Raw genomic sequence first — 49,812 nt, forward strand, 5'->3', positions numbered from 1 at the left:
GAGGGTGGGAAGCAGCCCTGACAACGGGGAGACGGGCCAGAACTGCCAGATGGTTTGGGCTCCTCTAGCGAGATGAGAAGGTGCACGCGAGAAACCAGTGCTAAAGCTCCGTAAGTGGAGTGCCGGCTTCAACCTGGTGGATATGGGCCGGTCTGCAGCGCGTGACCGCCTCGGGTCATCACCCGAGGTGGTCAACTCCGAAGCCGGTCGACAGTGCCGGTGGGGAGGCCACGTTGAAGGTCTGCGGCGTAGGCGTGGCGATGCTGTTGGGGCATGAGCTGGGCGCCTCCCTCGTCGATCGGTCACATGGTGAACGTGGGAACCGCCCGCGGTCGCTCCCGGTTTCGGTCTGCCAGACCGGAGCGGGGGCAGGTCCGTCGCCGACTGACGGCCGTGGAGTGGGACGGAGGTCTCGTAGTAGTCCGGGGGCGGGAAAGCCGCCCACATGGCGAAGGAGACCAGCAGATCCGCAGGGAAGGATGCTGGAATGCCGGGAGCGCGTCGGTGAACATCGATGATCTGGAGTCGGCCCTACTGCGGGCTGAGCGCCGGGTACTGGAGATCCAGACCAAACTGCACCGTTGGGCGGCCGATGATGTCGGCCGCCGGTTCGACGACCTGTTCAACCTGGTGTGTGACCCGGCCTTCCTGCTGGTGGGCTGGAACCGGGTGCGGGGCAACAAGGGAGCACGCACGGCCGGGACCGACGGCAAGACCGTCCCCTCCATCCAGGCCCGTATCGGCGTGGAGGAGTTCCTGGCCGGGCTGCGGACCAGCCTGAAGGGCGGAGTGTTTCGCCCGTTGCCGGTGCGCGAGCGGATGATCCCCAAGCCGGGAACGGCCAAGCGCCGCCGGTTAGGGATCCCGACCGTGGCCGACCGGGTGGTCCAGGCATCCTTGAAACTGGTGTTGGAGCCGATCTTCGAGGCGGATTTCCAGCCGTGTTCCTACGGCTTTCGCCCGAACCGGCGCGCGCATGACGCGGTGTCGGAGGTTCAGTATCTGACCAGCCGCTCTTATGAGTGGGTGGTGGAGCCCGACATCGCGGCCTGCTTCGATGAGATCTCCCATCCGGCCCTGATGGACCGGATACGCGGGCGGATCTCCGATAAGCGGGTGCTCACGCTGATCAAGGCGTTCCTCAAGGCCGGGATCCTCGGGGAGGATCAAGTGCGCAGGAACACCGACACCGGCACCCCGCAGGGCGGGATCTTGTCACCGTTGCTGGCGAACGTGGCCCTATCGGTCCTGGATGAGCATTTCGCCGCCCAGGTCGGCGACTACTTCAGCAGGCGACGGCGTCGTCACCACGGGCAGGCCAACTACCGGCTGATCCGGTATGCGGACGACTTCGTGGTGGTGGTCTCCGGACGCAAAGAGCACGCCGAAGCCGTGCTGGAGGAGGTAGCGGAGGTTCTCTCCCCGCTGGGACTACGGCTGGCAGCCGACAAGACCCGCGTCGTGCACATCAACCAGGGCCTCGACTTCCTGGGCTGGCGCATCCAGCGTCACCGCAAGCGAGGAACCAAAGACCGGCACTACGTCTACACCTACCCGTCGAAGAAGGCGCTGCACGCCATCACGGCGAAGGTGAAGAACTGGTGCTGGAAGGACGTGAACATGTCGTTCCCAGTCCTGGCGCGTCGGCTCAATCAGATGCTCCGGGGCTGGACGGCCTACTTTCGGCCTGGCGTCTCCAGCGCCACGTTCGGCTATCTCAGCCACGTACTCTGGAGACAGGTCTTCGGCTGGCTGCGACGCAAACACCGGCGCACCACCTGGAGACAGCTCCGACGCCAGTACTGCCGAGGAGGCTGGTGGCCCACCACCAGCGAGGCGACACTGTTCAACCCGGCGACGGTCAGCACCACCCGATACCGCTACCGGGGAACAGCCATTCCCTCGCCCTGGCCACTCACGGCATGACGAACCATCCCCCGCAACGGGATCTGTGGAGAGCCGGATGCGGTGAAAGTCGCACGTCCGGTTCGGGAGGCGGGCCGAGGAGACGGGTCGAAATCGATACCGCGCCTCGGCTCGACCTCACCGCAACGCTCTGCCCGGCGCCCTGACCCGTCTTGACCCGCCCCGCCCTCTCCGTCGATCACTCGGTAGCCTGCCGGAGTGAACCTCACGCAGCGTGCCGTTGGCGCGATCGTGGGCTCGGCTGTGGGCGACGCGCTGGGCGCGCCATTCGAGTTCGGCCCACCGGGAGCGTTTTCCGCCCGCTTTCCGCTACCGAGTGCCGGCGGCGAGATGAGCGGAGGCGGCGGCTGGGACGCCGGTGAGGCCACCGACGATACGCAGATGGCCGTTCACATCGCCGAGTCACTGCTGGAGCATGGCGGCCTGAACCTGCCGGACATCTTCACCCGCTTCCAACGGTGGGCAGCCGATGATCCCAAAGACATCGGACTACAGACCGAGGACGTACTGACCCGCGGCCTGCCCTGGGACCAGGCCGCCACCGCCCACTACCGAAGCAGCCACCGAGCCGCGGGAAACGGCGCACTCATGCGGGCCACCCCGTCGGCGGTGTACTTCGCCCGCGACGGCCGACAGGCCACCATGGACGCCGCCCGACACATCGCCGCCCTCACCCACGGCGACCCGGCGGCATGGGAAGGCACCGCGATCTTCCACGACCTGATGCGTACCGCCCTGAACGGCGCGGACCCCGTGGACCAGCTCTCCCAGACCCTCGCAGCCGTCCACCCCGACCATCGTCAGCGCTACGCCACCGTCCTCGCGACCGACTGGCATCCCGACCACGCCACCGAGTTCAACGGCTCCGTCTGGCCCTGTCTCGGCTCAGCCGTCTGGGCCCTGCGTACCACCCGCAGCTACGAGGACGCCGTCCGCGTCGCCCTCGACCTGGGTGGCGACACCGACACCGTCGCCGCTGTCACCGGCGGCCTGGCGGGAGCCGTATACGGACCGACAGCAATTCCCACCCGCTGGACCGACCCCCTGCACATTCCGCTACCCGGAAGCGGCGGCCGAATCCTACGCCTGCCTCACCTGCTCGACCTAGCTCGTGACCTCACAGAGCGTCCGAGCACAAACTGACGGCTGAGCCGGGCCCACCAGAGTGCGACGACTGCCCGCTTGGCAGGCAAGCCAATTGCCCTGGCCCCACAGCCGCCACCTGGGCGGGAGGCATTCCGCGAGTGACCTTGAGTATCCCCTGTTGACCGCCCTTGATGGCCCGCTAATGGCCCGCACGGTCGCGTCTCGACGTGCCTCTTCGCACGGAGCCACACGCATGGTGTCCAGCACGAGACACTCGCCTGCTGCGAGTCCTATGTCGCTCGCTCTTCGACCCGCTCCGCCAGCTTTGGCCACGCATCGTCACCCAGGAAGATGACTGCCCCGGGTTTCTCGGAGACGCGTCCCGGTGTCAGGCCAGCAAGCTACTATGCGCGGCATGTCGCTGTTATCCCGCCTTGGGGTCTCGGTTGTTGGTCCTGCTGCCTGGCGTGTGCAGCAGACTTGGACCAGCCTGCTGCCGAAGGGCGTGATGTCATGCCCGCCGTTGGGCACCACCGACGGCCACACCGATTGGGTGGCGTCGGTGACGACCACGGTCTTGGACGGCCACGCGGTAGCGGTCACCGGAGGCGGCGATTACACCGTACGGGTGTGGGATCTGTTAACCGGCGAGCCGGTCGGCGTCCCATGGGCCGGTCACACGAACGCGGTGCGGGCGCTGGCGATGTCCGTTCTGGACGGTCGCCCTGTCGTGGTCAGCGGTAGTGACGACCACACCATACGGGTGTGGGACCTCGCGTCCGGCAGGCCGGTCGGTGGGCCATACCGCCTTCGGGCTGACAGTGTGGAGGCCCTCGCGATCGGGGAACGCCAGGGCCGCCCGGTGGTGGTCACCGGTTGCTACGACACGACGGTACGGGTGTGGGATCTGGAAACGCGGCAGGAGGTGATGGCACCGATCCGCGGCCACACCTACCCGGTGTACGCGGTGGCGACCGCGGTGCTGGACGGCCGCTGGGTGGCTGTCACAGGCGGCGACCGAACGGTCCGGGTTTGGGACCTGGATACCGGTGATCCGGTGGGCAGCCCGTTCACCCACACGGGAAACGTGGACGAGCTTGCGGTCGCCGAGTTGGCAACCGGCCAGTTGGTGGTCGTCTCCGGTGGATACCAGTCGACCACCAGCGTGTCGGACCTGGCCACCGGACTGCCGGTCGGCGACCTCTCCCGATCTGCGAACCTGGAGGCCGTGACGACCACGGCAGTGGACGGCCGGGTGGTGGCGATCACCTGCCACGACGAGACCATCCAGGTGTGGGACCTGGAAACGGCCGAACTGGTCGGTGAGTTGTTCCCTCAGCATCCCCAATCGGTGGCAGCGGTGGCGACGGCTGTGGTGGACGGCCGACAGGTGGTGGTGTCGAGTTGCCAAAGAGGGTCGGTCCGGGTGTCCGATCTGGTCGTCGGCGGACCGGCCGGCAAGCCGGTTCGCCACGACGCCGCGATCAGGGCGGTGGCCACCGCTTCGGTGGCCGGCCGGCCGGTGGTGGTCACCGGCGGCGATGACGAAACCGTACGAGTGTGGGATCTGGACACCGGCGACGAGGTGTGCGGGCCGCTCACGGGCCACACCGGCGCCGTCACCGCCGTGACCGCGACCCACGTGGACGGTTACGCCGTGGCGATCACCGGAGGCAAGGACAGCGACGTCCACCTCTGGGACCTCACCCTGGGGAAAGCGGCCCGGGCACCGTTGACCGCCCACCGCCGCCCGATAACCGCGGTCGCGGCCGACAACACGGGCGATCCGCCCCGGGCCATCACCGCCGGCGACGACAAGACCATCCGGGTATGGGATCTCCGTACCGGCGAAGAGACCGGCAACCCGCGCAAAAGCGACCATCGCTGGGTACACGACCTCGCCACCACCACGCTCGACGACCAGCCCGTCGCCGTACTCGGGCGGTGGGGCGGCGGCTTCCGGGTCCGTGACCTCACCACCAACCGCGACACCGGAGTCCGGACCACCGGACGCAACGGCAGACCGGTACGCCTCGTGGCCGCCACCATCGCGGACGGACAACCCATCGCCATCACCGCGAACGTCGACTGGCGCGATCCGACGGAGGTATGGGACGTCGCCACCGCTCAGCAGATCGGCGAACTTCCCATGCGAACCGTGGGCGCACTCGCCGCCACCACGGTCGACGGCCACCCCATCGCGGTTGCCGCCAGCTACAGCACGGTAGCGGTATGGAGCCTCACCACCTTCGACAAGATCATCCCTGACATCGAATTCCCCTACGGGATCAACGCCGTCGCCGCCACCCCGCAAGGCCACATCATCGTCTGCTTCGACCGTGACATCGCTGTACTCACAGCAACCCGATCAAGCTGACCATCTGAGGGATCAGGGGGACTAGGCGGGAGATGGGCCAGGATGGCTAATGGCCCGAACACCCCGTCACAAGATCAGTGGCGGGGTGCTTTCCCTGGTGGAGCCTAGGAGATTCGAACTTCTGACTTCCTGCTTGCAGACGGTAACCGGTCATGACGTGGAAAACTCAAAGCCTGGTCAGGTGGCAGATGAAGATCGGTAGAGTGTGATCGCGTGAGGCGGCGTTGCTGTACAGCCGTTACCCCGGCTCAGCCGGTGAGAAAAGGGAGCCCTGTCGTGTCCGGCGGTACCGGGCGGTCGAGCTTCTCGGTGAGCTTCCGATCAATTCCACCGTGCCTTCATCACGCATGATCGAAAGCCAGCGCCGTACAGTCTGATCGGTCAGGCCGGTACTCCGGGCCAGCTCGGCTCGCGAGAGGGTTTCGTCACCAAGCGCGTCCAGTAGTTGAGGGCGTCGATCGCTCCGTGTCGACGCAGGTGCTTCCCCTGAGGGAGGGCGATGCCCCCGTTGGGACAACTCGTACTGCGCCCATCGCCTGCTCCCGGTCTGAGTCACCAGTTCACGTGCCACCAGATCCCCCAGTTCGGCCGTAGCCACACGCGAGTCCACACCGGTCGCGCTCCGGTAGGAGCGGTTGTCCAGGATTTCTCGATTTCGGAGCATCGCCAGCGCGATGCACTGACTGCCAGAGAAACCTTCTTCGCCCAAACTTTCGATCCACCGCACGACTTCCTCGTTCAGCAAAGCGTGGTTGGGGATGGTGACGGTGAAGGAGGACACACGGTCATCGAACTGCGGTGGACTCATCCCGGCCGCCCGGAGGGCGGAGACCATGGCGCGGATTCCAGAGCCCCGGTTCTCACATACCGTCCGGGTCTCACCCGGAAGAGGAACGTCCTCAAGCATCCTCATCAGGGTCGCGTTGCGTGCGGACGAGATCCCTTCGTCGGTGAGGTTGTCGATGGTCACCGGGCCGAACAATCCGCCAGGGCTTCGAATTGTCAGCCTGTCCGGGTACATCTCAATCTGGATCTGAGTACCCCGGGCGGCGCTGGACAGATCCCGGTGTACGAGCGCATTCACCACGGCTTCCCGAAGTGCGGTCTCCGGGTACTCCCAGACGTCCTCTCGGCCGGCTCCTCCGATGACCGCTCTCCTGGACATATTGCGCCGGATTACAGCCAGCGCGTCGCGGACCATGATGGGGATGGGTCCTTCGACAGTGAGATTGTCCAGAAAGCGAGTGCCAGTCGCTGATGGTTGGCCGGTGACCGAGGGGTAATGCACGAAGCTGATCATCAGTTGGGGGAAATACTCCTGCGGGTAGGACCCGAGCGCGAGCAGGGCTGCCAGGGAGAGGTTTTCCGTGCCGTCGTGTCCAGCTACCAGAATCCTGGCTCGTCTCAGCAGGTGGTCACGGTCTAGATCTGCAAAGGCATGGGGCCTGTTGGTACGAAGTCTCGCGATGAACGACTCCAGGGCGATCGGATCAAGAAGCTGGAGGCCGGTCCCTGAAATGGCCTGCTCATCCTCACGAGGCTGCCCGCGTGAGGACAGCATGATCTGCACCTCGTAGCTCGACAGCCGCCGATCCCCATCGCCTACGCGTACGAAGCTGCCCTTGGTCATCCCGGCACCTTTGTAGAAACACGGTCGCTGGGCCGGATCCAGTTCGGGGACTTCAGCCACGATGATCTTCACACCTTCGAAGTCGTGGACGCGGATCAACGGCCGCAGAGCGGGTTCCATGTCAGTGGAGCAGAGCGAGGCCAGGTCGTTGGAGAGCTTAGAAGCATCACGTACACCCGTTGCTGAGAATGTCGTGCTCTCGCTCAGACCGAGGATGAGCACACCACCGTGAGTGTTGGCGAAGGCAGAGAGCGTCTCCCGGATCGTCTTCGGCAGCTCGCGCTGGGACTGCTTCACTTCCACGTCGGAGATGTCCCCGCCGAGGACGCGGAGGTTGGCGACGATCTCGGAGAGCTCTTCGTCGAGCACCTTGTACTCCCTGAGCAGCGCGGACGGCATGCTAGTTAGCATGCTAGTTAGCATGTCTCGGCTAAGTAACAGGAATCACCAAGCTGGACACCTGAAGAGAGGCCTTTCTCGGCTCTTGTCCACCGGAGGCACCGGGATATAGCTGCATAGGCTGTACCCGAGCGAAGCGCGGATCATTGGGGCGCGCTCCCGTCCAACAGGCGGGCACGGGTGGGTGGCCTGAGGCCCGCTGCCGGCTAGTGCCGGGACGTACCCATGACCTCTACTTCGCCTATGGCGAGGAGCAGAGCCGCCACGCCATCAGACAGCGGTTCGGCTTCCTGATCCCGCAGGCGAGCGTGTGAAGTTCAGTCGACGCTGTAGCTGTACACCATGGAAAAGGCCACCTCCCGATCATGGGAAGTGGGCCTTCTACCTGGAGTGGAGCCTAGGAGATTCGAACTCCTGACTTCCTGCTTGCAAAGCAGGCGCTCTGCCAACTGAGCTAAGGCCCCTTCGACGAAGATAGCTTACCGGGCCGACGACGCTATCTGCGTCGTACCGAGGTCATCGCTCAAGACCAAGCTCGGAAAGTCTGCGATCGAGTCGAGGAGGTGGGTGGCGCCGCCCTTCAGGAGGCGTTCCCGGCTGTGGACGCCTGTGAGGAGGCCCGCCACGATCGAGGCCCCGGCTCGTGTGCCGCACAGCATGTCGTTCTCCGAGTCGCCGATCACCGCCACATGCCGTACGTCCGCCACCCCCGTGCGGAGGACCGCGTGCAGCACCATGTCGGGCCAGGGGCGGCCGCGACCGCCGGCGTCTTCTGGGGAGATGGCCAGGTCGATCTTGTCGTCCCAGTCGAGCATGCTGAGGACGCGGCTCAGCGTGACGCGGCTGAAGCCGGTGATCAGGGCCAGTTTGATGCCGTTGCCGCGGAGTTTGTCGAGGACTTCCATGACTGCGGGCACGGCCGTCAGACCTGCCCGCTCCAACGTGCCCTCATAGGAGCGTTCGAACGTCAGGTTGGCCGCCTGGGCCTGGGCTTCGTTGCCGGGGAAGATCCCGCGGAAGACATCGATCGTGGGACATCCCCGGGACCGGTGCACGTGAACCATGGCACGTGCGTAAGCCCCGGTCCCGGGCACTATGCCCTGGGTCGCGATCGCCTCGGCAAAGGCGCGCTCGACCATGGCGATGTCACCGACTGTGGTGCCTGCCAGGTCCAGGCACACCAGCTTGATGGGGACGATGTCACTCATCGCCTCGCCGGTCGGTTAGTTCTCGCTGCCGGTCGCCTCGGTCCAGAGATCAAGCTCTGCGCGGTCGGCCTGCACCTTACGCCAGATCAGCAACCCCCCAAGGGCGATCAGCGCCAGAACGAGCAGCTTCTTCACGGTGTGACCCCACTTCTTCGACGGTCTCACCTGCCGGGGTGAGACCCAACGGTTGGCAAGCAGCCTAGCAAGGGATGGCTGCGCTCCCTGTGTTGCGGATGTGCGGAATGTGCGATGGACGAGTGTTCAACCCCAGCCGGGGCCCGGATATTGCCCCCATCTCGGACGAACTTCTGACAACCATCTATCAGCAGCCCTCATGGGCAACAGCTCGATCATGCCAAATATCCGGCGTGGATGCGCGAAGCGTCCGTGCCGGGCGGCGGCTCGTGCTCACGGAGGAGGCCGGTGAGCCTCATCCTGGTGAACGCGGTGCCCTGAAGGAGCGTAACCCGAGGTGAGCGAGGTTGCCAGCCGTCTGGGAGGTGAGGAGGCCCGCTCCGGGTGCGCTTTCGGAGCCAGGCCCGCGCCGTACGACTGATCGGTTGATGACTGTTCGGCTTGCGTCGTTCGGCTGTTCGGCTGTTCGGCTGTTCGGCTGTTCGGCTGTTTGCGTTCGTTCGGGTGTTCGCGCCGTACGGCTGTTCGCCTGTTTGGCTCAGGACGAACATGGCCTTCCCAGGTCCTATAGATATACGGGTAGGGGGTATCGTGACCGAAGTGTCCGTACACAGACTGAGGAGATCGACATGACCACTGCCACCTACACCGTCACCGGCATGACCTGCGGCCACTGCGTCAGTTCCGTCAAGGAGGAGGTCGGCGAGGTTTCGGGGGTGACGTCCGTTGAGGTCGACTTGGCCGGTGGCTTGCTGACGGTCAGCAGCGACGCACCCGTCGACGCGGCCCTGATCGCCGCGGCCGTGAAGGAGGCCGGTTACGAGGTGACCGGGCAGGCATGACGGCGCCCCCGCGCAGCCCTCAATCGCCCCCGCCCGTACGCCCGATCAACCCCCGTACGGCCGCGCCGTCCCCCAGAACGCCCCCGTACGCCCGTTCGGCCCCCACACGCTCGCTCACGCGGACTGGAGCCGACGCAGGCGTCGCTGGCCCGCTTCATCGACGAGGGCCTGCTGGCCAGGCACATCAGGAAGGCCACATGCGAGTACGCCGCGCGCCACGCTCTGGTCGCCGAGGCGCTGGCGGCCGACGAGCGCCTGCTGCCGGTGCCGTCCACGGCGGGGCTGCACCTGTGCGCCCGCCTGGCGCCCGGCGTGTCCGTACGACCCGCGCCTCAGGTGGCGGTGGAGCGGCTGGAGTCGTACTGCGCGGAGGAGCCGGCGCAGCGGGGACTGGTGCTGGGCTACGGCGCGATCGCGAAGGACGCCATCCCCGAGGGGCTGCGTCTGCTGCGGTCACGGATGTCGGCGGCTCCAGAATCCACGGGCCCGATCCCCTGACATCTCGGGGTCGTCGGGCGAGGTCGGCTGTCGCACGATCACGACGGTGGTGCGGGCGTGTCGGGCGCAGTACATGCTGGTGGAGGGCATGAAGATGCGGCTGAACAGGCCGCGTCTCCCCCGCCCCAGCACCAGCAGGTCGCCTTCGCGGGCCAGATCCACGAGGTGGTAGCCCGGGTCGCCGACCCGGCTGATCACCGCCGTCGTGAGATCTTCGGGCACTCCGCCCGCGACGTCGTCGAACACGCCGGTGATCACCTCTGAGCAGCGCGCTTCCTCGCCCGCCCTGATGGCGTGCTGCACGGGCAGCGCCTCAGGGAACGGATGCACGGGCGCTCGGCTGACGTGCACGGCGACCAGGGCCATCCGGTGCAGCCTGGCCGCGCCGATGGCCCAGGCGAGCGCCCAGCGCGATGACGGCGACTCGTCGACTCCGACGATCAGCCTCGCACCGGCGGGCAGTTCCTGTTCCACGGTGCCTCCTGTCAAGAGTACGACCATAATGCGCCTACCCGTCAGTTACCGGGAGGTGGCATTTTGCAGGCTTGGCGTCGTCACGTGGAAATGCAGACGTCTATCAGACCAGCTTGAGCAGGCCGCCGTACAGGATGTCCCGTTCGTCCTTCGACAGGATCCGGTACGGCTGCGCCGCCCGTACGTTGGTGCCCGCCTCGATCCTGGCGCGCAGCGGCCCGTCAGTCAGGTCGACGATCTCGGCGGCGGTCAGGTGCTCGGCCTGCCAGGCCGCGGCGTGCGCGTCGGCGCGGTGGTGGCGCAGCGCGGCGATGCGGTTGAACAGCAGCACTCCCGGCGCGGTCCCCTCCGGCTCGTACGGCGGCGCGACCGCCTCCAGTGCGCCGCCCGGCTCGCGTTCGGCCGCGTCGAGCACCCGTCCCGCCAGGTGTGCCAGGGCGGCCAGGTCGTGCCCGGCCCAGACGCGACCGGCCGCGGCGGCGTGCAGGTCGTACACCCTGTGGATGAACGAGAGTCCGGCGTCCGTCGGCCGGAGCAGGCCGCCGGGGTCATCGGCCATGGTGCCTTCGCGCAGGTGCTCGTCGAGTTCGCGGAGGGCGGCGTCGCCGTAGCGGTAGATCGTGGCCAGCCGGGGCCGGGTGAGCGGGCGCAGGGGGAGGGCGAAGCGCAGGTCGACGAGCAGGCCGGCGGTCACGTTCGACGACTCGGCCAGGTCGGTGACCGATCGGTGTGCCGCCGCGTGCAGATTGACGTGGGCCGCGTCGATGACCGGGGCGATCGTCGCCGCATATTCCGACAGGTCATGAAATTTCGGCATCAGGTGGATTATGCCGGTGTGTAGGAGGATCGAGGAGTGCCGCGCGGACCGGCCGTACCCCGTGGAAAACTAAGCGTATGGCCGCGCCGCTCCGCCTCGCCCGCACCACGGTGTTCGCCGTGGTCTGCCTGGGCCTCGGTGCGGCGGCCCACGTGCTCGGCGGCGCGTCCGTGCCGGCCCCCGCGATGGCGGGCGGGCTGGCGGTGGCGTTCGCGGCGGCGTACGCGCTGGCGGGGCGCGAACGCTCCTTCACGATGATCCTGTCGCTGCTCACCGCGCTGCAGATCGTCCTGCACGTGCTGTTCTCGTTGTCGCACCCGGCCACGCCGCACGTGATGGCCGGCCACGTCCATGCGCCGCTGGTGCCCGGCCTCGGCATGCTCGTCGCCCACGCCTGGGCGGTCGCCATGACCGCGCTGTGGCTGGCGCGCGGCGAGGCCGCGCTCTGGTCGCTGCTGCGGCGCCTGGTCGTACGGCTGCTGGTCATCTGGCTGCCGCTGCTCACGACTCCTTTCTCCACACCCCTGTGGACGGCGGAGCCGCGCGTGCTCCGTCCGGCCCTGCTGCGCCACGTGGTCAGCAGGAGGGGCCCACCGCGGGTCGTCACCGCCTGACCTCCAGGTCACGGCGGAACGGTTTCTTCCAACAGACGATCCGACGCCCGGCAGGGCCTGCTTCGGCATGCCGGGCGGAGAAAGGCCATGCCCATGTTCTCTCGTCATGCCCTCGTGCTCGCCGCCGCCGTGGTGGCGCTGGCCGGCTGCGGCGGCGGCTCGACCACCGCGGCCGCCCCCGCTGCCACGACCGCCGCAGCGGCGCCGTCCTCACCGGCCGCCGCCGCTGGGCTCACCATCACCGACCCCTGGGTGAAGACCGTCAAGAAGGGGATGACCGCGGCCTTCGGGACGCTGGTCAACAACGGCGACACCGACGTCACCATCGTGTCCGGCACGTCGCCGCTCTCGCCCACCATCGAGCTGCACGAGGTCGTCGAATCCGGCGGCAAGATGGTCATGCGGCCGAAGGAAGGCGGGTTCGTGGTGCCCGCGCACGGCACGCACCAACTCCAGCCCGGCGGCGACCACATCATGCTGATGGGCGTCACCGAAGAGGTGAAGCCCGGGGCCAAGGTGGCGTTCACGCTCCAGGTGGAGGGCGGGCAGCCGCTCGAGTTCAGCGCCGTCGGCAAGGACTTCGCCGGCGGCAAGGAGGACTACCAGCCGGGGCACGAATGATCAGCCGCAGAGGGCTGCTGGCCGGGGGAGCCGCCACCGCGGCCGGCGCCTTCACCCGCCACGAGACCTCGCCGCCCACCCATGCCGAGCGCGCGAGGGTGGAGCCCTTCCACGGCACCCACCAGGCCGGCGTCGCGACGCCACCGCAGGTGCACGCCGTGTTCGTCGGGTTCGACCTGCGCGAGAGCATCGGCGGGGAGGCCGTCGTACGGCTGATGCAACTGCTCACCGACGACGCCGCCCGCCTCACGCAGGGCCGGCCGGCCCTGGCCGACACCGAGCCGGAGCTGGCCGCGAACCCGGCCGGGCTGACGGTCACGTTCGGGTTCGGTGAGGGGTTGTTCAAGGCGGCGAAGGTGGATTCGCCGGTGCGCCCGCTGCCCGCGTTCGAGACGGACAAGCTGGCTGAACGGTGGAGCGGCGGTGACCTGCTCGTCCAGGTGTGCGCCGACGACGGCCTGACCGTCGCGCACGCCGTACGGATGCTCGTCAAGGACGCGCGGTCGTTCGCCCGCGTGCGCTGGACCCAGCGCGGTTTCCGCGGCGGGGCCAAGGGGACGACGCAGCGCAACCTGATGGGCCAGGTAGACGGCACCGTGAACCCGGCCGACCTGGACCGGGCCGTCTGGCTCGGCCTGGACGCGGACGGGATGCGCGGCGGCACCACCATGGTGTTGCGCAGGATCCGCATGCACCTGGAGACGTGGGACGCCGCCGACCGCGTGGCCAGGGAGTTCACCATCGGCCGGCGGCTCGACACCGGCGCTCCGCTGACGGGCCGGGCCGAACGCGACGAGCCCGATTTCGAACGGAAGAACAACCTGGGGTTCCCGGTCATCTCCGAGTACGCCCACATCAGGCGGGCCCACGTGGCGGATCCGGCGCAGCGCATCCTGCGGCGGCCGTACAACTACGACGAGGGTCTGACCGAGGACGGCGAGTCGGACTCCGGGCTGCTGTTCGCCTCGTTCCAGGCGGACATCGAGCGGCAGTTCGTGCCGGTCCAGCGGCGGCTGGCCGAGGGTGACCTGCTCAACGAGTGGGTCACCGCGATCGGCTCGGCCGTCTTCGCCATCCCGCCGGGCTGCGCGCCCGGCGGCTGGATCGGGGAGGGGCTGCTGGGCTAGAGGGCCTGTCTCGACAGTGTTGATGGACGGCCTGTCGGTGCCGGACGAGCGAAGAGGCCTCCGGTAACAGGTTCCTCGACCATGAAGAACCTGTAACCGGAGACCTCGTGGCCACCTTGGCGGTGACGCGGCGGTTCGACCTCACCGATGCGCAGTGGGCGCGGCGCTCACCGTTCAGCCGATCTTCCCCGCAGTGTCCGCAAACACCTGCAACGCCGCCAGGATCCCGGCCGGAATCGCGGTTTGCTCGGAGTTGCGGAGGTTCTTCAACAAAACGCGCCCCATCCCCGTCTGTGAGATGACAGACCAGGGAGAGGGTGGAGACGACAGGTGGAAGACGACTCCCGTTTCACGGAGTTCGTCGCCGAGCGGGCCAACGTGCTCATGCGTTACGGCTACGCGCTCAGCGGCAACCCCCACGACGCGGCGGACCTGACGCAGGAGGTCCTGATCAGGCTGCACCGCGCATGGGCGCGGGTGCGCAGCAAGGAGGACCCGGAGCGCTACGCCAAGGTGATCATGGCCAGGTTGCACATCAGCCGGTGGCGGCTGAGGCGGCGCGAGCACGTGTCGTGGGCCTTACCGGAGGTCCCGCTCCACGACACGCTGCCCTCCGACGGCGACCAGGATCTCTGGCACGCCTTGGCCGGGCTGCCGCGCAAGCAGCGCGCCGTTCTCGTGCTCCGCTTCTACGAGCAACTGGCCGACGCCGAGATCGCTGACCTGCTCAAGATCTCTCAGGGGACCGTTCGCAGCCATGCCTCGCTCGGACTGGCGAGGCTGCGTTCGGAGATGGCCGCGCGCCGCGCGCCGCCCGCGAAGGCCCCTTCCACACCCGCCGGCCACGACCGCATGACGAGGGCGCAGGCCCACACCACATCTGCTGAGAGGAACCTCCCATGACGAAGGATCTGGAAGACGATCTCCACCGGGTCATCATGTGCGGGGCCGAGGGTGCGCCGCAGGCGCCGGCTGGATTCCCGGCGCAGATCGTCGGCCGGTCGCGCCGTCGCCGGGAACGTCGCCATGCCGTGGCTGCGGCCCTCGCCGTCGTCGTGGTGGCGGGCGGCGTCGGATGGGCGGTGCGGGGGCAGGGCGACAACGCCCCGGTGGTGCTGAACCCGGTCGCCACGCCGTCGGCGTCCGCCGCGACGACCCGCGCCGCCGATCCCAGACCTATCGACCAGGTGTGGCCGCAGGCCGTATGGAAGATCCCGGCGAAGCTGCCCGGCGTCAAGAAGTACCAGCCCCGCGTCTTCATCGACGACCACACCGTCCTCCTCGAAACCTGGGAGAGCTTCGAGAAGGCGGACGCGATCTACGCCTACGACCTCACCACCGGCAGGCATCGGAAGATCGCGGACATCCGCACCCCGGAGGGCGTGTACGCCTCCAACTACGCAGCGGGCCAGGACCGCATCGTCTGGCAGACCATCACCGGCATCCGGACCACGTTCTGGTCGGTGCCCATCGCGGGTGGGGAGCCTGAGCCCATCCCCACGGACGCCCCGGTCGAGGGACGTGGCGACACCACGGTGGTCGTCGGCGACAGGCTGGCCTTCTCCGTCATGGAAGGCGGCGTCTTCACGCTCCCGCTGACGGGCGGCGCCGTGACCCCGGTCGCCGACGCCGAACGCCACCACATCCTGCGCTGGCCGTGGGTGGGGACCCCCGGCCGGTACACGCCGAACAACGAGCCCAGTTTCGAGGAGATCCGCAACGTCGAAACCGGAGAGACGAGCAAGGCGCTGGTACGTCCCGGAGACCAGGACGTCCGCTGCGGTGTGACGACGTGCGTGGGCATTGCCGCGGATCACCAGCCCTTCTACCGCCTGCGCGACGGCTCACACGAACGGCAGCTCCAGCAGTCGGCCGCGACCGGCGTCGCCTACGACCGCTTCATGACCGTGCGGACTCGGGACCAACGCGCACGACGGCAGTTGCTGCTGGACCTGGCCACAGGCAAGTCCGGGGACCTGGGCCTGCGCGAAACCCCCGACGGAAAGAGCTACCCTACGGTGGAGCCGGGCATCTACAGAAACAATCTGGTCGCCTACCCCCTGGGCGACGACTACGTGATCATCGATCTCACCCGGATCACCTAGGCTTGATCTTCAACCTTCGGGTCTTGGTCGGGCGACGGGTGCGCGGTGGCGCACGGGCTGGAGCTGATCGGGGAACGCTGGGCGCTCCTGGTCGTACGCGAGCTACTGCTCGGCCCCAAGCGCTTCACCGACCTGCGGACAGGTTTGCCCGGCATCAGTGCCGATGTCCTGACCCAGCGCCTGCGCGAACTCCAGGAAGTCGGGGTCCTGCAGCGCCGCAAGCTCGCCCCGCCCGCGGGCTCCTGGATTTACGAGCTGACCGAATGGGGCGCGGAACTCGAGCCGACCATCACCCGACTCGGCCGTTGGAGCAGTCGCTCTCCGTCGATGCGCCGCGACGCCGCTATCAGCGTCGACTCCCTCATCCTCTCTCTCAAGGCGCTGTTCGACCCTCATGCCGCACAGGAACTCGACCTGACCCTCGACCTGCGGCTCGGCGAGGATCAGTTCCGTATCAAGATCGCCAACGCAACGATCGAGCTCACCCGCGGCGGCACGAAACAACCCGATCTGACCATCGAAACCGCCCCAGACACCCTGGCCGCGCTGCTCCGCAACGATCGTCAGCTCGCCGAGGCGCTCACTGCCGGAGACCTGACACTCACCGGCGCCGAAGCCACGGCGGAGCGCTTCTTCAACCTGTTTCCCCCGCCCGAACCGGCCACCATTGCCCACCACCTGTGATCGAAGCCCAAGCGACGACTGCGCAGCACCCGACCGTGCGCCCGCAGAGACCCACCAGCCAGGCGAGCAACGCGGCAATCTCCGGATCCGCAAATCCGGCGCAAGGCGCGACGTTGGGCCCTTCCTCACGACCCGTCCCGCTCTTGATTCCGAGCCGGAACATCCGTGCGATGACCACCTGGCCGGCCAGTGCACCGAAACCCGGTGAACCCGGCCCCGGACGGCCACCACGACGTCGGCAAACCATCTAACGGGAGACCCTCGCTGCCCGACCGAGACCGGCAGGTTGAAGATCAAGCTAGGAGCGTGTTTCGAAAGATCGCTCAATGCCTTGTGAGAAACACGGCCTGGTGGCGTGACGGGTCACAGGAGACCGGCGTCATGGACCAGGATCGCTGCCTGCACCCGGTTCGTGAGGCGGAGTTTGGCCAGGGCGCGGCTGACGTGTGCCTTGACGGTCGTCTCGGTCATGGACAGCTCGCGCCCGATCTGCCGGTTCGACAGGCCGCGGGCGACCGCGAGGACGACTTCGTGCTCGCGGTCGGTCAGCCGGCCGAGGAGCCGCCGGGCGTCATCGCTCCTGGAGGGTCGGCGCTGTTCGGTGAACGCGCTGATGAGCCGCCTGGTCACGGTGGGCGCGAGCATGGCGTTCCCTTCGGCGACGGCGCGGACGGCGGCTGCGAGATCGCGGGGAGGTGTGTCCTTCAGCAGGAAGCCCACGGCGCCGGCGCGCAGCGCCTCGTGCACGTACTCGTCGAGGTCGAACGTGGTGAGCATGACGACCTTCGGCGGGTCGGGCAGGTCCGCCATGCGGGCGGCGGCGGCCAGGCCGTCGGTGCCGGGCATCCGCACGTCCATGAGCACGACGCCGGGACGGCACCGGGCGGCCGCGGCCACCGCCTCGTCCCCGTCGCCCGCCTCGGCCACGACGGAGATGTCGCCGGCCGACTCCAGGATCATCCGCAGCCAGGACCGCACCATGAGCTCGTCGTCGACGACCAGGACCCTGATCATGCCGGCTCCCCGACGTGCTCGGCGGGAATCCGGGCGGTGACGGTGAAGCCGCCCTCCTGACTTGAGCTCGTACGGAGCCGGCCGCCGAGCAGGGAGACCCGCTCGCGCAGGCCGAGCAGCCCGAGGCCGCTTCCGGGCGGAGGCTCGGCGGGGCGCGCGCCGGCGGGCGGGGCGTTGTGCACGGTCACCTCCAGCTCGCCAGGGCCATAGCGAAGGACGACGTCGACATTGCACTCGCCCACATGCTTGTGGATGTTGGTCAGCGCCTCCTGAACCACGCGGTAGGCGGCGCGCTGCGCGGCCTCCGGCACCGGCTTGGGGTCGCCCTCGTCCCGGCGTCGTACGCGCAGGCCCGCGGACCTCGACTGGCCGAGCAACCTGTCGAGGTCGGCGAGCGAGGGCGGCGGGGCGAGGCCGTCGGGGGACTTCTGGGTGCGGAGCACTCCGAGGGTCTCGCGCAGGCTCGCCAGCGCGTCCCTCCCGGCGGCCCTGATGCCGGCGATCTCGGCGGCCGTACGCTCGTCGGGGGCGCTGACCTCGAGTGCGCCGGCGTGCAGAACGATCAGCGACACCCGGTGGGCGACCACGTCGTGCATCTCCCGCGCGATCCGCGTGCGCTCCTGCGCCCTCGCCTGTTCGGCCCGCGCCTCCTGCTCGCGTTCCAGCCGCTCGGCGCGTTCGCGCAGCCCTGCCAGCACCTGCCTTCGTGCGCCCACCCACAGGCCCACCACCAGGGGCAGCACGACCGCCCAGACGAGATCGCCCCCCACCCCCTCCAGCGACCAGCCGTCATCAGGCGGCGCCAGGACGGCTCGCCCCGCGACAAGGGCGGTCGCGGCCACGACGTAGAGCGGGACGAGCCGCCGCCGCGGCGCCGCCGTCACCACGTAGTACGTCGCCACGGTGAGGACGTGCCACTGCGCGTAGTGCACGCATGCCACCGCGCCCAGCACGACCAGCGGCCACCGCCACCGGCGTCCGGCCCACGCCGCCGCGCCGCAGGCGACGGAGAACAGGATCCGCCCCGGATCCGCGACCTCTTCCAACGCCCGGCCCGGGGACGGCAGGACGATCGACAGCACGGCCACGGCCAGGCCGACGACCCATGGAGCCGCGCGATCGACGACGCGGACCACCTCGCCGAGCACGCGGCGTTCGAACGACGTACCACCCACGTCTTCGAGCGTATGGCCTGGTGGTGCCCGTGAACGCGGTCCGTTCGCCACAAGCGCCCCTGACGAAAGTAGGAGCACTTCAGTCCGTCCGCACACCCTGACGACACTGCAGGTCGACAGCGGAAAGTACCGATATGACTGCTTAACGTTACAATGGTGGCATGACCGAGCAGGACGGCCCCGGACGTGAGCGGGTCCTCGCCTGGGTCGAGCGGGTGGCGGCGTTCGTCTCCGAGGAGTGGGGGCTCGCGCCCATCAGCGGCCGCATCCTGGGCTGGCTCATGGTGTGCGAGCCGCCGGAGCAGACCGCGTCCGACATCGCCGGGGCCATCGGGGCGAGCCGGGCGTCGCTGACGACCAACCTGCACCTGCTGACGTCCCACAGGCTCATCCGCCGGTTCCGCAAGGCCGGAGGGCGCAACGTCTTCTACACGATCGAGGACGACGCCTGGGGCAAGATCGTCCAGCAGAAGCTGGCGATGTTCGCCGCTTTCGACGAACTGGCCGCGGAGGGCATGCGGCTCGGCTGGCGCGACCTGGCGCGGACGGCGCGCATCCGCGCCGCCCGGAGATCCATCGCCGAGGCGCTCCACCAGGTGGAGGCGGGGACCGAGTGAAGAGCTCCATCCCAAGGCTGTGGATAACCAGTCGCTCCTGTGGATAACGCTGCCACCTCGGAATCCTTGACCGGACCTGCCGGTGGCAGCGGCCTACCACGACCTCCGCCTGTCACGTCGCCGGAAACGGGTCCGACGACCCGCCCGACATGCCGTACGACCTGGCATTATCACTCAATGCAAGGATTCGTCACCCTCTGGGTCGGGCGTATAACAACCTGATATCGCCTCGCTGGAATGGGCTGACAGGAGCTCCGTCCACACCGCGCGGGTGTGTGCACAGCCTGTGGACAACCTGTCAACGGCGGTCACCATTTCCAGTAGTTGCGCGCCTCCGACTTCCAGTTCTTCGGGTAGTACTGCTGGATCTTGAACGCCATGCCGAGTCCGCGGGCGATGTACTGGTCACGATCCAGCTTCCTGGTGATCGGCTTGCCCGGCTTGCCGTTGTTGTCCCACCAGGACTCCCACTGCTTGATGCAGGTCTTGGTCCCGAGGTACTTGTTCGAGCAGGGCGCGGGCGGCGACCAGATCTGCGTGTGCCCGAAGTCGACGACCTTGCCCGAGGACTTCTCGGTGATCGTGCCCCAGGCCTTCAGGCAGTAGCCGGTGGAGGGGATGTCCCACTTCACGTAGTGCTGCCGGCCGGAGGTGGCGAAAGTACGCAGATTCTTGCACTTGGCGTCGCCGATCTGCTCCTTCGTCACCCTGACCGTGTAGTACGTGCCGTTGTCCCGCCAGCCGTCCAGCATCAGCCAGTTCCCGACATGGACGAACTTCTCCGCGTAGCTCGGCGGCCACTTCTTCGGGTCGCCCCAGCTGATCTCGGACGTCCCAGGACCCAGCGGTTTCCACGTCCACTGACCGGCGGCCTGACCGCCCGACCAGTGGTTCCCAGCGCTGCGCTTGGCGAACTGGGAGTACTGCCCGTAGTTCTCCCCGGCCTGGACCGGCCCGGCCAGGCCGGCCACCACCGTGACCGTCGCCGTTCCCGCGACGAGCAGCGGCTTCACAAGAGATTGATGGACCTTCACGGCCGGCACGCTACCTGCCCCGATGGAGCGATCCAGCTCGCATGAAGAATCTTCGAACCATCCGGCGGGGTGCGCGCCGCCGGCCTAGATGCGTCCGGCGCCCCGGTGGGGGAGCCGGTCCACGTCCGTACGCCAGCGCGTGACGAGCCTCGGCCTCAGCGGCCTGAACCGGTGGCGCGCGGGCCCGTGGTCGCGACCGGGGAAGGGGAGAGGCGCCAGAACCCCGCCGCCGGCGCACCGGCCACCGGCGGGCTTGCCCGCATGCCGCCGGAACGCCGAACGCCGCCGCGGGCACGAGCCGTCCCGCCCGTCACGGCGGTCGACGTGCCGGTCGAGGTGCACGCGATCGACGTGCACGGATTCCCAGGGGACGAGCGACGCGGCGTGCGCCGGCTGCGACGAAGCGGGCCACACGCCCACGCAGAGCACGGCCCCGGCCAGAAGGGTCGACCACCGCTTCCGTCCGGGCCGCTCGATCGTCGTGCGTGAGCCGGAGACCACACGTGAACGCTACAGCGCCCTATGTCATCAACCGACTACTTAGAGGTGATATCTCCGTCTATAGCAGGACGTACGACCTCAGTCGGCCGCGAAGAACCCGCCCGGTAGACCGAGATGGCGTAAGGACGTGAAGCGTCCCGTTCCACCCGCTCGGCCACCTTCGTGACCGTGGGGTCCCCGTCGACGAACCCGTGCAGCCGCTCCGCCTCCGGCCACGGATGCACGAGCACCAGCACGCCCCCGGGCGCCAGCAACGCGCGCAGCCGCTCCGACGCCCTGCGCAACCTGTCGCCGCGGCCGACGTAGTAGAGGGTCTCCGCGCAGAACACCAGATCGTACGGGTCCCGCTCCTCGTGGCCGAGCAGGTCGGCGTGGACGAACCGCACCCGCCCGCCGTCGCCGCCCCCGCGCTCCCTGGCCCGCGCCAGCGCCCGCTCCGACACGTCCAGCCCCGTGATCACGGCGTCCGGCCAGAGCTCGGCCAGCGTCTGCGTGAAGACACCCTCCGCGCACCCCACCTCCAGGATGCGCGCGTACGCCCCCTCCGGCAGCGCGTCGAGCGTCGTCCGGTACTTGCGGCGCTCGTACGCGTCCGTGGCCAGCGACCACGGGTCGGGCCGGCGGTGCCACCAGTCGAAGTACCGGTGCAGCACCTTCCCCTGAGCCCGCGGGCCGAGGAGGGAGACGGTGCGGAAAAGGGTGCGATGCAGCAGCTCGGGGATTCTGGACATCGGGGACGTCACCGGACCTTTCGCGGCAGTGATCGTGTCCCGAACCTACGAGCGGCGTCGCCCGCATGTCATGGCGCTGTGGGGGGATCGTAAGATCTAGCTCCGCCGTAGGGGGTGACCAGCCCGGTCTGGAACGCGTACACCGCCGCCTGCGTACGATCGCGCACCCCGATCTTCGTCAGGATGTTGCTGACGTGGGTCTTCACGGTCTGCTCCGCGATGACGAGGTTGTCGGCGATCTCGGTGTTGGACAAGCCGTGCGCGATGAGCGTGAGGATCTCGCTCTCGCGCGGGGTCAGCGGGCCCGGCCTCTCCCCGGTGAACGGCCGTGGCGGCCCCATCCGGGCGAAGGCGCTGATCAGCCGGCGGGTGACGGACGGCGCCAGCATGGCGTCCCCGTTCGCGACGACGCGTACGGCCTCGCCCAGTTCGCGGGCCGTGGCCTTCTTCAGCAGGAAGCCGCTGGCGCCGGCGCGCAGCGCCTCGTAGACGTACTCGTCGAGGTCGAACGTGGTCAGCATCAGCACCTTCGTGCGCCCGGCGAGGCGGCGGGTGGCCTCCAGGCCGTCGGTTCCCGGCATGCGCACGTCCATCAGCACGACGTCGGGCTCCAGCGCGGCGGCCTTGGCCAGCGCGTCGTCACCGTCGACGGCCTCGCCCACCACCTCGATGTCGGGCTGGGCATTGAGCAGGACGACGAACGCCTCACGCACCATCGACTGGTCGTCGGCGATCAGCACCCGGATGCTCACCTGACCTCCCTCCCGCCGAGCGGCAGCCGTACCGTCACCATGTAGCCCCCGTCCTGCCGCACGCCCGCCGTCAGATCCCCGGCCAGCATGGACACGCGCTCGCGCATGCCGAGCAGGCCGTGTCCTGGGCGGTCGGACAGTGGGGGCGGGTGGGGTGGCGGGTCGTTGTCGACGCGGATGTGCAGACCGTCAGGCTTGTACGTCACCTCGACGCCGACCCGTGCACCCGGCGCGTGCTGGAGTGCGTTGCTCAGCGCCTCCTGCACGATCCGGTACGCCGACAGCTCCACCCCCGGCGGGAGCGCCCGGCGTTCGCCCTCGACGCGCATGGTCACCGGTGTGCCCGCGGCCCGCAGCCGGCCGACCAGCTCGTCCAGCCGCTCCAGGGTCGGCTGCGGGCTCGCCTCGTCCGTGCCGTTCCGCAGCAGGTCGAGGATGCGGTGCAGCTCGGTGAGCGCCTCCACCGCGCTCGACCGGATGGTGGCGAAACTCCGCGCCAGCTCCGGGGGAGGATCGGACACGCGGTAGGGGGCCGCCTCGGCCTGCACCGCGACCACCGACATGTGGTGGGCCACCACGTCGTGCAGTTCCCGCGCGATCCTGGCGCGCTCCTCCAGCAGGGCGGACCTGGTCTGCTCCGCCAGCGCCTTCTGGTCCGCGAGCGCCACCCGGCGCAGCGCGTCACGGTGCCCGCCGAGCGCGCCCACGGTGATCAGCACCATGCCGGACAACAACGACATGTCCATCAGGCTCACCAGCGTCTGCTCGCCCGGCAGCCCCGCCCACAGGACGATCCCGGCCGTCAGCGTCCCGAGCCACATCTCGGCCAGCATCACGTGCGGGGCCCCGAATCCCACCAGACCCAGCACGGCCACGTGGGCCACCAGCACCGGCGCCGGCCACACCATCCCGTCCAGCTCGGCATGGGACGTCACGGCCGCCGCCACGGCCGCGGTCAGCGACAACCACCACGCCGCCCTGGGCCGGAAGCGAGCCACCACCAGCGCGATCGCCGTGGCCAGCCCCAGGGTGCCGGCCGTCACGTTGCGTACGCCGTAGTCGTCGAGCAGGGTGTGCCAGACGATCGCGGCCAGCACCACCCCCAGAGCGCCCACCAGCGACAGGGCCACCGCCGAGCGGAGCGGCAGGGCGAGGCCCGCGCCTTCCGCGTCGAACGCCAGGACCCACCGCGCACCATGTCTCACCCGGTCACTCACCCGATCTCCCCGCCTCGCGCACCGACCCCTCTCCGATCAGTCTGTGCCAAGCGCGTACGCCGTGCCGGATGGAAATCGACCGGCCACGCGGAATCCATTCGTGAAATGTGATGACAGACCTGATGACAATTCAGATGTGGAGTTTGTCAATGGTCATGGTGTGGGCAAGGATACTGGAGAGATCCATCCGACGAAGGGGCAGGGATGAAACGACGCCCGGTCATGGTGAAGGTGGAAGAGACCCCGTTGCGGGTCGGTGCGGTGACGGCGTCCAACTCCGCGGGAAACTGACCCGCGGCATTTCGGCCGCGGAAACTCAAGGAGCGCCGGCTGCTCCGCACGGCGACCATTTCACCGCCGCATTCGCCAGACCGGGGCAGCCCGCCTCCTTTCCGGCCGTACGTACGGCATCGACCAGGGCGGTGCCGATCCCCACACGCGCCGCGCCGGGATCCACGGCGAGATGTTCCAAGGCGACGAAGCTCCTCGGCCGCGTGAGCACGTCACCAGAACGCTCGTGGAGCGTCGCCGTGGCATAACCCACGGCTTCGCCTGACGAACGGGCGATGAATGCGAGCGCATTCTCTCGCCGCAGAAAATCGTCGAAGAGCGCGACGAGTTCGTCCTGCGACGAGGCCGCGCGGAAGACGTCCGGCCGCGCGGCGACGTGGACCGCGTGCACGACATCGTTCAGCCGCGCGAGCAGCGCCGCGTCGGCCCGGGTGGCGGGCCGGACATCAACGGTGGGCGTTGTCATGGGTGGATGTTGTCCCGCCCGGTGATGCCCGCGCCACCCGATTTTCGTGGGTGGGCGACCCGTGCCAGCATTCCCAGGACGGAAGTCGACCTTGAGGAGTGACGTGGACAGGAGACGTTTTCTCACGCTGGCCGGAGCCGCGGGCGCGACGCTCGGAGGGCTCGCGGAGCCGGCGGTGGCGGCGGGTCATCCCTCGTTCAACCGGCGGATCCCCGACGAGGCACACCGCAAGATGAAGGAGCTGGCCCCCTACCGCATCACCTCGTTCGCCTTCACCCCGTCCAACGGCTGGGTCATGGTCACCGCGGACGGCCGCTATTTCGCCCGTGGCATCCCGGACCCGTGTTTCACCGAGTTGCAGAAGCTGATCGCCGCGGGGCGCCGCATCCACTGCGTGGCGTTCCCGCCCGAGGGTGGCGACCGGTGGGTGATCACCACGGACAAGGGGGTGTCGGCGCGGAACATCCCGGAGGAGTGCCACCAGCGCATCACCGCCTACTACACTGCCGGGCAGCAGGTGGAGCACGTCGCCTTCCCGTCGGCGGGCGGCAACCGGTGGGTGCTCGTGGCCACCAAGGGCACCTTCGCCCGGGGCATCGACGACGAGTGTTACCAGATGATGCGCAACCTGCAGCAGGGCGGCCGCCGCGTCACCCGGGTCGCGTTCCCCTACGCCGGGGGATGGGTGGTCGTCGCGCAGGACGAGTTCCACGCTCGCGGCATCGACGACGAGTGCCGTTCCGAGATCAAGAACATGGTCGCCGACGGCTATGAGGTGCACAACGTCGCCTTCTCGCCCGTGAACAAGGGCTGGTCGCTGTGCTCGCGCGGCACGCTGCCCGATCTGCCGGCCGACCGGGTGCGCAAGGTGGAGAACGCGGTGGGCGGCTCCGACATCTGGCGGCGCATGAGCGCGTACCACACTCCGGGCGTGGCCGTCGCGGTGGTGACCGGCAACCGCATCGCCTGGTCCACGGGGTACGGCCGGCTGGAGGCGGGCGCCGCGGCGGCCGTACATCCAGAAAGCGCCTTCCAGGCCGCCTCGATCAGCAAGGCGGTCGCGGCGGTCGGCGTGCTGCGCCTCATGCAGACGCTCGGCCGGCCGGTGACCGACGACATCCGCCCCCACCTCGGCTGGACGTTGCCGCACCGCGACTGCGTCTCGGCCAAGGCGGTCCCGACGATCGAGCGGGTGCTCACCCACCGCGCCGGCATCTCAGGACGCGGCTCCACGTACCCGCTCGACGCCTGCTCCGGCTTCTCGTCGGGTGGCGGCGGCTTCCCCGGGTACGGCCCCGGCGTCACCGTGCCGTCCCTGCTGGAGGTCATGAACGGCAAGGGCAACACCCCGAAGATCGAGCTCACCACGGAACCCGGTGCCGAATACCACTACTCCGGCGCCGGATTCGTGCTGTTGCAGCGGATGATCGAGGAGCAGACCGGGCAGAGCCTGGCCGCGTACATGGACCAGCAGGTCTTCACCCCGCTCGGCATGAGGACCAGTTCGTACGCGCTGGAGCCCGGCTTCGAGCGGGCCGCGGGCCACACGACGGCGGGAGCGGTGATCCCCGGGCGGCGCAACCGCTACCCCGAGTCGGCCGCCGCCGGCCTCTACACCACCGTGCAGGACCTGTGCCGGCTCGTGTGCTACCTCAACAAGGCCTGGACCGCCTCCGGCAACGTGGACGGCCCGCTGACCAAGGCGTCCGTACGCAGCCTGCTCACCCCCGGGCCGCAGAGGAACATGGGCCGCGGCGTGTTCGTCTCCGGAGTCGGCACCAAGAACTTCGCCTACACCCACGACGGCTCCAACCGTGGCTTCAAGTCGGTGTTCAGGGGTTATCCGGAGCTGGGCGCGGGTTACGCGATCCTCGCCAACGGCGACGACTTCGGCCTGGTGAACGAGATCGCCTCCGCCGTCAGGTCCGTCTACGGGTGGCCGTGATCCCACCTTGCCACCGGGCGGCAAAGACTCTTTACCTTGATCCTCAACTCGTTTAATTTTGAACATGTCAACGCGGTGCCCGATCTCGAACATGCGGGAACACGCGACGTACGGACATCAAGGAGGAACCCGTGCCCAGGATCAAGCGTGCCGCCAAGCTGGCGATCGGCGCGACGGCCGGGGCGGCACTCGCCCTGTCCGGCACCACACCCGCCTCGGCCGGCACCTGGGAGCTGAAGCACTCCCACCAGAAGATCTGCGTGCAGGCCGGTTACGAGCACAGCACCTACCTCATCGCCGCGGTGGTCGGAAACTGGTCGACGACCATCGAGATGGGGATGAGGAACCTGCCCCCGGGGACGACCCACGAAAGCGCGCCGATCCCGCCCGGCTCCAACTACACCGACCCCGAGGACGGATCCACGACGATCAACGGCTGGATCTTCCTGAGATTCCCTCCATCGTCGGCCAAGGTGTACGAATCGCGGTTAACGGCCTCGGACGGCACACGAACCGAGTCCATCCCCGTCACCATCAGCGTCAAGGACTGGTGCTAGTCAGGTCCGACGCCAGGTGATCCTGGCGGAGCAGGCGGGAGTGTCCGGAACGGCGCGCGCCACGAACCGGACACTCCCGACCGCCCACCACAATAGAGGCATGGCAGACGACAGGACCCGGTGGGAACTGCGCGTGGAGATGTACGCCACCGAGGAGCAGGCACGCGACGTCAAGGAGCAGGTGCAGCGGCTGCTCTGCCCCGATCCCGGCCATCGGCCGCCCTGCCCGATCCCCTGGTCCACCGACCTCTACGAGGCCGAGGGCGAGGACGCCGCCGGCCTGGAGCGGCAGTATCGCATCGAGCACGACCTCCGCGACTGAGCCAGGCCCGGCCCTCTAGAGGCCGCCGCCGAAGCTGATCTCATTGCCCTCCGCGTCGCGGTAGGTCACCTTGGTCACGCCACCGTCGTACGTCTCCCGCCCGGCAGGCTCGATGCCCCGCCGGGCGATCTCGGCGACCCTCTGGTCCAGGTCGTCGACGAACGACATCACCAGGGCGTTCCCCGCCCGCGCCGGGTCCTGGACGATGTAGACGTAACGGTTGGCGGCCAGCTCCCACACCGCCTCGACGTCGTTCGGCAGGAATGCGGGCGGCCCGCCGAACAGCCGCTCGTACCACGGCAACGCCGCCGCGTAGTCGGTGACGGGAATGCCGGCGAAGAGGTCTCGCGCCATGTCGTCCTCCACATGCGTGGTCGATGCGTCACCCATACCGACCTCCGCGGCGCCGGGAACTCATCGGCCGGAACTTCCCGGGTTCCGGGCTGTCCCCCGTGAGGCCGCCCGTTCGTCCCCTGGACATGAGCGACAACTTTCCGGCCTTCGGCACGGGCGGAACAACCGCATCGACGCCGGCCTCCACACCGGCAGCCGAGGGTGTGACACCTCGATGAACGTGTTCCTGTGGATCGTGCAGGTGCTCCTGGCCGCCTTCTTCGCCATGTCCGGCCTGGCCAAGCTCACCAGCCCGAAGGACAAGCTGGTCGGCAAGTATCCGTGGATGGAGACGTTCTCCCAGGGTGCGGTGCGGCGCATCGGCGTGATGGAGCTGCTCGGGGCGGCCGGGCTGATCCTTCCCGCCGCGACCGGGATCGCGTCCGTCCTGACGCCGATCGCCGCGGCCGGTCTGGCGGTCATGATGATCGTCGCGGCCGTCGTGCACGTCCGCCGCAACGAGCCGTCCGGGCTGGTGGTCACCGTCATCCTCTTCGCACTCGCCGCACTCGTCGCCTGGGGCCGGTTCGGCCCCTACGCCGGATGACCCCGGCCGGCGGACACCGTCCTGCCCCGCCCCAGGCGGGCACCCCTATGAACCAAGGAGCCCACATGTCGATCATCACCACGGTGGAACGCAACAAGGAGACGCTCCGCCGCTTCCACGACGCCGTCAGCACCGGCGACGAAGAGATCATCTCCAGGACGATCGACGAGGTCGTCCAGCCTGACGTGCAGATTCGTACGCCGCTGCCGATCGAGACGACGGGGACGTCGGCGCTGAAGGAGGTGTTCACGGTGCTGCGCCGAGCCTTCCCCGACCTGCACATCGAGATCGAGGACGTGATCGCGGAAGGCGACAGGGTCGTGACCAGGAACACGGTCACCGGAACGCACCGGGGTGAGTACATGGGCGTGCCGCCGACCGGCAGGACCATCACGTACAAGGAGATCCTCATCGCCCGGTTCACCGACGGGCGGGTCGCCGAGACCTGGGCGGTCGTCGACGTCATGTCGCAGCTGCGGCAGCTCGGCGTGCTCCCGGGACCGAACGCCGGCGGTGCGTAGCAAGCTCCGGCCGCGGAGGGCGCCACATTACACTCACGTCCATGACCGCGACCATGATCGAGTTGGATGACGGGGCGCAGCTACGTACGTGGACCGCGGGTTCGGCGACGGCGCGGAGATTTCCCGTGGTCATGGTGCACGGCGGTCCAGGGGTCCCCGACTATCTCGCCCCGGTCGCCGGCATCATCGACGACCTGTGCCCGGTCCACCGCTACGACCAGCGCGGCACCGGCGGATCGCCCTGGGAGGGCGAGCACACGATCGCTCGCCACGTCGACGACCTGGCGAGGTTGCTCGATGCGTGGGGACACGACCGGGCTGTTCTGGTGGGGCATTCGTTCGGGACCAATATGGCCGGCTACTTCTTGCTGGCTCATCCGGAGCGCGTGGCCGGACTGATCCAGATCGCCGGGCCCTTTCTGGAGCCCTGGCGGGAAGCCGACCGGGCAGCGCAGCGGGCACGACGTACTGACGAGCAGCAGGCCAGGCTCGACGAACTCGACGCGGTCGGATCGCGCACGGACGCCGAGGAGGTCGAATACCTCACGCTGAAGTGGCATACCGACCACGCCGACCGGACTCGGGCGTGGGACTGGGCGCTGGAGTCGGCCCGTACGCTGCGGCCCGTCAACTACACGATGAACGCCCAGCTCAACGCGGCGGCCAAAGCCGACCCGCTGGAAGCACATGTGGACAAGCTTCGCGAGCGTCTCCCGTCCGGCGCCGTGATCATCGGCGGAGCCGGCGACAGCCGGCCCGCCGACGCCCTGCGACGTCTCGGAACGCGCCTCGACTGCGAGGTCGTCATCGTCCCGGACGCAGGCCACTTTCCCTGGCTGGAATCACCGGACCGGTTCGGTACGGCACTCCGCGCCGCCGTGGAAGAGCAGAACCGCCGGTAGCAACCATGGTGCCGCGCCATTCGCCCAGGCGCCGCGTGCGCCTTCGCCGCCGTCGACGGTCACCAAGGGCCTCGACGAGAACGACCCGGACCGGCTCAAACTTCGGACGGGCCGCCGGCTGATCAAAAAAGGCTGCTTCCGATTTCCGGAAACGGCCTGTCAACTGAACTGGGTGGGGCTACCAGGACTTGAACCTGGGACCTCTTCCTTATCAGGGAAGCGCTCTAACCGTCTGAGCTATAGCCCCGCACGCACACCGAACGTTATCGCATCCGGCGATCGGAGGCGAACCGGTTTGTTCGGTCGGGAAAAGCTTACCGTGTCCGGCATGCTGCTCGCGCCGTGCCGGGCAAGGGCACGGCGCGAAGCACACCGGCTACGGCCTATTCGGCCTCGCTGAAGGTCACCTCGACGCCCCCGACGAGGTCGGAGGCGACGTTGTAGATGACCGCCCCCAGCGTGGCCAGAGCCGTGATGAGCACGACGTTGACCGCTCCGATCAGGGCGGTGTAGCCCAGGATGCGTACGGGCTCGAACCAGGACGCGATGTCGATCGGGATCGAGTTCTGGCCCTGTTCGCCCTGGCCGAGCTGGTTGACCAGGTCGACGATCGAGTCGAACACGCCGAGCGCCGACAGCACGCCGTAGAGCACGGCCACCGCCACGAACAGCACCACGAAACAGACCAGGGACACCACGAAGCTGAACTTCATGGCCGACCATGGCTCGATGCGGCGCAGGACCAGGTGAGCCTTGCGGGGGAGCCGTGCCCCGGGGCCGCTCGACTTCTTCTTCGGCACCTCGACCTTGGGAGGCGGAGGGGCCTCCGTGGCCAGGGACGGGCGGACGCGTACGGTGTCGTTGCCCTCCGGCCGCTGCGACGACGACTGCTGCTGCGGAGGCGGCGCCGGCGGTGCCGGCTTGGCGTCGTCCTTGGCCGGAAAGGGCCTGCCCTGTGCGGGCGAGGTGTCCCGGGTTTCGTCGAAGGTCTCTTTCTCTGTGGGTCTCTTCGGTTGTTGTCCGTTACCCGAAGCCGCCTTTGCCCTGGCGGTGCCACCTTGGGCGCTCATGACTATTCTCCTCCCCCGTCTTCCTCACTCTCCATCGAAGTCACCAAGGACTCCGCGTTCCGGGCGAGGGCCACCACGCTGTCGCCTTCAGCGAGATTCATCAATCGCACTCCCATGGTCTGACGGCCGGACTGCTTGATCTCTCCGGCACTCGTCCGGATCACCCCGCCGGCAGACGTGATCGCGAAGACCTCGTCCTCTGGATTGACCATGACGGCTCCGACCAGCTTGCCACGGGAGGATACGATTTTCGCAGTAAGCACGCCCCTACCGCCACGTCCTTGAACTGGATATTGCTCCACTGGCGTCCGTTTTGCGTACCCAGCCTTCGTGGCGATAAGCACATGTTGACCGTCGGCGATGCGATTCATGGCGAGAAGTTCGTCACCGTCGAGGAACCTCATCCCGATGACGCCGCTGGTCGCACGCCCCATGGGCCGCAGCGCGTCGTCGGAGGCGGTGAACCGGATCGACTGCGCCCCCTTGGAGACGAGCAGCAGATCGTCTTCCTCGGAAACCAGGCGGGCTCCGATGACCTCGTCGTCGTCGCGCAGGTTGATCGCGATGAGGCCGCCGGACCTGGGTGAGTCGTACTCGGCCAGGCGCGTCTTCTTGACCAGCCCGCTGCGGGTGGCGAGGACCAGGTAGGGGGCGACGTCGTAGTCACGCAGGTCGAGGACCTCCATGACGATCTCGTCGGGCTGCATGGCCAGCAGGTTGGCCAGGTGCATGCCGCGGGCGTCGCGGCCGGCGTCGGGCAGTTCGTACGCCTTGACCCGGTAGACCCGGCCCTTGTTCGTGAAGAACAGCAGCCAGTGGTGCGTCGTGGTGACGAAGAAGTGGTCGACGATGTCGTCCTGGCGCAGCTGCGCCCCGCGTACGCCCTTGCCGCCGCGCTTCTGGGCGCGGTAGAGGTCGGTGCGGGTGCGCTTGGCGTAGCCGCCCCGCGTGATCGTGACGACGATCTCCTCTTCGGCGATCAGGTCCTCGATGGACATGTCGCCGTCGTAGGCGATGATCTCGGTCTTGCGGTCGTCGCCGTAGCGGCCGACCAGCTCGGCCAGCTCGTCGTTGACGATCTCGCGCTGGCGGGCCTCGCTGGCGAGGATCGCGTTGTACTCCGCGATCTGCGTCATCAGGGCGTCGTACTCGTCCTGGATGGCCTGCCGCTCCAGGGCGGCCAGCTTGCGCAGCTGCATGTCGAGGATGGCCTGCGCCTGGATCTCGTCGATCTCCAGGAGCCCCATGAGGCCCTGCTGGGCGGCCGAGGCGGACTCGGAGGCCCGGATGAGGGCGATGACCTCGTCGAGCCGGTTGAGGGCCTTCAGCAGCCCGCTCAGGATGTGGGCGCGCTCTTCGGCCTTGCGCAGGAGGTAGCGGGTCCTGCGGACGATGACCTGGATCTGGTGGGTGACGTAGTGCCGGATGAACTGGTCGAGCCGCAGCGTGCGCGGCACCCCGTCGACCAGGGCCAGCATGTTGGCGCCGAAGGTGTCCTGGAGCTGGGTGTGCTTGTAGAGGTTGTTGAGCACGACCTTGGCGACCGCGTCGCGCTTGAGCACGATCATCAGACGCCGTCCGACCCGCGAGGAGCTTTCGTCGCGTACGTCGGCGATGCCGGTCAGTTTGCCCTCACGCACCAGCTCCGCGATCTTCAGCGCGAGGTTGTCGGGGTTGACCTGGTACGGCAGCTCGGTGACGACGAGCGCCTGCCGGCCCTTGTCCTCCTCGACCTCGACCACGGCCCGCATGGTGATCGAGCCGCGCCCGGTGCGGTAGGCGTCCTCGATGCCGCGCCGGCCCACGATCAGCGCACTGGTGGGGAAGTCGGGCCCCTTGACCAGCCTGATCGAGGCTTCGAGCAGCTCTTCGTCGCTCGCCTCCGGGTTCTCCAGCGCCCACTTGACCGCCGAGGCGACCTCGCGCAGGTTGTGCGGGGGGATGTTGGTGGCCATGCCGACGGCGATGCCGCCCGAGCCGTTGACCAGCAGCTGCGGGAAACGCGCCGGGAGGACGTCCGGCTCCTGCGACTTTCCGTCGTAGTTGGCCCGGAAGTCGACGGTCTCCTTGTCGATGTCGCGCAGCATCTCCATGGCGATGGGCGCGAGCTTGCACTCGGTGTAGCGCATCGCCGCCGCGGGGTCGTTGCCCGGCGAACCGAAGTTGCCCTGGCCGTCGACCAGCGGATAACGCAGCGACCACGGCTGCGCCAGGCGCACCAGCGCGTCGTAGATCGAGGTGTCGCCGTGGGGATGGTAGGTACCCATCACGTCACCGACGACGCGGGCGCACTTGAAGTAGCCGCGGTCGGGGCGGTAGCCACCGTCGTACATCGCGTAGAGCACCCGGCGGTGCACGGGTTTGAGCCCGTCGCGCACGTCCGGCAGCGCTCTGGACACGATGACGGACATCGCGTAGTCCATGTAACTGCGCTGCATCTCGGACTGGATGTCCACAGGCTCGATGCGGTCAGCCGGGGGAGTGGTGTTCACGTCCGTCACAGGTTGAGGTCCTTCTTCATGGAACGATGAGCCATGTCCTGCGGCTCACCGCAGGTAGCGGAATCACGGCCGGTCGCTCAGACGTCGAGGAAACGAACATCGCGAGCGTTGCGGATGATGAAGTCGCGCCTGGCCTCGACGTCCTCGCCCATGAGCACGCTGAACAGGTCGTCGGCCTGGGCCGCGTCGTCGAGCGTGACCAGGCGCAGGAGCCGGGTCTCCGGGTTCATCGTGGTCTCCCAGAGCTGGGCCGCGTTCATCTCGCCCAGGCCCTTGAACCGTTGTACGTTGTCGCGTGACCGTGGGTCGGGCTTGCCGTTGGCGATGCCCTCGGCGATGACCGCGTCGCGTTCGGGGTCGGAGTAGGCGTAGGAGGCGTCCTCGCCCTTGCGGTCCCACTTGATCTTGTAGAGCGGCGGGCACGACAGGTAGACGTGCCCAGCCTCGACCAGCGGCCTCATGAACCTGAACAGCAGCGTCAGCAGCAGCGTGTTGATGTGCTGGCCGTCGACGTCGGCGTCGGCCATCAGGATGACCTTGTGGTAGCGCAGCTTGGTGATGTCGAACTCGTCGTGGACACCGGTGCCCAGAGCGGTGATCAGCGCCTGGACCTCGTTGTTCTTGAGGACCTTGTCGATCCGCGCCTTCTCGACGTTGAGGATCTTGCCGCGGATGGGCAGGATCGCCTGGAATTTCGAGTCGCGTCCGCCCTTGGCGGAGCCACCGGCCGAGTCGCCCTCGACGATGAACAGCTCGCACCGCTCAGGGTCGTTCCACTGGCAGTCGGCCAGCTTGCCGGGCAGCCCGCTGCCCGACTCGAGCAGCGACTTGCGCCGGGTGAGGTCGCGGGCCTGGCGGGCCGCGAGGCGGGCGCGTGAGGCCTGCAGCGACTTGTTGATGATGTCCTTGGCCTCGCCGGGGTTGCGCTCCAGCCAGTCGCGCAGGTGGTCGTTGCACGCCTTCTGGACGAACGACTTGGCCTCGGTGTTGCCGAGCTTGGTCTTGGTCTGGCCCTCGAACTGCGGGTCGGAGAGCTTGACGGAGATGATGGCGGTCAGGCCCTCGCGGACGTCCTCACCCGAGAGGTTGTCGTCCTTGCCCTCTTTGAGGAACTTCTGCTCGCGGGCGTAGCGGTTGACGATCGACGTCAGCGCCGCGCGGAACCCCTCCTCGTGGGTGCCGCCCTCGGCCGTGTTGATCGTGTTGGCGAAGGTGTAGACCGACTCGGAGTAGGAGTTGTTCCACTGCATGGCGATTTCGACCGCTATGCCGTCGCCCTCTTCCTCGAAGGAGATGATCGACGCGTGCGCCGGCTCCTTCTTGGTGTTGAGGTGCTTGACGAAGTCGGCCAGGCCGCCCTCGTAGAGGTAGGTGACCTTGCGCGGCTCGCCGTTGATGTATTCGGGGCGCTCGTCGGTCAGCGTGATCGTCAGGCCCTTGTTGAGGAAGGCCATTTCCTGGAAGCGCCGCGAGAGCGTCTCGTAGTTCCAGGCCGTGGTCTCGAAGACCTCGGGGTCGGGCCAGAACGTTATCGTGGTGCCGGTCTCGTCGGTCTCCTCGCCCTTGGCCAGCGGCGCGGTGGGCTTGGAGTATTCGAAACGCTGGCGCCAGTAGTGGCCGTTCTGCTTGACCACGACGTCCATCGCGGTGGACAGCGCGTTGACGACGGCCGAGCCGACGCCGTGCAGGCCGCCGGAGACCGCGTAGGCCTGGCTGTCGAACTTGCCGCCCGCGTGCAGCGTGGTCAGCACCAGCTCGACCGCCGAGCGCTTCTCCACCGGGTGTATGCCGGTGGGTATGCCGCGGCCGTCGTCGATCACCCGCACGCCGTTGTCGGCGAGCAGCGTTATGTCGATCCTGGTGGCGAATCCGGCGAGAGCCTCGTCCACCGCGTTGTCCACGATCTCGTAGACCAGGTGGTGCAGACCTCGCTCCCCGGTGGAGCCGATATACATACCCGGGCGCTTGCGAACCGCCTCAAGCCCTTCGAGTACGGTGATTGAGCTAGCGTCGTAGGACAAGTGCGAAATCCTCCTGCCGCGGACACGCGGCCAGGGTCGCCATGATCGTCACAAAGCTGCCCCTGCCGTGCCCGTCACCGTCGTGAGTGCCCCGATGCGCAGCCACCCGGGGGAGTCGGCTTGAGCCGGGGTGACACGCAAGCGGACGTGTCCGGAATCCTGTTTCCATTCTACCGCCTCCGGAGCCTCAAGGTGGCAACGAACGCGCCTGTGATGCCCGCTAGCTCGTTTTGCCCCCCGGGCGGCATCCCCCCTCCGGAAAGGGGGGCTTATCGCGTCTGCGGCTTTCTGATCGCCCTTGGCCACTATCCACACCATGCGGGACGCCGCTCGACGCCGTTAGCCATAGGTGTCGCCAGGACCCCGGCTTCCGGTCACCCGCAAACCGCCTGACGGGCGCGGGGCGTTCTGTGGTCCTCTGACCTTGACCTTCGTCACCGTGCCGTCGCCCAGCTCCTCGTTGAGCCTGCGTACGAGGGTGCGCGCGAGCATCCGGACCTGCGTGGCCCAGGCCGTGGAGTCGGCGGCGATCAGCACCACGCCGTCGTCGAACGACTCGGGCCTGGTGTGGGCGGCCAGGTCGGGGCCCACGATGTCGCCCCAGCGCCCGAACACCCCGCCGACGGCCGCCGAACGTTCCCAGCCGCGATCGGCGAGCAGGTCGGCGATGGCCCGTCCGAAAAGTTGTGGATCCCCGCCCTCCCTGCGCGGCCCCGCGGCCCTGCGCCTGGGCTCGCGCCGGGGGAGCTGACCGCGTCTGGCCGCGTCGGCCTTGGCCTGGGCGAGCTTCTCCCTGGCCATCGCGGCGCCCTTGGCCGTGGGGTTGTCCTCAGCGGACACGGGTCACGCTCCCTTCCGCGACGTCGTACCTGCCTCCTGACAGCTCCTTGGGGACGTCGTCGGGCACGGCCGCGGTGATGAGCACCTGCTCGGCCGGTGCGACGATCTCGGCGAGGCGGCGCCTGCGCTGGGTGTCGAGCTCGGCGAACACGTCGTCGAGGATCAGCACGGGATCTCCGCCGTCGGCGCGCAGCAGGTCGTAGGCGGCCAGCCGCAGCGCCAGCGCGAACGACCAGGACTCGCCGTGGCTGGCGTAGCCGCGGGCGGGCAGGTCGCCGAGACGGAGGATCAGGTCGTCGCGGTGCGGGCCGACGAGCGTGACGCCCCGCTCCAGCTCGGACTGGCGCACTTCCAGCAGGCGCTCACGGAGACGCTCTTCAAGGGTTTTCCCCAAGTCTGTGGATAACGTCTGTGTATCGGAAGATCCCCGCTCACCGGCGTGTTCGAGCAGTTCGTCACCCTCACCGTTGTCCCCACCTGTGGACAACGAGCTGCGGTAGGCCAGCGTCGCCGGAGCGCTCGCGGGGGCGAGCGCGGCGTAGGCCCCCGCGACCAGCGGGCGCAACGCCTCGATGAGCTCGAGCCTCGCCTGCAACAGCTCGGCGCCGTGCCGGGCGAGATGGGCGTCCCAGACCTCCAGAGTGCTCAGTACGTCGCCCGCGCCCGCCGCGGCGAATCCGGTGTCGCTCTCCGCTTTCCGCGCGCTCCTGGCGCCTCTGCGGGCCTGCGCGGCCGTACGGAGCAGGGCGCCGCGCTGCTTGAGCACCCGGTCGTAGTCGGCGCGCACTCCCGCGAACCTGGGGGCTCTGGCCACCAGCAGGTCGTCGAGGAAGCGGCGGCGCTCCGACGGGTCTCCCTTGGACAGCGTCAGGTCCTCGGGGGCGAACAACACCGTGCGCAGCAGGCCCACGACGTCGCGCGCCCTCGGCACGGGCGAGCGGTTGAGCCTGGCGCGGTTGGCCCGGCCCGGGTTGATCTCCAGCTCGATGAGCGCCCGGCGGTCGTCGCGCTGCACGGCGCAGCGTACGACCGCGCGCGTGGCGCCCTGCCGGACGAGGGGCGCGTCGCTCGCCACCCGGTGGCTGGAGTGCGTCGCGACGTAGCCGAGGGCCTCGACCAGGTTGGTCTTGCCCTGGCCGTTGGGCCCCACGAACGCCGTGACGCCCGGCTCCAGGCCGAGCTCCACGGACGCGTAGGACCGGAAGTCGGTCAGCGAGAGGTGGGCGACATGCACCCCACGAAGGTTAGTCGGCCACGCACGCCACTGGGGTCACCGGCTCGCGATGGAGGCGGGGACGGGGGCGGCTAGCGCTCGCCCGGGCCGGGCGGCGTGACGTCGGCGCCCGGCGAGTCGGCGCCCTTGGCGGTGCTGCCTTCCGCCGCGGTGGTCGCGTGGCCGCCGAACTGGTTGCGCAGCGCCGCGACGACCTTCATCGCGGGGGAGTCGTCCTGGCGCGAGGCGAACCTCGCGTAGAGCGCGGCGGTGATGACCGGCAGCGGGACGGCGTGGTCGACGGCCGCCTGCACCGTCCACCGGCCCTCGCCGGAGTCCTGTGCGTAGCCGCGCAGCTGGTCGAGGTGCTCGTCGTCGTCGAGCGCGCGCACCAGCAGGTCGAGCAGCCAGGAGCGGATCACGGTGCCGGTGCGCCAGCTGCTGAAGGAGCCCTTGACGTCCTTGACCACGTCGGAGGCCTCGAGGAGCTCCCAGCCCTCCGCGAAGGCCTGCATCATGCCGTATTCGATGCCGTTGTGGACCATCTTCGCGAAGTGCCCGGCGCCGACGTCGCCGGCGTGCACGAAGCCGTCCTCGCCCTCGGGCTTGAGCGTCTCGAAGATCGGCATCAGCCGCTCGACGTGGGCGGAGTCGCCGCCGCACATGAGCGCGTAACCGTTGTCCAGGCCCCAGACGCCGCCGCTCACGCCGCAGTCGACGAACCCGATGCCCTTCTCCGCCAGCTCGCCGGCGTGCTTCTGGTCGTCACCGTAGTGGGAGTTTCCGCCGTCGACGACGATGTCTCCCTCGGCGAGCAACTCGCCGAGATCGTCGACGGTGGTCTGGGTGGGCTTGCCCGCGGGCACCATCACCCAGACCGCGCGTGGGGCTCGCAGGCGCTCGACCAGCTCTTTCAGGCTGGCCACGTCGCTGACGGCCGGGTCGCGGTCGTAGCCGACGACCTCATGACCGCCGCGGCGCAGCCGCTCGGCCATGTTGCCGCCCATCTTGCCCAGTCCGACCATGCCGATCTGCATGTTGTCTCCCCCTAGTCAGGCTTCCATCATCCCCGAAGGCCGGGTCAGCCGGACAGGCGGATGGGCATGATCAGGTAGCGGTAGTCCGCCGCGGCCGCGTCGTCCACAGGCTTGCCACCGGTGAGGATAGCGGGCTTGGTCGACGTGGTCATCTGCAGCCTGGCCACGTCGGAGTCGATCGCGCCGAGTCCTTCCAGCAGGAACTGGTGGTTGAAGGCGATGTTCATCTCCTCGCCCTCGTATTCGACGGGCAGCGCCTCGACGGCCTGCGCCTCGTCGCCGCTGCCGGCCTCCAGCACGACCTCGCCGCTCTTGAAGGCCAGCCGTACGGGGGTGTTGCGCTCGGCGACCAGGGCCACCCGCTTGACCGCCTCGACGAACGGGCCTGTGGACAGGTCGGCGCGGGCGGAGAACTCGGTCGGCAGGAGCGAACGGTATTTGGGGAACTCGGGGTCGAGCAGCCGGGTTGTGGTGCGCCGCCCGGCGCTGGAGAAGCCGATCATGCCTTCGCCGGTGCCGCCGACGGAGCTGAGCGCGATCTCCACCTCGGCGCCGGTCGCGCCGAGCGCCTTGGCGGTGTCGGCGAGCGTCTTGCCGGGGATCATCGCGATGGCCGAGAAGTCGGGCTGCCCCGGCTGCCACTTGAGCTCGCGCACGGCCAGCCGGTAGCGGTCGGTCGCGGCGAGCGTCACCGTGTCGCCCTCGATCTCCATGCGTACGCCCGTGAGCATCGGCAGGGTGTCGTCCCGGCCCGCGGCGACGGCGACCTGGCCCACTGCCGAGGCGAACACGTCGCTGCCGACGCGGCCCGCGGCCGGCGGCATGGCGGGAAGCGACGGGTAGTCCTCCACAGGCATGGTCAGCAGGGTGAAGCGCGCGCTGCCGCACGTGACGACCGCCTTGGCGCCGTCGACCACGAAATCCACAGGTTGTGCGGGAAGGGAGCGGGTGATCTCGGCGAGCAGCTTGCCCGAGACGAGCACGACGCCCGGTTCGCCGGTGTGGACCTCGAGCGTCACCTCGGCGGAGACCTCGTAGTCGAATCCTGAGAGCTTGAGCTGCTGCTCGTCCGTGACCTCCAGGCGCATGCCGGCGAGGACGGGCACCGACGGGCGCGCCGGGAGACTGCGTGCCGTCCATGCCACCGCCTCAGCGAGGACGTCTCGCTCGATTCGGAACATCACGGTGATCAGCCTCCTGGGTTCGTCGTTGCTTCAAGGATCTCAAGGATCCACCCTCCCGGACTCGCGCTCCGGGAGAACCCCTCTATGGGTCTTTGAGTTTCTTAGTAAGAGATAGAAGAGGTCATCACACTAGGGGCTGTGGGTACTGTGGACAACTAGCGTCTTGGCAGGTCAGCGGCCGTATTTTCATCCACCGGAGCTGTGGGTGACGCCTGGGGAGAACTTCCGCGCCTGGGGACAGAGATTCTTCGCCCACAGGCCGTCCCCAGATCTTGGTGCCTTCATCCACGGCCGGGCCGGGGTTATCCACGATGTTTCCACAGGTTATCCACGGGGTAGGGGAGCCCCTTCTGGAGCCCCAGATCCGTTGTTCACAGTCTGTCCACACACTGTCCACTGGTAGTCCCCAGGTTCTCCCCAGGATGTCCCCACCTTTGTCCCCAACCATTGTGGACGGATTTTTCCCAGCATTGCCGGGCGAACGGCGAGTCATTTTTTGCGTTTCCGCTGGTCCACAGCGTTTTCCACAGGCTGTGTATGAAACTCAAGATCCACGGGGCGTCTGCTTGATCCGCATTGTTAGCTCGTTGACCTGGTTGTACATCGACCGTCGCTCCGCGATCAGCGACCGGATCTTCCGCTCGGCGTGCATCACGGTCGTGTGGTCACGGCCGCCGAACTGCTGGCCGATCTTCGGCAGCGACAGCTCGGTCAGTTCGCGGGCGAGGTACATCGCGATCTGTCTGGCGTTGACGAGCGCCCGGCTGCGGGAGGTGCCGCACAGGTCGTCGATGCTGATGCCGAAGTACTGGGCGGTCTCGCTCATGATCGCCGCGATGGTGATCTCGGTGTCGGACTCCGAGGTGATGAGGTCCTTCAGCACCACCTCGGCCAGCTGCAGGTCGACGCCCTGCCGGTTGAGGCTGGCGAACGCCGTCACCCTGATCAGGGCGCCTTCGAGCTCGCGGATGTTGGTGGAGATGCGGCTCGCGATGTATTCGAGCACCTCGGGCGGCGCGGCCAGCCCCTCCTGGATGGCCTTCTTCCTGAGGATGGCGATCCGGGTCTCCAACTCGGGCGGCTGCACGTCGGTGATCAGGCCCCACTCGAACCGGTTGCGCAGCCGGTCCTCCAGCGTGATCAGCTGCTTCGGCGCCCGGTCGCTGGAGATGACGATCTGCTTGTTGGCGTTGTGGAGCGTGTTGAAGGTGTGGAAGAACTCCTCCTGCGTCTGCTCCTTGCCCTCCAGGAACTGGATGTCGTCCACAAGCAGGATGTCGATCGCGCGGTAGCGGCCGCGGAACCCGTCGGCCTTGTGGTCGCGGATGCTGTTGATGAAGTCGTTGGTGAACTCCTCGGAGCTCACGTACCTGACCCGCGCGCCGTCGTACAGGCTCTGGGCGTAGTGCCCGATCGCGTGCAGTAGGTGCGTCTTCCCCAGCCCTGAATCGCCGTAGATGAAGAGAGGGTTGTACGCCTTCGCGGGGGATTCGGCCACCGCCACGGCCGCCGCGTGCGCGAACCGGTTGCTGGCGCCGATGACGAATGTCTCGAATGTGTATTTCTGGTTGAGCCGTGCTGGTTCGCTGGGCTTGCTGCTCTTCGCCTCCCAGCGGTTCTGCGCCGGCTCGGGGTTCTTCTCCACAGGCGGTGTGTACGGCTGCGCCTGTTCAAAAGAGAAGCTCTGCTGTGGATATTCGGTGGATATCTGGGGCTGCTCGGGCTGTGGAGAATAGAACTGTGGAGGCTCGGAAGCCTGGTTGTGCTGGGGCGGAGCAGGCTGTGTATAACGTGGCTGACTCTCCACATCCTGGGGATAACTGTGAGTCACAGGCTGTTGATGGACGTCCACGGCCGGCTGCTCGGGCGCTGTCGTGTCGATCATCACCGCCAGCCGCATCGTCCGGCCGAGCTCCTGCGACAGCGCGTGCGTGACGAGCGAGCGCAGCTTGCCCTCGATGAGGTCCTTGAGGAAGTCGTTGGGGACGCCGAGCACGATCGTGTCGTTGGCCAGGGCGATCGGCCGCACCATGGACAGCCACGTGCGCTGCTGCACCGGCACGTTCTCGTTGAGGAAGTTGCCCAGTGCCCTCTTCCATACCGTGCCGAGGTCGACAGCGTTCATGATGCGGCTCCCCCTCCTTCCTTTCGCGGCCCCCCGCGATCGTTATCCACATCTCGCGGCCGCCCCGGCTCTCGGCGGCCCCTTCGTCCACAGCGTGGCTGCCGGGCTTCCCACCCGGGCGCTCCACAGGCTCTCCACAGGAGATCCACAGGTTGTGCACAGCCCTGGGGCTGGCCCAGAAGGGCTGACAGTATCTATGTGCACAGCCGCGTTCAAGGCGTTGTCCACAGCGTAGTGGCACCCGGGTGCACATACTGTGGACGCCGGCGGGGGCGTGGAAAAGTCGCCTGTGGATAAGTGGAAAACCCGTCTGGTTTGACCTGGGCCGCGCTTCACCCGTAACGTACGACGGTCGGCTTGTCACGCGACGGCTATTTCGCGTGCCCTCGCTTCCCTGGCAAGCCATCCTGTGTGTTAAGCGCCGCTGTGGCGCATCATCAAGCCTGGAGCCCACCCGTGAGCAAGCGTACTTTCCAGCCGAACAACCGTCGCCGCGCGAAGACCCACGGCTTCCGGCTGCGGATGCGCACCCGGGCCGGTCGCGCCATCCTCGCTGCTCGCCGCCGCAAGGGCCGCGAGAAGCTGTCGGCCTGATCGACCCGCGCCTGATAGTCGGCCCGCCGGTGCTTCTCGCCGGCGGGCGTTAGGCGTATACGGTGCTGTCCCGCCAATCCCGCATGCGACGCGGGGACGAGTTCGAGACGGCGGTGCGGCGCGGCACGCGCGCCGGCCGACCGACTCTAGTGGTGCATTTCGCCATATCTGGGGATAACGAACCCCTCGTGGGTTTCGTCGTGAGCAAGGCCGTCGGCGGCGCCGTGACGCGCAACAAGGTCAAGCGACGGCTCCGACACCTGATGCGGGACCGTCTTGACCGGCTGCCGCGAGGTAGCCTTCTGGTGGTACGCGCCAATCCACCGGCCGCGTCCGCGCGATTCGAGCACCTGGCCGCCGAGCTCGATTCCGCGCTGGAACGTTTGCTCAGGCGGCACGAGTCCTCGACGGGTGGACAGCAGAGATGACAGAGCAGCCGCAAGTGGTGGCGCCGAGCCCCGCCGCTCGGGCGCTCATCCTCCCCATCCGGTTCTACCGGGCCTTCATCGGCCCGATGCTCGGTCCACGCTGCCGGTTCTATCCGTCGTGCAGTGCGTATGGACTCGAGGCGATTGCCGTGCACGGAGCACTGCGCGGCACATGGCTGACTGTCCGGCGCATCGGGCGGTGCCACCCATTCCATCCCGGAGGTATTGACCCGGTGCCCCCACGCCCGGTCCGGTCTCACGAAACGCAAGGGAGATAGCTCGGTGGAGCTGTCCTGGCTGAGCTGGCTGTACCAAGCCGTAGCCCAAGTCATCATCTGGATCCATACTGCATTCAGCACGGTCCTCAACCCGGACAGCGGGCTGACCTGGGCGCTGACGATCATCACGCTGACCGTGTTCATGCGGATCCTGATCTTCCCGCTCTTCCTGAAGCAGATGCGATCGTCGCGGAAGATGCAGGAACTCGCCCCCAAGGTGCAGGAGCTGCGCAAGCGCTACAAGAACGACAAGCAGCGGATGAACCAGGAGGTCATGGCGCTTTACCAGGGCGCCGGGGCCAACCCGCTCGGCGGCTGCCTGCCCGTTCTCGCGCAGTTCCCCATCTTCATCTCCATGTTCACCGTGCTGCAGAAGATGGCCAACGGCGAGCCCAGCTACGGCATGACGCAGGAACTGGTCGACAGTGCCAGAAGCGCCCACATCTTCGGCGCGCCGCTGCCCGCCCACTTCTGGATGTCGGCCGAGCAGCTCACGACGTTCCAGGCCGGCGCGGTGCAGACCAAGATCGTGCTCGGCATCTTCGTAGCGGTCAGCTCGCTCACCACGTTCCTCACCGTGCGGCAGAGCGTCACCCGGTCCATGGCCCAGATGCCGGACAACCCCATGGCGCAGCAGCAGAAGATCCTGATGTACATCTCGCCGCTGTTCGCCATCTTCAGCCTCAACTTCCCCCTCGGCCTGATCCTCTACTGGGTCACGACCAACGTGTGGACGCTCGGCCAGCAGCACTGGTTCTACAGCCGCTACCCGATGCCCAAGTACGACGCCAAGGGCAACGTGATCCCCACGCCGCCCAAGCAGGGCGTGATCGCGAAGATCCGCAAGACACCCCCCGAGGAGCAGGCGCCGCCGGCCCCGCCGGAGCCTAAGATCATCAGGCAACAGCCGAGCCGGCAGTCCCGCAGCAAGCGCACCGGCAGCAAGAAGTCGTGAACACGAAGGAGAGGCCGGCCATGACCGAGGCCGAGCAGGAGCAGGCTCCTGATCTCACCGCGCTGGAGCAGGAAGGCGAGATCGCTGCCGACTACGTCGAAGGCCTTCTCGATATCGCCGACATCGACGGCGACATCGACATGGACGTCGAGGGCGACCGCGCCCTGGTCTCCGTGGTCGGGCTCAAAGGCACGGAGCTGGTAGGGCCCGGGGGAGAGGTCCTGGAAGCGCTGCAGGAGCTGACCCGCCTGGCCGTGCATCGGCAGACCGGCGAACGTTCCCGGCTGATGCTCGACGTGGCCGGCTACCGCGAGCGGCGCAGGGCAGAGCTGACCAAGCTCGGCACCGAGGTCGCCAGCCAGGTCAAGGAGCGCGGGGAGCCCCAGTCCCTGCACCCGATGACCCCCTTCGAACGCAAGATCGTCCACGACGCCGTGGCGTCCGCCGGGCTCCGCAGCGAGTCCGAGGGCGAGGAGCCTCAGCGGTACGTCGTGGTCCTGCCCGCCTGACCCTTCCCAACGGCCGCCTGCCTCCGCCACCTCTGCGGGAACAGGCGGCCGTTCGCATGTCCACCCACTGATCGCGACCGGGCACCTCAGGGCCCGGGACGGACGACCGCCACCGTGACCCGCGGGGCGTACAGGGTATTGGGCATGATCGGTGCACCCGCGGGACTGGCACCGGACACGCTCGAAGCTTCCACGGCCTGATCACGCTCCGGGCGCGCGACGTGGGGCGCGTTCGGACGTGCGGCTCACATGCGCGTGTTCGGCCGTACGAGAGGCACACGCTGACCCTGCCGCCTGGCGCGCGCCTGGCCATGGCTGGTGTGTGTTCGGCCGTACGAGTGACGTACGTTCTGCTGAACGGCTTGCGGCGTTTCGGGCACGTGGCCGGGGCGGGGTGCGCGGTCCGGCGCCGGCGTTGGGACAGCCCGCTAGTCTTCCCATGTGATCGCACATCTAGCCTTGGGTGGGGGACGGGTTCTGACGTCCTCGCGGTCCCCGAGGGCGATCGGCGTCCGGCTTCGACCAAGCACCAAGAAAGGGCCACCGACCAGTGAGCGATGAGCTTCCGGAGCCGCCGGAGATAGCGTGTGACGTCTTCACCGGGGAGGCTTGGGGGCGTGCGAACGCGTACGCCGAGCTGCTGGCGGGTCCTGGAGTCGTCCGCGGGTTGCTGGGGCCCCGGGAGGTGCCGCGGATCTGGGATCGTCACCTGCTCAACTGTGCGGTCGTGGCGGAGGCCGTACCGCCCGATGTGCGCCTGGTGGACATCGGGTCGGGCGCCGGGCTGCCGGGGCTCGTGCTGGCCATCGTCCGCCCTGACATCACGGTCACGCTGCTGGAGCCGCTGCTTCGGCGTACCGTGTTCCTGCAGGAGTGCGTCGACACGCTCAAGCTGGACAACGTCGAGGTGCTGCGTGGGCGGGCGGAGGAGCTGGCGGGCAAACGTGAGTACGACGTCGCCAGCGCTCGCGCGGTCGCCCCGCTCGAACGCCTCCTCAGGTGGGCCATGCCGCTGCTGTGCGAAGGTGGCGAGCTGATCGCCATGAAGGGGGAGCGGGCCGCGGGCGAACTGGACGAGGCGGAGGCCGAATTGCGAGCCACCGGGGCCCGAACGGCTGAGCTCGTGACCGTCGGGCGCGGTAAGGTCGAGCCGCCTGCAACATTGGTTCGGGTGGTAGCGGGTCGCGCGCCGGAGCGAGCCAGGCGGCGACGAAGGAGGTGACGGTTGTGCCAGTCGCGTCAAGCGGTCTTGGCTGGCCGGACAGCCGTCCGTCCGAGAGTCCATCCGGAGTTGGCTGGCCCGAAATGGGCGTGTCGCGACAGTCAATTCCCGGCACCGGCACACCACTCGTTGAAAGGATGGCCATCGTGACCCAGACCCCCCTGAACCCCGGTGAATCGCCGTTGGTACGAGAGGCGCTCAGCTCAGTGGTTTCACGTGAAACATCCGCAACGCAGACGGCTGCCCAGTCCGGCGAGAGCCCTTCCAATGGCGATGGCTCCTGGCCGCGTCCGGCCAAGACGAGGGTGATCGCGGTGGCCAACCAGAAGGGTGGCGTCGGCAAGACCACCACTTCGGTCAACATCGCCGCCGCCCTGTCGATGCACGGCCAGCGTGTCCTCGTGGTCGACCTCGACCCGCAGGGCAACGCCTCCACGGCGCTGGCCACGGAGCACCGCGGCGACGTGCCGGACGTCTATCAAGTGCTTGTGGACGATCTGCCCCTGGCCGACATCGTCAAGCAGGTGCCCGACATGCCCAACCTGTATTGCGCGCCGGCCACCATCGACCTGGCGGGTGCGGAGATCGAACTGGTCTCCCTCGTGGCGAGAGAAGCCCGCCTCCGCCGCGCGCTGACGGCGTACGACGCGATCGACCTCGACTACATCGTCATCGACTGCCCGCCGTCTCTGGGGCTCCTGACCGTGAACGCGTTGGTGGCCGCGGACGAGGTCATGATCCCCATCCAGTGCGAGTACTACGCGCTGGAGGGCCTCGGTCAGCTCCTCAGGAACGTCGATCTGATCAAGGCTCACCTCAACCCGACGCTCAACCTGTCCACGATCGTCCTGACGATGTACGACGGCCGCACCCGGCTGGCCTCGCAGGTGGCGGACGAGGTGCGAGCCCATTTCGGGGACACGGTGCTCAACACGGTCATCCCGCGCAGCGTCCGCCTGTCGGAGGCGCCCAGCTACGGCCAGTCGGTCATGACGTACGACCCGGGGTCCAGCGGTGCCATGGCCTACATGGACGCCGCCCGGGAGATAGCCCACCGCGCCACGGTCGCCTGAACCCTGCCTTTCACGTCACGCGGGATGCCGCTGCGCTGTCGTGCGCCTCGCTGACGCCGGCCGAGCGCCCACACCCACGCGACGTGCGAGACCGCGATGCATCCCCTGGGGGAATCGTGGGTGTGGTCATGGGTTGGGCAGATTTGTGATCGTCTCGGGGTAAATCCAACGGGGCGGTGTGTGGCGAGCGGGCACTCCGTCCGGCGCGCAACGGTAACCTCTCCAGGAGTGACCGGATTCGACCGGCTGGATGAGGAGACGCAGTGAGTCAGCAGCGGCGGGGATTGGGCAAGGGGCTCGGGGCGCTCATCCCGACCGGTCCCATCGTTGACGGCACGGGGGCGGTTCCGTCCTCGGCCAACGGGTCAACGACGGAGACGGGCCCGCAGCCGGTCGCGGGGGCGTACTTCAAGGAGATCGCCCTTGAAGCGATCGTCCCCAACCCGCGCCAGCCGCGTGAGGTGTTCGACGGCGAACGTCTTGAGGAGCTTGCGAAGTCCCTCCGCGAGGTGGGGCTCCTGCAGCCGATCGTGGTGCGTTCGGTCGGTGGTGGGCAGTACGAGCTGATCATGGGGGAGCGGCGCTGGCGGGCGTGCAAGCAGGTCGGCCTGGACCCCGTCCCCGCGATCGTCCGCAACACGCAGGACACCGATCTCCTTCGGGACGCGCTCATCGAGAACCTTCAGCGCGAGCAGCTGAACCCGTTGGAAGAAGCCGCGGCATACCAGCAACTCCTTGACGACTTCCAGGCGACGCACGACCAGTTGGCGCAGAAGGTGGGCCGGTCCCGTTCCCACATCACCAACACTCTCCGTCTGCTGAACCTCCCGCCCGAGATCCAGCCCAAGGTGGCCGCCGGAGTCATCAGCGCCGGCCACGCGCGGGCTCTGCTCGGGTTGAGCTCCGTGGAGGAGCAGATCCAGCTCGCTCAGCGGATCGTGGCGGAACTTCTTTCGGTACGCGCGGTCGAAGAGATCGTGGCGATGGGCAGTGCTCAGGCGGCCCAGAAGGCTCCCCGCGAACGTACGCCCTCCAAGCCCACGGCACCCGGGCTCACTCACCTCGCCGATCGTCTCTCCGACCACTTCGAGACGAAGGTCAAGGTCGACCTCGGACGCCGCAAGGGCCGCATCGTGGTCGAGTTCGCCACGATCGACGACCTTGAGCGCATCATCGACACGATGGCCCCTGAAGCCGTCAAGGCGATGCGGGAAGCTCAGGAGTGACCGGGTGTTTCACGTGAAACTACGCCAGTTCTGCTGCGCTGTTTCACGTGAAACACCGGCTGGCTCGGCGCGGTAGCGGAAGTTGCGCCGCCGCCCCGTGCGTCATGAGGCCGCCCACCTCCGTCACCAGCCCGGCGACCGCGACGAGCAGCGGCGTCCAGCTGGGGTGGGCCTGCGGCGCGGGGAGCCGCCGGGTCAGTCGAGAAGCTCGACGTACCCGCCGGTGCCGTGGACGCGGATCCGCTGCCCGTCACGGATCAGCCGGGTCGCGCCACCGCTGGCGCGTGGGCGAGCGGGGAAGCTGAATCAAGGCCCGCTTGTCGAGTTCTCTGTGGCATGTTGCTCGACTGCGCCGTGGTGGGCCGAGCGTTGTCGAGTCTGATGCCCGGCCGCAAAGAGCGCCGCCCTGGGCGCCTGCTGGAGACCAACCTGTTCGGCCCGCTGCGGGTCGTCCAGGCTGCGCTGCCTCACCTGCGCGAGCAAGGTTCCGGGGGCTTCACGACGGTAGCGGACAGGTGGTAGCCCGCCTTCTGTCTCCTGTGGGGAGTGGAAGCGGACGCTTGCCTGATGTCGGCCGGATGACCCGCTGCTCGTGTTTCACGTGAAACACGAGCCACCTGCCGACGGGGCCCGAGCGTGTTTCACGTGAAACACGCGGGCTGATCACATGGCTGCCTTGCGGATGTCGTCCAGGAAGTCGTCGATGTGCTCGGTCGTCGTGTCGAAGGCGGTCATCCAGCGGACGACGCCGGAAGCCTCGTCCCAGAAGTGGAAGAGGTACCGCTGCTGAAGCGTCTTGGCCACCGCCGTCGGGAGTGAGGCGAAGACGGCGTTGGACTGGACGGGATACGCCAACGACACCCCCGCGATGCCCTCCAAGCCGTCCGCCAGCCGCATGGCCATCCGGTTGGCGTGGGCCGCGTTCTGACGCCACAAGTCGTCGGTCAGGAGCGCCGACAGCTGGGCCGAGATGAACCGCATCTTCGAGGCGAGCTGAAGCGACTGGCGACGCAGGAACGGCACGGCCCGGGTCAGCTCCGGGTCGAGCACCACCACGGCTTCGGCGGCCAGCGCGCCGTTCTTGGTGCCGCCGAAGCTGAAGACGTCCACCCCGACATCGGTGGTGATGGCCTTCAGATCGCAGCCGAGGAAGGCGGCGGCGTTGGCGAGCCGGGCGCCGTCCACGTGGAGGCGTAGTCCTGCCTCGTGCGCCGCCTCCGCCAGCGCGGCGATCTCCTCGGGGGAGTAGGTGGTGCCGACTTCCGTGCACTGCGAGATGGAGACGACGGCGGGCTGGGACTCATGATGGTTGCCGACGCCACCCAGGCGCGCCTTGATGTCGCCGGGCTGGAGCTTGCCCTGCGCGGTGGGGATCGTCATCAGCTTCACACCGAGCAACCGCTCAGCTGCCCCCGCTTCATGGGTGGCGATGTGAGCGCCGTCGGCGCAGAGAACGGCGTCGTAGCGGCCGAGCATCAGAGCGAGACCGACCATGTTGGCGCCCGCTCCGTTGAGCACCGCGAAGCCCTCCGCGTCCGGCCCGAACACCTCCTTCGTCCTTGCTCCGAAGGCGGCGGTCCAACGGTCGTCGCCGTAGGCGGGCGCGTCCCCGTCGTTCGCGGCTGCCATCGCCGCCAGGATGTCCGGGTGCACGCCCGCGTGGTTGTCGCTGGCGAAGCTCTTGGGGTACGTGGAATCGATCAGCACACCGCAAGGCTACTTTCACCGCGGACAGACACCGTCCACCTTGGGCCGGGCGGCCACCGTCCGGAGAGGGCCTGGAGTCGGTGGCCGGTGAGGAATTCGGCGCATGGCGCTGACGGTCGAATCCAACAAGTCGCTGCCGTCGCCGTGGGCCGGCGGTCACAGCGGGGAAGGGACGTCGCCTGAGGGTCTGCGGTCACTCGGCAGTGGAAGTCGCGTCGAGGGTTGGCGGGCGTGGCGTTGTGGGTGTGTGGGTCCCGGTGGGGGTGGCGTGTCGTGGGTTGGTGGGTGTCTGTGTTGTGGG

The 49,812-nt window shown here is 68.2% G+C and carries 50 protein-coding genes and 2 tRNA genes; 26 read left to right on the forward strand and 26 right to left on the reverse strand.

Annotated elements, in window-relative coordinates; all coding sequences use genetic code 11:
* Positions 1 to 504 precede the first annotated feature (504 nt).
* From ltrA to E1295_RS22180, 3 genes are all read left to right on the forward strand, one after another.
* The gene (gene ltrA, locus E1295_RS22170; RefSeq protein ID WP_132632232.1) at positions 505 to 1,926 is read left to right on the forward strand and encodes a group II intron reverse transcriptase/maturase; all 1,422 of its coding nucleotides are present in this window, start codon (positions 505 to 507) and stop codon (positions 1,924 to 1,926) included.
* A gap of 198 nt (positions 1,927 to 2,124) precedes the next feature.
* Positions 2,125 to 3,069, forward strand: a complete 945-nt coding sequence (locus E1295_RS22175) for an ADP-ribosylglycohydrolase family protein (RefSeq protein ID WP_132632233.1) — start codon at positions 2,125 to 2,127, stop codon at positions 3,067 to 3,069.
* 358 nt (positions 3,070 to 3,427) lie between these two features.
* A complete protein-coding gene (locus tag E1295_RS22180) occupies positions 3,428 to 5,389 on the forward strand; it encodes a WD40 repeat domain-containing protein (protein ID WP_166427360.1) in 1,962 nt (653 codons plus the stop codon).
* Between the two features lie 238 nt (positions 5,390 to 5,627).
* On the opposite strand, the gene E1295_RS22185 is transcribed toward E1295_RS22180, so the two are convergent.
* From E1295_RS22185 to E1295_RS50240, 4 genes are all read right to left on the reverse strand, one after another.
* Entirely contained in the window at positions 5,628 to 7,418 is a 1,791-nt protein-coding gene (locus tag E1295_RS22185; RefSeq protein WP_246080212.1) for an ATP-binding protein, read from the reverse strand.
* 391 nt (positions 7,419 to 7,809) lie between these two features.
* Positions 7,810 to 7,882: transfer RNA gene (locus tag E1295_RS22190), tRNA-Ala, on the reverse strand.
* Between the two features lie 15 nt (positions 7,883 to 7,897).
* Positions 7,898 to 8,599, reverse strand: a complete 702-nt coding sequence (locus E1295_RS22195) for an HAD-IA family hydrolase (RefSeq protein ID WP_246080214.1) — start codon at positions 8,597 to 8,599, stop codon at positions 7,898 to 7,900.
* A 42-nt stretch (positions 8,600 to 8,641) separates the two neighbouring features.
* Entirely contained in the window at positions 8,642 to 8,761 is a 120-nt protein-coding gene (locus tag E1295_RS50240) for a DLW-39 family protein (protein WP_020542320.1), read from the reverse strand.
* 629 nt (positions 8,762 to 9,390) lie between these two features.
* Between E1295_RS50240 and E1295_RS22205 the strand changes: the two genes are divergently transcribed.
* Both E1295_RS22205 and E1295_RS49685 read left to right on the forward strand, forming a co-directional pair.
* On the forward strand, positions 9,391 to 9,603 hold the full coding sequence (locus E1295_RS22205; protein ID WP_132632237.1) for a heavy-metal-associated domain-containing protein: 213 nt from the start codon (positions 9,391 to 9,393) through the stop codon (positions 9,601 to 9,603).
* 264 nt (positions 9,604 to 9,867) lie between these two features.
* Positions 9,868 to 10,101, forward strand: coding sequence for a hypothetical protein (locus E1295_RS49685; RefSeq protein WP_181958025.1), 234 nt, complete (start codon positions 9,868 to 9,870; stop codon positions 10,099 to 10,101).
* Here E1295_RS49685 and E1295_RS22215 read toward each other — a convergent pair.
* Both E1295_RS22215 and E1295_RS22220 read right to left on the reverse strand, forming a co-directional pair.
* Complete coding sequence (locus E1295_RS22215) at positions 10,057 to 10,575, reverse strand: universal stress protein (protein ID WP_166427361.1); 519 nt, start codon at positions 10,573 to 10,575, stop codon at positions 10,057 to 10,059. The genes E1295_RS49685 and E1295_RS22215 overlap by 45 nt on opposite strands.
* A gap of 103 nt (positions 10,576 to 10,678) precedes the next feature.
* Entirely contained in the window at positions 10,679 to 11,392 is a 714-nt protein-coding gene (locus E1295_RS22220) for a hypothetical protein (RefSeq protein WP_132632239.1), read from the reverse strand.
* A 77-nt stretch (positions 11,393 to 11,469) separates the two neighbouring features.
* On the opposite strand from E1295_RS22220, the gene E1295_RS22225 reads away from it, so the two are divergent.
* The 6 genes from E1295_RS22225 (at position 11,470) to E1295_RS22250 (ending at position 16,543) form a co-directional block, all read left to right on the forward strand.
* Positions 11,470 to 12,006, forward strand: coding sequence for an MFS transporter (locus tag E1295_RS22225; protein WP_132632240.1), 537 nt, complete (start codon positions 11,470 to 11,472; stop codon positions 12,004 to 12,006).
* A gap of 87 nt (positions 12,007 to 12,093) precedes the next feature.
* Positions 12,094 to 12,627 carry a copper chaperone PCu(A)C gene (locus E1295_RS22230; RefSeq protein WP_132632241.1) on the forward strand — a complete coding sequence of 178 codons (534 nt, stop codon included), beginning with the start codon at positions 12,094 to 12,096 and terminating at the stop codon, positions 12,625 to 12,627.
* Positions 12,624 to 13,754, forward strand: coding sequence for a Dyp-type peroxidase (locus E1295_RS22235; RefSeq protein ID WP_132632242.1), 1,131 nt, complete (start codon positions 12,624 to 12,626; stop codon positions 13,752 to 13,754). The genes E1295_RS22230 and E1295_RS22235 overlap by 4 nt, the downstream gene beginning before the upstream one ends.
* Positions 13,755 to 14,084: 330 nt before the next feature.
* Entirely contained in the window at positions 14,085 to 14,657 is a 573-nt protein-coding gene (locus E1295_RS22240; protein WP_132632243.1) for a SigE family RNA polymerase sigma factor, read from the forward strand.
* Positions 14,654 to 15,859: a TolB-like translocation protein gene (locus tag E1295_RS22245; RefSeq protein ID WP_132632244.1), complete on the forward strand. Its 1,206-nt coding sequence runs from the start codon at positions 14,654 to 14,656 to the stop codon at positions 15,857 to 15,859. Before E1295_RS22240 ends, E1295_RS22245 begins: the two co-directional genes overlap by 4 nt.
* Positions 15,860 to 15,904: 45 nt before the next feature.
* The gene (locus E1295_RS22250; protein ID WP_132632245.1) at positions 15,905 to 16,543 is read left to right on the forward strand and encodes a winged helix-turn-helix transcriptional regulator; all 639 of its coding nucleotides are present in this window, start codon (positions 15,905 to 15,907) and stop codon (positions 16,541 to 16,543) included.
* A 363-nt stretch (positions 16,544 to 16,906) separates the two neighbouring features.
* Here E1295_RS22250 and E1295_RS22255 read toward each other — a convergent pair whose 3' ends face one another.
* Positions 16,907 to 17,557 carry a response regulator gene (locus E1295_RS22255; protein ID WP_132632246.1) on the reverse strand — a complete coding sequence of 217 codons (651 nt, stop codon included), beginning with the start codon at positions 17,555 to 17,557 and terminating at the stop codon, positions 16,907 to 16,909.
* Entirely contained in the window at positions 17,554 to 18,732 is a 1,179-nt protein-coding gene (locus E1295_RS22260) for a sensor histidine kinase (RefSeq protein ID WP_220448840.1), read from the reverse strand. Before E1295_RS22260 ends, E1295_RS22255 begins: the two co-directional genes overlap by 4 nt.
* Positions 18,733 to 18,893: 161 nt before the next feature.
* On the opposite strand from E1295_RS22260, the gene E1295_RS22265 reads away from it, so the two are divergent.
* Entirely contained in the window at positions 18,894 to 19,349 is a 456-nt protein-coding gene (locus tag E1295_RS22265; RefSeq protein WP_132632248.1) for a GbsR/MarR family transcriptional regulator, read from the forward strand.
* A gap of 308 nt (positions 19,350 to 19,657) precedes the next feature.
* On the opposite strand, the gene E1295_RS22270 is transcribed toward E1295_RS22265, so the two are convergent.
* The 6 genes from E1295_RS22270 to E1295_RS22295 form a co-directional block, all read right to left on the reverse strand.
* On the reverse strand, positions 19,658 to 20,383 hold the full coding sequence (locus tag E1295_RS22270; protein ID WP_132632249.1) for a hypothetical protein: 726 nt from the start codon (positions 20,381 to 20,383) through the stop codon (positions 19,658 to 19,660).
* A gap of 84 nt (positions 20,384 to 20,467) precedes the next feature.
* Positions 20,468 to 20,884 (reverse strand): hypothetical protein, encoded by a 417-nt coding sequence (locus E1295_RS22275; protein ID WP_132632250.1) that lies wholly within the window; start codon positions 20,882 to 20,884, stop codon positions 20,468 to 20,470.
* Positions 20,885 to 20,919: 35 nt separating this feature from the next.
* Positions 20,920 to 21,615 carry a class I SAM-dependent methyltransferase gene (locus E1295_RS22280; RefSeq protein ID WP_132632251.1) on the reverse strand — a complete coding sequence of 232 codons (696 nt, stop codon included), beginning with the start codon at positions 21,613 to 21,615 and terminating at the stop codon, positions 20,920 to 20,922.
* A gap of 68 nt (positions 21,616 to 21,683) precedes the next feature.
* A complete protein-coding gene (locus E1295_RS22285; protein ID WP_132632252.1) occupies positions 21,684 to 22,367 on the reverse strand; it encodes a response regulator in 684 nt (227 codons plus the stop codon).
* Positions 22,364 to 23,584 carry a sensor histidine kinase gene (locus tag E1295_RS22290; protein WP_220448841.1) on the reverse strand — a complete coding sequence of 407 codons (1,221 nt, stop codon included), beginning with the start codon at positions 23,582 to 23,584 and terminating at the stop codon, positions 22,364 to 22,366. The genes E1295_RS22285 and E1295_RS22290 overlap by 4 nt, the downstream gene beginning before the upstream one ends.
* Before the next feature lie 316 nt (positions 23,585 to 23,900).
* Positions 23,901 to 24,341, reverse strand: coding sequence for a GNAT family N-acetyltransferase (locus E1295_RS22295; protein ID WP_132632253.1), 441 nt, complete (start codon positions 24,339 to 24,341; stop codon positions 23,901 to 23,903).
* 103 nt (positions 24,342 to 24,444) lie between these two features.
* Here E1295_RS22295 and E1295_RS22300 point away from each other — a divergent pair, with 103 nt between their 5' ends.
* The 3 genes from E1295_RS22300 to E1295_RS22310 all read left to right on the forward strand — a co-directional run bounded on the left by E1295_RS22300 (position 24,445) and on the right by E1295_RS22310 (position 27,165).
* Positions 24,445 to 26,286, forward strand: a complete 1,842-nt coding sequence (locus E1295_RS22300; protein WP_132632254.1) for a serine hydrolase domain-containing protein — start codon at positions 24,445 to 24,447, stop codon at positions 26,284 to 26,286.
* 131 nt (positions 26,287 to 26,417) lie between these two features.
* On the forward strand, positions 26,418 to 26,843 hold the full coding sequence (locus E1295_RS22305; protein ID WP_132632255.1) for a DUF5980 family protein: 426 nt from the start codon (positions 26,418 to 26,420) through the stop codon (positions 26,841 to 26,843).
* Positions 26,844 to 26,943: 100 nt separating this feature from the next.
* The gene (locus tag E1295_RS22310) at positions 26,944 to 27,165 is read left to right on the forward strand and encodes a hypothetical protein (protein ID WP_132632256.1); all 222 of its coding nucleotides are present in this window, start codon (positions 26,944 to 26,946) and stop codon (positions 27,163 to 27,165) included.
* Between the two features lie 15 nt (positions 27,166 to 27,180).
* On the opposite strand, the gene E1295_RS22315 is transcribed toward E1295_RS22310, so the two are convergent.
* Entirely contained in the window at positions 27,181 to 27,555 is a 375-nt protein-coding gene (locus E1295_RS22315; protein WP_246080216.1) for a VOC family protein, read from the reverse strand.
* Positions 27,556 to 27,733: 178 nt separating this feature from the next.
* On the opposite strand from E1295_RS22315, the gene E1295_RS22320 reads away from it, so the two are divergent.
* The 3 genes from E1295_RS22320 to E1295_RS22330 all read left to right on the forward strand — a co-directional run bounded on the left by E1295_RS22320 (position 27,734) and on the right by E1295_RS22330 (position 29,528).
* Positions 27,734 to 28,105 carry a DoxX family protein gene (locus E1295_RS22320; protein WP_132632257.1) on the forward strand — a complete coding sequence of 124 codons (372 nt, stop codon included), beginning with the start codon at positions 27,734 to 27,736 and terminating at the stop codon, positions 28,103 to 28,105.
* A gap of 65 nt (positions 28,106 to 28,170) precedes the next feature.
* On the forward strand, positions 28,171 to 28,626 hold the full coding sequence (locus E1295_RS22325) for an ester cyclase (protein ID WP_181958026.1): 456 nt from the start codon (positions 28,171 to 28,173) through the stop codon (positions 28,624 to 28,626).
* A gap of 41 nt (positions 28,627 to 28,667) precedes the next feature.
* Positions 28,668 to 29,528, forward strand: a complete 861-nt coding sequence (locus tag E1295_RS22330) for an alpha/beta fold hydrolase (protein ID WP_132632258.1) — start codon at positions 28,668 to 28,670, stop codon at positions 29,526 to 29,528.
* Positions 29,529 to 29,701: 173 nt separating this feature from the next.
* Here E1295_RS22330 and E1295_RS22335 read toward each other — a convergent pair.
* From E1295_RS22335 to dnaA, 9 genes are all read right to left on the reverse strand, one after another.
* Positions 29,702 to 29,775: transfer RNA gene (locus E1295_RS22335), tRNA-Ile, on the reverse strand.
* Between the two features lie 136 nt (positions 29,776 to 29,911).
* Entirely contained in the window at positions 29,912 to 30,598 is a 687-nt protein-coding gene (locus tag E1295_RS22340) for a DUF3566 domain-containing protein (RefSeq protein WP_132632259.1), read from the reverse strand.
* Between the two features lie 2 nt (positions 30,599 to 30,600).
* The gene (gene gyrA, locus E1295_RS22345; protein ID WP_132632260.1) at positions 30,601 to 33,099 is read right to left on the reverse strand and encodes a DNA gyrase subunit A; all 2,499 of its coding nucleotides are present in this window, start codon (positions 33,097 to 33,099) and stop codon (positions 30,601 to 30,603) included.
* Positions 33,100 to 33,176: 77 nt separating this feature from the next.
* Complete coding sequence (gyrB, locus tag E1295_RS22350) at positions 33,177 to 35,120, reverse strand: DNA topoisomerase (ATP-hydrolyzing) subunit B (protein ID WP_132632261.1); 1,944 nt, start codon at positions 35,118 to 35,120, stop codon at positions 33,177 to 33,179.
* Positions 35,121 to 35,459: 339 nt separating this feature from the next.
* A complete protein-coding gene (locus E1295_RS22355; RefSeq protein WP_246080218.1) occupies positions 35,460 to 35,960 on the reverse strand; it encodes a DciA family protein in 501 nt (166 codons plus the stop codon).
* Entirely contained in the window at positions 35,950 to 37,194 is a 1,245-nt protein-coding gene (recF, locus tag E1295_RS22360) for a DNA replication/repair protein RecF (protein ID WP_132632262.1), read from the reverse strand. Before recF ends, E1295_RS22355 begins: the two co-directional genes overlap by 11 nt.
* Positions 37,195 to 37,265: 71 nt before the next feature.
* The gene (gene gnd / locus E1295_RS22365; RefSeq protein WP_132632263.1) at positions 37,266 to 38,210 is read right to left on the reverse strand and encodes a phosphogluconate dehydrogenase (NAD(+)-dependent, decarboxylating); all 945 of its coding nucleotides are present in this window, start codon (positions 38,208 to 38,210) and stop codon (positions 37,266 to 37,268) included.
* 44 nt (positions 38,211 to 38,254) lie between these two features.
* Positions 38,255 to 39,394, reverse strand: a complete 1,140-nt coding sequence (gene dnaN, locus E1295_RS22370; RefSeq protein WP_132632264.1) for a DNA polymerase III subunit beta — start codon at positions 39,392 to 39,394, stop codon at positions 38,255 to 38,257.
* A gap of 544 nt (positions 39,395 to 39,938) precedes the next feature.
* Positions 39,939 to 41,519 (reverse strand): chromosomal replication initiator protein DnaA, encoded by a 1,581-nt coding sequence (gene dnaA / locus E1295_RS22375; protein ID WP_132632266.1) that lies wholly within the window; start codon positions 41,517 to 41,519, stop codon positions 39,939 to 39,941.
* 456 nt (positions 41,520 to 41,975) lie between these two features.
* On the opposite strand from dnaA, the gene rpmH reads away from it, so the two are divergent.
* The 8 genes from rpmH (at position 41,976) to E1295_RS22415 (ending at position 47,804) form a co-directional block, all read left to right on the forward strand.
* Positions 41,976 to 42,113, forward strand: coding sequence for a 50S ribosomal protein L34 (gene rpmH / locus E1295_RS22380; RefSeq protein WP_043614899.1), 138 nt, complete (start codon positions 41,976 to 41,978; stop codon positions 42,111 to 42,113).
* A gap of 83 nt (positions 42,114 to 42,196) precedes the next feature.
* Positions 42,197 to 42,541 carry a ribonuclease P protein component gene (gene rnpA, locus E1295_RS22385; RefSeq protein WP_425465360.1) on the forward strand — a complete coding sequence of 115 codons (345 nt, stop codon included), beginning with the start codon at positions 42,197 to 42,199 and terminating at the stop codon, positions 42,539 to 42,541.
* Positions 42,538 to 42,819 (forward strand): membrane protein insertion efficiency factor YidD, encoded by a 282-nt coding sequence (gene yidD, locus E1295_RS22390; protein WP_132632270.1) that lies wholly within the window; start codon positions 42,538 to 42,540, stop codon positions 42,817 to 42,819. The genes rnpA and yidD overlap by 4 nt, the downstream gene beginning before the upstream one ends.
* Positions 42,820 to 42,823: 4 nt before the next feature.
* Positions 42,824 to 43,774, forward strand: a complete 951-nt coding sequence (gene yidC, locus E1295_RS22395; RefSeq protein WP_132632272.1) for a membrane protein insertase YidC — start codon at positions 42,824 to 42,826, stop codon at positions 43,772 to 43,774.
* Between the two features lie 20 nt (positions 43,775 to 43,794).
* Complete coding sequence (locus E1295_RS22400) at positions 43,795 to 44,283, forward strand: Jag family protein (protein ID WP_132632274.1); 489 nt, start codon at positions 43,795 to 43,797, stop codon at positions 44,281 to 44,283.
* Positions 44,284 to 44,833: 550 nt separating this feature from the next.
* Positions 44,834 to 45,505 (forward strand): 16S rRNA (guanine(527)-N(7))-methyltransferase RsmG, encoded by a 672-nt coding sequence (rsmG, locus tag E1295_RS22405; RefSeq protein ID WP_132632276.1) that lies wholly within the window; start codon positions 44,834 to 44,836, stop codon positions 45,503 to 45,505.
* Between the two features lie 137 nt (positions 45,506 to 45,642).
* The gene (locus E1295_RS22410; protein ID WP_220448842.1) at positions 45,643 to 46,578 is read left to right on the forward strand and encodes a ParA family protein; all 936 of its coding nucleotides are present in this window, start codon (positions 45,643 to 45,645) and stop codon (positions 46,576 to 46,578) included.
* A 263-nt stretch (positions 46,579 to 46,841) separates the two neighbouring features.
* Positions 46,842 to 47,804: a ParB/RepB/Spo0J family partition protein gene (locus E1295_RS22415; RefSeq protein WP_132632280.1), complete on the forward strand. Its 963-nt coding sequence runs from the start codon at positions 46,842 to 46,844 to the stop codon at positions 47,802 to 47,804.
* A gap of 43 nt (positions 47,805 to 47,847) precedes the next feature.
* Here E1295_RS22415 and E1295_RS52515 read toward each other — a convergent pair whose 3' ends face one another.
* Positions 47,848 to 48,003, reverse strand: coding sequence for a PEP-utilizing enzyme (locus tag E1295_RS52515; RefSeq protein WP_132632292.1), 156 nt, complete (start codon positions 48,001 to 48,003; stop codon positions 47,848 to 47,850).
* Between the two features lie 464 nt (positions 48,004 to 48,467).
* Complete coding sequence (locus E1295_RS22425; protein ID WP_166427362.1) at positions 48,468 to 49,511, reverse strand: threonine aldolase family protein; 1,044 nt, start codon at positions 49,509 to 49,511, stop codon at positions 48,468 to 48,470.
* Positions 49,512 to 49,812 lie beyond the last annotated feature (301 nt).

The organism is Nonomuraea mesophila (genome assembly GCF_004352805.1).
Taxonomy (GTDB): Bacteria; Actinomycetota; Actinomycetes; order Streptosporangiales; family Streptosporangiaceae; genus Nonomuraea; species Nonomuraea longispora.

Bases quoted from the DNA above. Each gene is read 5' to 3' on its own strand.
- E1295_RS22180 (WP_166427360.1), top strand. From the start codon at position 3,428: ATGTCGCTGTTATCCCGCCTTGGGGTCTCGGTTGTTGGTCCTGCTGCC.
- E1295_RS22185 (WP_246080212.1), bottom strand. From the start codon at position 7,418: ATGCCGTCCGCGCTGCTCAGGGAGTACAAGGTGCTCGACGAAGAGCTC.
- E1295_RS22205 (WP_132632237.1), top strand. From the start codon at position 9,391: ATGACCACTGCCACCTACACCGTCACCGGCATGACCTGCGGCCACTGC.
- E1295_RS22220 (WP_132632239.1), bottom strand. From the start codon at position 11,392: ATGCCGAAATTTCATGACCTGTCGGAATATGCGGCGACGATCGCCCCG.
- E1295_RS22225 (WP_132632240.1), top strand. From the start codon at position 11,470: ATGGCCGCGCCGCTCCGCCTCGCCCGCACCACGGTGTTCGCCGTGGTC.
- E1295_RS22230 (WP_132632241.1), top strand. From the start codon at position 12,094: ATGCCCATGTTCTCTCGTCATGCCCTCGTGCTCGCCGCCGCCGTGGTG.
- E1295_RS22235 (WP_132632242.1), top strand. From the start codon at position 12,624: ATGATCAGCCGCAGAGGGCTGCTGGCCGGGGGAGCCGCCACCGCGGCC.
- E1295_RS22245 (WP_132632244.1), top strand. From the start codon at position 14,654: ATGACGAAGGATCTGGAAGACGATCTCCACCGGGTCATCATGTGCGGG.
- E1295_RS22255 (WP_132632246.1), bottom strand. From the start codon at position 17,557: ATGATCAGGGTCCTGGTCGTCGACGACGAGCTCATGGTGCGGTCCTGG.
- E1295_RS22265 (WP_132632248.1), top strand. From the start codon at position 18,894: ATGACCGAGCAGGACGGCCCCGGACGTGAGCGGGTCCTCGCCTGGGTC.
- E1295_RS22280 (WP_132632251.1), bottom strand. From the start codon at position 21,615: ATGTCCAGAATCCCCGAGCTGCTGCATCGCACCCTTTTCCGCACCGTC.
- E1295_RS22295 (WP_132632253.1), bottom strand. From the start codon at position 24,341: ATGACAACGCCCACCGTTGATGTCCGGCCCGCCACCCGGGCCGACGCG.
- E1295_RS22310 (WP_132632256.1), top strand. From the start codon at position 26,944: ATGGCAGACGACAGGACCCGGTGGGAACTGCGCGTGGAGATGTACGCC.
- E1295_RS22315 (WP_246080216.1), bottom strand. From the start codon at position 27,555: ATGGGTGACGCATCGACCACGCATGTGGAGGACGACATGGCGCGAGAC.
- E1295_RS22320 (WP_132632257.1), top strand. From the start codon at position 27,734: ATGAACGTGTTCCTGTGGATCGTGCAGGTGCTCCTGGCCGCCTTCTTC.
- E1295_RS22325 (WP_181958026.1), top strand. From the start codon at position 28,171: ATGTCGATCATCACCACGGTGGAACGCAACAAGGAGACGCTCCGCCGC.
- E1295_RS22330 (WP_132632258.1), top strand. From the start codon at position 28,668: ATGACCGCGACCATGATCGAGTTGGATGACGGGGCGCAGCTACGTACG.
- E1295_RS22340 (WP_132632259.1), bottom strand. From the start codon at position 30,598: ATGAGCGCCCAAGGTGGCACCGCCAGGGCAAAGGCGGCTTCGGGTAAC.
- gnd (WP_132632263.1), bottom strand. From the start codon at position 38,210: ATGCAGATCGGCATGGTCGGACTGGGCAAGATGGGCGGCAACATGGCC.
- dnaA (WP_132632266.1), bottom strand. From the start codon at position 41,519: ATGAACGCTGTCGACCTCGGCACGGTATGGAAGAGGGCACTGGGCAAC.
- rnpA (WP_425465360.1), top strand. From the start codon at position 42,197: ATGCGACGCGGGGACGAGTTCGAGACGGCGGTGCGGCGCGGCACGCGC.
- yidD (WP_132632270.1), top strand. From the start codon at position 42,538: ATGACAGAGCAGCCGCAAGTGGTGGCGCCGAGCCCCGCCGCTCGGGCG.
- E1295_RS22400 (WP_132632274.1), top strand. From the start codon at position 43,795: ATGACCGAGGCCGAGCAGGAGCAGGCTCCTGATCTCACCGCGCTGGAG.
- E1295_RS22410 (WP_220448842.1), top strand. From the start codon at position 45,643: ATGGCCATCGTGACCCAGACCCCCCTGAACCCCGGTGAATCGCCGTTG.